Here is a 47891-nt window from a genome sequence, read left to right on the forward strand (position 1 = left end):
CATTTCTAACCTTCATAACCCTTTTCTAACCCATTTCTAACCAAAAATCTAACGTTAAATAAAGTAATAAAAACAGTCACTTATAAGGATAAAAGTGGCTTACGTTAGAAGATACTTTGATATTTAGGCAATCGTTTCCCCCATCGGAAAAGGTGGTTAAATAATTTAAGTTTGCTAAAATGTTAGAAAACGGATGATATCAAGTCTATATGATTCATCTCAATGATCTAATGGATGCTGTTAACAAATGTATCCGAGGGCATACATATCGTCTGCCGTTTAGGTGTAATGGGCAGAGACCTTTTGCACCTTTTTTGTAGTAAACCTTTCCATTTTACTTTTGAGTTGCCTGGAAGTCAGATGGGCATCCTTCTCTGTAACTCGTTCAGTAGAGTAGCCTGTCAATTCTGCATATCTCTCAAGATCTTTTACACGACCTATTTGCTTACAGGTGGTAGCTACTCTTGAATCGACCAACGTAACCGCGAATGTGTTAACACCGAAATAATTCCCGTTTACAGGGACCTCTCTTATCTTAATAGATATTGGTTTCATTAGCACACTATTGCTCTGGACAACGGATGGTATTGTAATTGAAAGCAAAATCAGTTTAAAAGGAACATGTAGGTTGGAATATTGCTTTTTAACCTTCAATCTTTTTTGATGTCAAAATCAAAATATCAGAACTGATTTTGATTTGTGTTGCGATTAAAAAACACATAATTGTCGATTTTCAACAATTTGTAATCTCGTTGAAGTCCAATTCTTTTTAATCCATACGCAGATAAAGCTTAACCGTAAGTAGCCTTGGCCGCCACATTGAACTGTGGAACTCGGAATTTAAATTCCGAAGGCTTCAACGTTCTTCATCCAGCTCAATGAATTGACTGCTTCTACTGTGTTTCAGCAAACAAACCTACTCTGACGGCTCATAACCGCACTTTCTGACAAACTCAAAAAAGCAGATTTCAAATTTCGCTTCTAAGCGGCTCAAATTTCTTTTTAAAGGTGTTGGCTTCTTGAATTTTGGCAGTTAACAGTACATTTGTCAAAATGTCTCTTTTGATTGGTTATAGAGTTGTAGATCGAGCTGGTGATGCCGTTGCCATATTACCAAATCAGGTTGCAAGCTATTTTACCGAATCACCGACTGGGCGGTCTACTGGTCGTTTTTGCCTACCATTGGCCATCTTGAATTTTCTTGGGGTACACGTTTGGGGTACCTATTTGTCCTATATATGGTCTTTAAAGCCTTTAAACGTACAAATACGTTTGACTACGAATCAGGCGGTTACAAGTTCGAATCTTGTCGGGTGTACTTCTCAAAAACCCGTTTAATTCATTTTAAACGGGTTTATTTGTATCTAAATGCATTTCTGAGCTAGTCATATCAGTTAACAGAATTCCCGTAATACCCTCTTTTTACTGGAATGGTAGTACATTTGGTGGTACATTATACTACCAAACAATAAGTATGTACTACCAAATTCTATCATTATGGCAAGTTTAAAGAAGAGAGGTAAGAACTATTCAATTGTATTTAAGAAGCATATTGACGGTAAACCGATTACGAAAACATATGCTATTGGAACCAAATACAAAAAGATTGCAGAACAAAAAAAGGTTCATTATGAAAAGTTGTATGACTCAGGGAAGATTAATCCTTTTGATCCAGAATGGAATTTAAAAGATTATGAAGAAGAACAAATCCAGGAGTCAAGCCCATCGGAGTATTCAGTAATATTAGATAGGCTTATTGACGATTTTTTAGATAGTAAAACTGGTGTGACTCAAAAAACGAAGGATACTTATGAAGAAATTCTGAAAAGGTTTTCTCGTGAAGTTGGTAAAACAATGCCAATCCAAAGAGTAAATAGTGATGATGTAGCAAACTTTTGTTTGCGCAAAGATCTTGCGAATGCTTCAAAGAAAAATTATCACAGGCATCTTAAAGCTTTTTTTAATTGGTTAGTAGAAAAAGGGATTATTGAGAAAAATCCTTGTAAAGACGTAAGCCTCCCAAAAGTAAAGGACAATCTTTCTGAAAAAATTATTGAAGAGAGGCATCTCGATTTGATTTTTGAATCTTATAGAAAGGTTCATGCTAAAAAGAGAAAGAATGGAGATTTGAATACCTCTATGTCAAAAAAGAATTGGTTTAGGCCTTTAGTGATGACCGGATTTTACACTGGAATGCGCAGAAAAGAGTTAATTCAACTGAAATGGGCAAATGTTCATTTAAATGATCGGATGATTCGGATCACCGATACAAAGAGTGGTAAGGAAAGAACAGTACCCATATTTGATCCACTGTATAAAATCTTGAAGGCCTGGTATAGATTGAATGGGAGACCAAGCTCAGGTCTAGTTTTTCCGCATCCTAATTCTACTTCAAAGCATGAATTTGCTCTTACAGGTGACCATATCTATAGGGTTTTTAAGAGATTCGTGAAAAAAGCGGGACTTAAAAAGACAATTAATATTCACAGTTTACGGCATTCGTGCGCTACATTTTTGTTCAGGAATGATTTTGACAGCCTTGAAATAAAGAAACTATTAGGGCATAGCAGTTTGGAAGTAACAAATCGGTATGTACAGTTAGTTACAACTGACTTACTTAATAAAGCAGAAAAAACCGGCTTAATCACGGAGATGAAATGACTGAGATTATAAATGTAGCTGACTATGAAGATACTGCTTTTAAAGAGATACGATTAAAAACTTTAATGAATGAATTAGTACGAGAGAAGCAGTTCTTTGATACAAATGATGAAAGAGCCAGAGCCTTGAAACCGGGAAGATTAGCAAAAGAATACCTTAAATATACTGGTCAATATCTACGACAATTCGAACTATGCCTGAAAACCTTTGATGGTAAAACGACTGAGGAATTTACCGATGAAAATAGAACAGCGATAATAAAGCTATACGAAGACCATGTAATTGAAATAGGTAAGGATCTAAAAAGTTTTGCATCAGATAGTATCAATACGAACAAACTAATCATCCTTGATTTTACAGAGGTAGAGAAGAAAATAGATTCTTCAAACCGGGACGAGTATGGCTTTTTTCTTTGGTACGGTTTTGATGTGTTAGACAAAAGTGAAGAATTATATAGTAGTGATAATGAGATTTGCCAAAAGATGAGAATATACAACTGCTCAGATACATCAATTAATAGGTTGGAAGGTAAACTAAGAGATATTGGTAAGTTTGCTTGTATATATGAAGCCATTAATTTTGTACAAAATCATATCAATTTGAATGGTAAATATCGATTCAGAAAACTGGTAAGCAATCTGGATGAATTATTTAACGATTTTTTAGTTGATAAATCTAAGAATGAAATAAATTCTAAGAAGGCAGAAGAAGAGATAAATGAATTGGTTAAAGAGGCTTTTAAAAAATACGAGGTTTTAGATAACCCAAAATATTTAATAGATAAAAACGCATATAAATCAGCCCTCAGAAGTAAATTTGAGAGTAAGCTTGAGAGAAAAAAGAAAAAATCTTCTGAAAATGAGTAAAACAGTTAACAAGTAATATCCGCCTGTATATTAAATAAACCGCAAATAGATCCTCCAATATTATCTGTTTTAAAAAAACCCTCATTTAAGAGGGTGAATTTAAAACACTGATTTGATTTGGACTATGAAATGTAACCCCATAGTCCATTTATTTAATCAATTCTTGAAATCAAATCAGATAATTATGTCAGATATAAACAAAAAAACTACAGACCATTCAGACTCTAACTCAGAAGAATCTGATAAAATCTCATCTATAGAAAAGAAGCTTGATATTGTTATTAGTGCGCTTGAGGCAAAGCCGAAACGTACTAAATATCTTACTGCGCAAATGATCGAAAAAGAGTTCGGTATTGATCAGCGAACCATTCTAAACCGTAGCAATCTCCCTCCTTCCGATAAGCGATATATCCCCAGCCTAAAGATGAATGGCCGCAGAAAGTATTTCGAACGGAAAGTGATTAATAGACTTCTGAATCCAGCGAAATAGTTGCAGAAACCAGTGCGGAAAATCTCTGATTTAGCCCTGAAAAATTTGTTAATAACCGAATGAAGGATAAAAGAACTTCAACTCTCAAGACTATACAGTGACAATGGACACTAAAAGAGAATTAAGTACCTCCGATAACCATCATAAAGTTGATCTGAGGGAAGCCATCGATTATCTGCCACAAAACACAGGCAAAGAAGTCATTTGTAAGGCACTGAAAATCGTTTATGCGGAGGATGGGCGCGAGATCGCGCTACAATGGCTTCAGGAAACCAAGAATACGATCCCGATAGATTTTAAGACATATTGGGAAGATATCCGGATTACATCTTTCCAAACGCAGAATCCTAATCAATATCTTAAAAAGAATATCTATGATCCTGCGAAGAAAACGGGCTGGGTTCCCAAACGGTTACGTCATGGAAAGCAAACCAAGAAACCGCCATTAAAGCGCAAACAGAAGCAACTGGCCGCGGAAATCTCCTCTGAAAAAACCCTTGACGAAAAGTTGACCCAATCCAGGGAGCGTAATCTTCCGGAAGAGGAGCGATCCTATGTCCCTGCCGGAATTCTCAACATGTTTGGCGCTTGTTATGCACACCCGTTTATGAAAAAAGACGATAAACCAGAAGGTGATGCGGAATACAAGCAGATGTTGCGCAAGCATAAGATAGTGGACTGTGAGGTGCGCATACTTGAAGCAGTAGAACACATTCGCGAAAAACAAGGGCGCGAGCCGGATGAAATGGAAGTTCGGTATATGTTGGAGTTAAACAACCGCAAAGATAAATGCGTAAAAACAATCGCTTCACATGAAGAACTGACGACAAAGACACGATTCTCTAATTTTCTGGTGAAGCACGGCTTTGTGAAATTTCTTAGTCAGACAAATGACTTTGATCGATTCCATGAATTTCTGATCAATACTCAAACTTATCCAACTGTGCGGAAACCGAATAGTTGGGGCGAGATCCGGCCGGGTATCTTTCTATTTGAAAACGGATTGTTTAATACTCATCGCAACGAATTTATTGAAGCTGATGAGGATGGACGAATTCCCTTTGGAAGTAACTTCCTGGTTTGTACGGAGGGCAGCGAACAGGTACGAGCGCCGCGGCTTGAAGCAATTACTGGCGATTCCTCGCGCTTTCTTGCGGATAAATTCAGGCTATGGGAGAGTTTTAATGGGTCCGTAAATGTTCGAATAACTCTTGGGTATGCTGTCGCATGTGTATTTAGCCGCGAAATCACTGAAAAGGGATTGGGATTTCCGTTTCTGTTTAAATTTGGGCAACGTGGCACGGGGAAAAGCTCCAGTATGGATTGGTTTATGGCGCTATTTGGCTATCCAAATGGAAACCGGCAATCTGTTTCTAAGCAAAATACTATTAAAGGAGTCATTCGACGAATGACACTACCGCGGTCTTTTCCATTCTTTTTGGATGATTTTCGCAATTCCGATACCAATCCCAATGCTCCCGATCTTACAAGTTCGTTTTTAAACTGGTATGAGCGCATTGGAACCGGTATGGCCGCAAAAACCACAGATTACACAACCATCGATACACCCATGAAAGCCTGCATTGTGATGACTGGCAATGATAAGCCAACCGATCCTGCGGCTGTAAGTCGAATGATTATTCTCAACTACAACCGGTTTTTGAAACGGGAACAATTAGGACAAGTCTCTGAGATTACGCGGAATTTGCGGAAGTTTTCGCAGTTCTTGCGGTTATTGCTGGAAAACTACTCCCTGGTAAGGCACAACTTTTTCGAAGCACTTGCGGAGAATCAGGACTATTTAGCAGGAAAAAACTTTGAAGGCCGTACGGTTAATAATTGGGCCATCGTTCTTGCAGGATTGCAATGCATTGAGCACTTCATCCCGCATCTTTCACACTGGTTTACGGAATTTGAAGAGTTTAAGAGCAAAATCTGTGAGGTAATTCGACGTGAGGAATCCCAGCAAAAGTCACATAATCCCCTTCATGAATTTCTCTCAAACCTTGAATATTTCGCGACTCAGAAGCAGGATCCCGCAACAGGGGCCTATTCTCCGCGATTTTGCCTGGATCACCGGCATTTTCGATATCGACACGATATTGAGATTCGAACCAGTGATGGATCGATTTACTATGGTGATGCGTTGGCGATCCATTTAAACAAAACTTGGAGTGTTCTGCAAGATCTCCGCGCATCCACTACGCAACAGAATACCTATCCGTCCATTCAGGCAACCCTTGAAAACAGTTCCTACTTCCTGGAGAAAAGTGTACAGGTTCCGCTCACAAAATCTATAGAGGTGCAAGAAGAGAGTAATCTACGATGTTACTTACTTAATATTGAAGAGCTGGAAAAGGCCGGCCTGGTCGATGAACTCATCGAAAAAGCGCAAGAGTACGAACAGAACCGCGGAAAACACAATTATTAAGGAGACAAGCCATGAGTAAAACAAGAACCGCTGACCAGCTAAAGCCCGGAGATCTTCTAACCAAAATGGAGTGTTGTGCTCTTTTTTGCGAAAAACTGCGCATAAGCCGCGATACGTATTATAAATACGTGCGGCCCAAACTTAAATTCAAGAACGTTATGGAGAGTTTGACGAGCTATGGAAAGAAATCCCCCGGGATTGAGAGAATCCCGTATACCATTGCTGTTGGCATCATTAATAAGCTCATGGATAATAAACAGCCGGATGATCCACCCGGTTATGATTTGAAGGAGTATATGAAACGTTTGTAAAGATGTTCAACAAAATCAATCAATATGCTCAAAAATGAGAAATATGCGGAGTATTGAGTCTGAACCGTAAAAGTAACCTGTCAATCTACCTGTAGACATACTCTACTCAAAATCAAACCTGTTCATACGTACATACGTCTTCTCTAAATGTTGCGGAATGTGCGGATTTAAGCCATTGAGTGCGGAATTATCCTTGACTAAATAGATAATTCGAAGTAGTCTCACATCCAAGGTTTTACGCGTATAGAAGGCTTAAAGCGCAAAAATGACTATTGCAAAGAACTGACCAAGAGTTGCTGGTTGGATATTTTGATTCTAAGAGCCTATCTCTTTCAGTTACGCAAAAACAAGAGCTCAATTTGTGTCCAAAATCGCGGATTGTAGGCTATATTCCGCATAATGCAGTCTATCCATTATACAAACCAATCATCGGTTGAAGTCGTGTCAGATACATAATTTGCAGTTAGTTTTGCTTACTTCCTCGTCTGATTTAGATTGGGACGGCTCAATTTCCATTCAAATTCAGGGGATAGATCAATTTTTGGGCAATTAGCAATGCTCTGTGCAATATTTGAAGAAAATGATTGCATTGGGTTTCATATGAATTCTGAATATTTGCTAATCACTTCAGAATCTTTCTGTTTCTTTCAGTGAGTTTCTGAGAGGTATTTATAGGAAATAAAGGGAATACACCTATTTCTACAAGTAGGGAAATAAAAAAATGAGATAACATTTAGAATTCGACTGCTAACTGCTAAGAATATCAATAAATGGCGGAGTATAGGGAATGAGTGCGATTTTGTGAAAGAAAGTCTCTTGCTAAAGACTGCTAAGAGGTGCTAAAAGATGCTAAAACGTATAGCAGTGTATAGCAGGGGTATAGCATCTATAAAAAATAAAAAGTGTGTTCACAGTCAAAGAGATGTAGATTTTGCGGGGTTTTAGCACGGTTAGCAGGTTAGCAGCAGTGTCTTCCTACATTTTTTGGATGACATAACCTGTCACTCTTACTTATTATATTCCTTGAAGTAAAACTTCAATACATCTTAGTGAGATGCATACATTTCTTACAAAATCTAAATTCACTCACTGTTTAGAATGCCCGACCAAGTTATACTACAAAAACCATGAAGATGAGTACGTCACCTCGCAAGATGACAATGATTTTCTGCAAGCTCTTGCCGACGGCGGAATACAGGTAGGGGAACTGGCTAAACTGTACTATCCCGGCGGGACCGAAATAGAATACTCGAGGGATAAGTCTATTTCACTGGATCAAACAACAGAATTGCTAAAACTCGATGAGATAATTATTTACGAAGCAGCTATTCGATATGGGTTAACCTACGCTTTAGTTGATATCTTAGTAAAAAAGGGGGACCGGATTGACTTGATTGAAGTGAAGTCCAAATCGTGGGATGAAGAAAAAGGGTTTTACAAGCGAAATGGAGATATCTATCCGGATTGGCATAAATATCTCTACGATGTAGCTTTTCAAACATGGGTGATGCAAAAAGCCTATCCTGATTACAATATTTGTCCTCATCTTATGCTGATTGATAAGGGTGTTCCGACGAGTGTGGAAGGGCTGCATCAATACTTTAAGATCATAGAGAATGAAGAGGGCCGTAGTGAAGTCAGGCTGACCGAAAACCGATCGGATATCCAACTTGGTGATCCGATCATGACAACCATTGACGTCTCGGATGAGGTGGCACTTATTTTTAATGACGAGGCCAGGAAACCAGAAAGCGAGCTGGAAGCCAGAGGGTTTGATGGATGGATAGACGGACTGTGTGAGTTGATCAGTAGGGATGAAAAGTACCCGGTTAGTATTGGAGCGAAATGCCGAAACTGCGAACACCGGGTGAACACTGATAAACTGAACGGAAAGAAAGCCGGGTTTAACGAGTGCTGGAAAGAAGCGCTGAACTGGAGCGACAAAGAACTGGCCAAACCTCATGTCTTTGACGTGTGGTACGCCAATTCCAAGAAATATATGGATGATGAAATCTATCTGATGGAGGAGATTTCTCCGGAATATATTGGGACAGATGAGAAAACGCTCTATAAACAGCCCATTTGGAATGATGGACGCAAACAACGGCAACTGGCACAGGTCATGAAAATGACGGGTCGCCATGATGATAGTGAAGTCATTCTGCCCGGCCTCTTCCACGAAATGGATAGTTGGACCTACCCGCTTCACTTTATCGACTTTGAGGGAATTTCTCCGGCCATTCCTTTTCATAAGGGATGTTATCCATACAAAAAGATTCCCTTTCAGTTTTCCATGCATAACGTATATAGAGATGGGAGAGTAGAACATGCCGCCGAGTGGGTGGACAAACGTAAGGGAGTTTATCCAGGGTTCGATTTTGTGCGAGAACTAAAAAAGGTTCTGGAGCAGGATGAAGGCAGCGTGTTTATGTATTATCATTATGAAAAGACCACTTTGAATGATGTGAAAAGCCGTTTGTTGGAATCGGAAGAGCCAGACAAAGAAGAATTGATTACATGGATCGATACGTTGGTATTCGAAGGAGCACCGCGTTATTTAATAGACCAACAGAGATTAGTTGTAAAATATTACTATTCGGTGCACATGGGCGGTTCCAACAGCATTAAAGATGTATTACCGGCAGTCCTGAATGAAAGTGAAGCGCTCAAGCAGATTTACACAAAGCCGTACTCAGGGCTGAGCCTGAAGAACAAGGTGCTGTATGAAACCGATGAAAACGGAATGGCAATCAATCCCTATAAACTGCTCGATCCGGTAGGTTATGGCATTCCGGATGAATCCGAGGATGTGGAAATTGAACTGGAATCCGGCGATCGAATTACCGAAGGCGGAACGGCTATGATGGTCTGGGCACGCATGCAGTTTGATGATGTGTCGGATGAAGAGCGCGAAGATGTGTTTGAAGCCTTATTAAGATATTGTGAGTTGGATACCTTGGCTATGGTGATGATTTATCAGCACTGGGATTCGTTAAATAATGAAACTCGATTGACTGATAAAGAGCGCCTGATAAATTACTGTATAGAAAATGATAGAGTTTGTCCGATGCCTAAAAAATGGAATGAACTTTTTAAAGTATTACCAAATAAAAAAAGAGAGGGTTTAAAAAATATCCCCTCCATGCCTCTTATTTTGGCTGCATGGCATAATTCCTCAAACCTCGAAAAAACAGAACGATTAAAAGAGCATATTGAATGGGCAGATAGACACGGAAAATTGGAAACGGTAGCTAAGTTTATATTTTCAATAAAAGAAGATGAGTGGTATTGCTCAGATAGTTAAGAAAAAAATAACAGCGACATGAATTTTATACTTCGATACAAATTTTCTCTTTTGCTAATTATAGGGGTAACAGGTGCATTTTTTTTGATTGGTACAAATGGTGTATCTGATAAATATTTCTTTAGTATTATAGGTACATTAATAACACTATATATCGGGTTGACACAATATCAATTAAATAACGATAAAATATTTAAAGAGTTATTTAACAATTTCAACCAAAGGTACGACGAAGAATTTAATGATCTAATCAACGAGCTCTCTAGCAATGGTGATAAAAGAGTGTTAAATCGAAAAGAAAAAACACTTATTATTGACTACTTAAATTTGTGTGCTGAAGAGTATTTGTGGTATAAAAAGAGCCGGATTCCTAAAGATGTTTGGACAGCTTGGAAAAATGGTATTGAATCCAATCTAGAAATTGAAGAAGTAAGAGAAGTTGTAAGCCATGAGTTGATAAAGTTTAAAGACTCGTATTATGGCCTTTTTGATGAAATCAATTTTAAATCCGATAGATAAAACTCTATTATTTTGGTGTATAAAATTATTTTAAGTAGGTTTAAAAAACAACAAGTAGTAGAAGCTGATTCATTACGTTTGTTAATGTTAAATGTCTACTAAGAAATATGTTAGTAGAGTCGTTTCATTACTGAAATGCAAGAGAAATCTTGCGCCAGTATGCATTCCAACTCTGGAATAGCGCTGCGTATCAGTGTGATTAACGATGTAGCCATAGTGATTAATTTCATTATGTATAAAGTTACATAAATAATTCCTATAAAGAGGGGCGGTACTCTGCGAGAGTATCGTGTTAGCATGTATGAATCAATGCCTAGGCATTAAAAGCGAGCCCCGATACTACTTGTTGTTTTTATTATGGAAAATAAGCCCTACAGAAGTGATAAAGATTGGTTTAAACCAAAGTTTTACCAGCATATTGGCTTACCCTTAACACAGAAAGATAGAGATTGGGTAGAAAAATATGTACAAAATCCTAAAAATATAGCAGCTCACTCTTTTCTACCATTCATATACAGAAAGATTGAGAAGAAAAAGTTTAGAAGAGATATACATTCGGATGGAACTCGATCATATAAGAGAGTGAAGAGTTCGAAAACGAGGCATATATATTATGCGAGTCACCTAGACTCTCAAATATACAGTTACTATTCGGAGCTTTTAAGAAAACCTTATGAATCTAAACTGCAAGAATTAGGAATTGGTGACTGTGTTACTGCTTACAGAAGGATACCGGTCAAAGAAGAGAAAAGAAATAAATGTAATATAGATTTTGCACGAGAAGCATTTGAGTTCATTAGAGAATGGGATGAAAGTGAAGTAGATGTAATTACTCTAGACATTAAAAGTTTTTTTGACTCTTTAGATCATAGCATCTTAAAAAAAAGGTGGTATAATCTGATTGGTTCTAAAAAGAACCTAAGAGCGGATCACTATAATATTTTTAAAAATCTTACAAGATACTCATTTATTAACGAGAATCAGCTTTTTAAAGAATTCTGTGATGATATCATTGTACGAATGGCTGATGGTTCACTGAAAAGGAAGAGAATAAATAGGTCAAGATATTTAAACGAAAAGAATGCCATTGCTTACTGTTATAAGAAAGAATTTCAAGACAGGGTTAAAAATAAAGGATTGATTAACGAATCAACTCTAGAACAGGGCTCAAAGACAGGAAGAAAAATTCCTGGAAAGATCCGAACAAAAGGTATTCCACAAGGAACACCCTTAAGTGCAATGTTGGCGAATATATATATGATAAATTTCGACCATTCTATGTATCAGGAGGTAAAAAAAATGGGAGGTGTCTATCGAAGATATTCGGATGATATGATAATCATTTGTAGCCCTGTAGATTCTAAGAAACTTGAAGAAGGTGCGATTGAACTTATAGAACGATCTAAGCTGAAAATACAACCTAAAAAAACTAGAAAGTTTAGGTTCAAAAAAAGTGAAACTGGTTTTAATTGTTCTGAATGGATGCCAGAGTCAAAGATTTGGTATCCCAATACAAATTTGGAATATTTAGGTTTTGAATTTGATGGCAAAAGAGCTTTAATCAAATCATCAAGTATTTCTAAGTTTTACAGAAATATGAAAAGATCTGTTCGAAGAAGTGCATTTTTTGCAAAGTATGGGAAAAGCAAAGACGACAATATTTATAAAAGAAGATTATTTAAAAGGTATTCCCATTTAGGAGCGGGTCGAAGAAAAATTTATAAGAGGGATAAAAATGATAATACTAAATGGTTTATCAGCTATAAATATGACTGGGGTAATTTTATAACTTATGTTCGTCTTGCTGAAAATGCTTTCAATAGTTCTGATATCAGAGGACAATTAAAGAATCATTGGAAGAAGTTAAATAATGAGATTGATAAGCATGAGTGAAGGTAACTAATCCTAAGCCACCATCTCATCAACAAACACATTCACAAACTCATCCATCTTACTGATGATGCGTTGCGAAATTCTATGTGCTTCTAAAACACTGGGTCGTTCTTCCAAGCATTCTCGAATTTCCTTGTTCAATGGTTTTTTACCTGTAAATACATAAGTATTTACTAAGTTCTTGAATTGCTTCTTGTCAAGGTTTTCCTCTTCACAGATTTTGTTGAGGGCCAGCACTTTTTGTTCCTGCCAGTATTTATCGAATTCATCCTGAATGGCATCCACATCATCGATATTTGGTAACTGCTCTTCAATGAATTTCTCAATGAGTTCTCGCTTGCTGCGCAGTTCTACATCTCCGGCAATGATATCGAGGATGGCTTTCTTCTGTTTGTCTTTATCTGAGCCTTCTGCATGCTTCATCTTGGCGATGAGCTTGAGGATGTAGGCTACATTGATTTCATCCCGGTGGATTAGCTCCAGTTCAAAATCCACGTCTTCCAAGATGGATACTTTTTCTTTTTGGTGATCATGCTTAACCATTTCATGCAGATCGAGGTATTTGCTCTTGTAATCTTCGAACTGTTGCTCTTCCATGGATAGATCATCCCATTCAAAGTCCGCAAAGGTTTTAAGAACATTGAAAATCCGCATGAGATCACGGAAAGCTTTGATAAAGGCAAGCTGATCATCTTCTGAAACCAGGTTGTCTACACTTTTAACGGTTGGAACGATTTGAAGCAACTCGATAAACGAACTGTTGAACCGTTCTACGATCTCGTCATATTCTGGGACAAAGATCTCTTCTTTCGCATCTTTATTGGAGAATAATGTCAGGGCTTCATCGGTTCTTTCTTTTAGATTTCTGAAACAGAGAATGTTACCCTGAGACTTTTGCTCATTGATGACTCGGTTGGTTCTTGAATAGGCCTGAATGAGCCCGTGGTATCTTAGATTCTTATCTACATAAAGTGTATTGACCTTTTTTGCATCAAAGCCGGTGAGAAACATATTTACTACCAATAGGATATCAATTCGATCTTTGTCCTGAAAGCTTTCTTTTTCCCGTTCTTTAATACGCTTGCTGATGTCCTTGTAATAATTTTCATAGGACTTTGTATCGCAGGTGGAAAAATTCGTGCCAAACATTTCATTATAGTCAGCTATGTATTCATCCAGTTTTTCGCGGGTGTGGGAGGTTTGATATTTCCCTTTCGGTTCAGCAGCTAAATTGAAATCTGGAAGTTCGCCGGTGGCGTCAGAATCATCTTCATTCGTTTCATAGGAAAAGATCGTAGCGATTCGAAGATCGTGGTCGCCCGCTTCTTTCTTTTCTTTGAATAGATCATAGTAAGTAATAAGCTCATCAACCCAGTTTACTGCAAAAATTGCCGTGTATGCTTTGCTATGCGTTTTTCGGTCATGCTGAGCAATGATAAAGTCCGCAATATTACTGAGCCTTACCTGATCGCTCATAGCTTCCGCGCGATCAATATCTTCTACATTGATATCGCCACCCACAGTTGGCTTTCGCTTTATCGTACTGTAATACTCCAGGGCGAATTTCAAAACGTTCTTATCCCGGATGGCATCGGTGATCACATATTTGTGCAGACATTCATCGAACAGGTCTTTGGTCGTACGTTTGCCCAATTCATTTTTGATGGCGTTATCTGCAAAGATGGGCGTTCCGGTGAAGCCAAATAACTGACAGTCATTAAAGAAATTGATAATTCTCTGGTGGGTATCGCCAAACTGACTGCGGTGACATTCGTCAAAGATGAATACGATCTTTTTATCCCGCAGGTATTCGATCTGTTTATGATATCGCTTTCGTTTGATGGCAAAGTTCAGCTTCTGAATAGTGGTTACGATCAGTTTATTATTCACATCCTTGAGCTGATCGACCAAGCCTTTGGTATTCTCAGTCATGTCGATGCTGCCTTTTTTGAAGGCATTGAACTCGTTGGCCGTTTGATAATCCAGGTCTTTGCGGTCGACTACAAATACCACTTTGTGTATCTTCGGCTGGTTCATGATCACCTGACTTGCTTTAAAGGAGGTCAGCGTTTTTCCTGAACCGGTGGTGTGCCAGATGTAGCCGTTCTTCTCGGAGTTTTTCACCTGATCGATAATGGCTTCCACCGCATAATACTGATAGGGGCGAAGGACCATCAAGATCTTGAAGGTCTCATTCATTACCATGTATTTGGCGATCATCTTGCCGAGGTGATTTTTATTCAGAAATGCATCGGTAAATTTCTCGAGCTTGGTGATGTTGTTGTTCTTCTCATCGGCCCAGAAAAAGGTTTGTTTGAACGACTGCTTCCGGTTATTGGCGTAATACTTGGTATTTACACCGTTGCTGATCACAAAGATCTGTACATACTGGAATAGGGCAGAATCGCTCCAAAAGGAGTGCCGTTGGTAGCGGTTGATTTGGTTAAAGGCTTCTTTGAGTTCCAGGCCCCGACGTTTGAGTTCGATTTGAACAAGGGGAAGACCGTTTACCAGCAGCGTCACATCGTACCGAGTTTTATAGGTGCCCTCTGCGGTGACCTGATGCGTTACCTGAAAGTGATTTTGTGTCCAGTCCTCGCTGTTGAAAAAGCGAACATAAAGTGTTTGTTCATCTTCTCGCTTTAAAGCAAAGCGATCTCGCAGTGTTTTGGCCTTTTCAAACACATTGCCTTTGGACAAGTGATTCAGGATCTGATTGAATTCCTGATCTGAGTAAGTGTGGCCGTTGAAGTTCTCTAATTGCTGTTTCAGATTGGCAAACAGTTCTTCCGAATCATTGATCTTTACATACTCATAGCCCAGATTGATTAATTGCTTAACCAGCTCTTGCTCGAGGATATGTTCGGATTGTCTACTCATCTTCTATGCCTTGTTCATCTTTATAATCCCTGAGTTGCTCTTCGTAAGCAACTCTATCCTGATAAAACAATGCCTCGCTATAGCTTAAGCTAAAATCAAGATAGGCTTCATCAAGGTAATCGTTGAAATCAAAATTTTCCTCATATTTGATGTCCTCTTTATGTGATAGATCAATCTTAAAAAAGTGTTCTAAGAGATAATGGGCAATAGAGTCTGTTACTCCCATGATCATTTTGGCACTTTGTTTTGTACTAACAAATTCCTTTGGCGATGATTTACCGTGAGAGATATCTCCTCTGTCATTTCTTATTTCTCCCATTCTTTTGACAAGATTATAACCTTGTCTGCTAAAAGGTTCTTCTATTGGATTTTCAGTTGTACTCAATCTCCAGCAGGCATTCTTAAATAATTCTTGTACATCAAAACTGTTAATCTCTTTTTTTGTGATAGAATCATCTAGCCTAACTAATATCGTTTTACAGATTCCTTCGATTAATGATTTTGAGCATTCAATGGATATGTCAGGGTTGCTGCTTACATTCTCCTCAATTTTTTCAATGATGTTTTTGTAGTACCCAAATTCATTATGAATATTTTCATGCTTATCGATGATATTTCGGGTTAGAGTCATCATATCAGACGAACATTTTCTGGAGTAATCCTTTTTTGAATTTTTCAGCTAACTCCAGCTTTTGATTTACTGTTTTTATCTTTTTTGAAACCGTGTTAATAAAATCAGTAATCATTTCTCGTTCTTTTTCAGATGGAACTGGAATAGGTAGTTTTTGGAAATCACCGACAGTAATATTCATTCTGTCATGCCGAGCTCCAAAATTGGCCACACTGTGCATGTATCGATGCCATAATGTGGTTTCAAAGAAGTATTCAAAAAAATCGAGATGGTTTTCATTTATCCTAAATACAGAGTAGAGTGGTGACATTACACCCGTTTTGAGCTTATTTCTTTTAATGGGCCCAACCGGCGCCTCACTGGAGATTCTAGGGTTATATACGAAGTCATCCTTTTTAACAATGTAATATCCACCGAGATTACTCTTGTTTGCGATACTTTTATCGAAGTATTCTGTTTGACTGACTACTCCCTGAACAGCAGAATTCGTTAATACAAAATCATACTCTTCATCTTCATTCTTATCTGTAATCCGATCTGAAATTTCACCTAATTCTTTGTATTTCCATTCAGGAAAATTCTTTCTTTTCTCATCTTTGAACCGGATTTCCTGAGAAAAGAGTTTTTGCATTACCCCTTTTTTGTATTCTTCTAGAAGCTCCTTCTTTCTCCTAAAATGCTGAATTTTCAGATCTACGGAGGAAAGGAAATCGGCTATTTTTTGCTGTTCATTTCTTGAAGGTAAATTCAAGTTCAACAACTTTAGTTGTGTTGAATACAGGTGTATAACAGATGAGCCTTGAGCAAATCTTGCTATATCTTTGCTCTTCTTTCCATTAAGATAATATGCTAAATATGTTGAATCTTGATCACTTTTGATGATGTTAATATCGCCACCTAATGCTATCCCAGACCTTCTAACACAGGAAGCTGTAGCAATATCAATTGCAGTTTCACCTGATGAAGGAATGATTAGGTCATTTGCTTCACTTAATTCTAGATCTTTTTCATTTAAATTCGTTTTAGAAACTGTGTGATCTATTAATTCACTGTATGTGGTATATAATTCACCATAACGAATACAATCAGTTTTTCCATCCTCAATAACTTCATCTTTAGAAATCCCTTTACCCTTACTGAATTTTCCAATTTCACTTAATAAGAAAATACTGTAATCATTACTAAATTCTGGGAATCTCAATTTTGGCTCTGACTTTTTCTTCATCTTAAAAAGGAGCCTCAATCCCTAATTCTTTGCAGTAGTTGGCAATGGCTTCATCCGTTTTCTGGATATTATTATCCAAAGCTTTCAGTTCTTGGGCAACAGCTTGCAGGTCCACCACTTCTTCTTCCTCAAAGGTATCCACATAGCGGGGAATGTTGAGGTTATAATCGTTTTCGGCAATTTCATCCCGGTTGGTGATATAGCTGTATTTTTCTTCCAGCTCTCCGGTGTATTCAGAGTCCCAATTGCCACTCACATACTCTTTGTAGGTCTCAATAATCTTAGAAATGTCTTCCGGTCGGAGCTTATGCTGCGTGGATACTTTCTCATAATGCTCACTCGCATCAATAAAAAGCACATGCTCAGAGTGTGTACGCTGTTTTCTAAGCACCAGAACACAAGTGGGAATTGAGGTGCCAAAAAAGATATTGGCCGGCAAGCCAATCACCGCATCCAGGTAATTCAGCTCCTTAATAATATGCTCACGAATGGTTCCCTCACCGCCACTTCTAAACAACACGCCATGAGGTAGCACACAGGCCATGGTTCCGTTATCATCCAACTGGTGAATCATGTGCTGAACGAAAGCAAAATCGGCCCGGCTCTTAGGAGCCAGTTTTCCATACGCAGAAAATCGGTCGTCATTCATCTTCAGCGGGTCGGAACTCCACTTGGCCGAGAACGGGGGATTGGCCACCACGGCTTCAAATTTCTTATCAATATGCTGAGGCCGTTCCAGTGTATCCTCATTCTTAATATCAAACCGGCTGTAATGCACATCGTGCATAATCATGTTCATCCGGCAGAGGTTATAGGTGGTCGGGTTGCTTTCCTGCCCAAAATACTCCCCAACTTCATCTACTTCCCGTGCCACACGGAGCAGCAAAGATCCCGATCCACAAGTGGGATCGTACACGTTTTTAAGTCGCTCCTTACCTACCGTAACCAGCTTGGCCAACACCGAGCTCACTTCCTGAGGCGTATAAAACTCACCGGCCTTTTTCCCGGCACCACTGGCAAACTGCCCGATCAGGTATTCGTAGGCATCACCTAACACATCGTTTTCAGGATTGTCGAGCTCAAAATCCACCTCATCCAGTTTCTCCATCACCTTCACGATAATTTCGTTACGGTCCTCCGGAGTTTTACCCAGCTTGCTGCTGTCCAAATCCAGATCTTCAAAAAGGTTTTCAAAATCTTCCTCACTGTCAGTACCCATCGTGCTTTGCTCAATATCAATCAGCACCTTTTGGAGATCATCCAGAATGAATTTGGCCTTACCGTTGCCATTGCCCCGCATCACCATGGTACTAAATAGCTCACCCGGTTCCAGGAAATAACCCAAATCATCAATGGCATTTTCCTTTACCGCTTCCAGATACTGTTGTCCCGGTTTGGTATTCAGGTTAATCGAGTGGTAGGTCATGTTATCCGGTGCCAGAATCTTGTTGGCGTACCGAAGCATCTTTTCACTCAAATACTTGTAAAAAATAAACCCAAGAATATAGTCCCTGAATTCATCTGCCCCCATTTTGCCCCGAAGGTTATTAGCTATATCCCAAAGCTTCTGATTGAGCTTTTGTTTTTCTGTCATGTGTACCCAATGAATGATTTGTTAGAGTAGCTTCAATTCTTGATAAACAATATAAAAATGATTGGTGGGATTCAAAGGGTCAACGGAATAAGCAAAAGATGAAAATTTTCTTTTTTTAGAAACTTTTATTAGCTACTGATGGATTAAACAAAATTCTCACATCTTTTAGAGAAAAACTTCACCAATATATGTGGGTACAATTAAAACTACTTTATCATGTCAAAAATTTTCATGTCATATTCCCATAAAGATGAAAGTCTGAGGGACGAATTGGAGACTCATCTTTCTTTGCTTAAACGTCAAGGGCTAATTTCTACTTGGCATGACCGAAAAATTTTACCAGGAGATGAATTCGGAAATGAAATCGATGAGAACCTTGAGAGTTCGGTTATCATTTTGCTCTTAGTCAGTCCGTATTTTATAGCTTCTGATTACTGTTATGATATTGAAATGAAAAGAGCATTGGAGCGGCATAGAAATAATCAAGCAAGAGTAATTCCTATCATATTAGAGCATTGCGATTGGCATTCGGCTCCTTTTGGAAAATTACAAGCTTTACCAAAAGATGGAAGGCCAGTGACTGATTACCCAAACCAGCACAAAGCTTTTACTGAAATTGCTACTGGAATCAGAACAGCCATTGAAGAAACACAAAGTAAGAAACCAAAATCCGATTCTGATCAATCAAATATTCCGCCAAAGAGAACTCAAACAACTGAAACAAAAGATCTTCAGCGTTCTTCAAATCTTAGAGTAAAAAAATCATTTTCTGATAAAGAAAGGGATGATTTTTTGAAGGAGTCATTTGAGTACATCAATAAATTTTTCAAAAATTCACTGCAAGAGCTAAAAAATCGAAATGAATTCGTCGATTTTACTCTCAATCCTATGGATTCACAAACTTTTACGGTTAAGGTGTATAAACAACAAACTCAGGCAAGCCAATGTAAAATTTGGAGGGGTTCAAGTTTTGGGAGAACAGAGGCTATTATGTATTCGAATTCTATAAGTGAAAGAAATAGTTTTAATGAAATGTTTACCGTAAACGATGACGGTTATCAACAGTTTTTGGTTCCTACTGGGATGCTGAATTTACATACCGGTCAGGATATGGATAAAAATTTATCCGCTAAAGGTGCAGCTGAGTTATTATGGGATAAATTGATAGAGCCCTTGCAGAGGTGAATATTCTTAATGGTATAGGTAAAGCTTAACTTGTATGAGATTGTATTTAAATAGGGCTTTTAACGGGATATAACATGTTAGCTATTTTTGTACCGAGGATATTGGATTTACGATTCGAAATCAGGAATATCTTGTGAAGGCAGAGCCTTTAATATTGCGGAGTTAAGAAGGTAGTTAATTATGGTCCGCTAGGATATCTATTATGGATGTATAAATTTAAACAAATGCCAAATAGACAAGCTCGATTAAATTTTGAAGGTATTGAAGACCAAGAAGATCAGTTAAATGAGCTTTTCTACGGAGTTCATCTCATTCGTAAAAGTGTAGAGTATCTAAAATATTTAGATTTTATAACTCGCTTCAAGAGATATTCGATTTTTAATACATCCTTAGTTTATGTTCAAAAACCTGAAACTGCATGGTTTGCAACCCCAAAGAACTGGCGCAAACGTGGTCGTAGAATAAAAGAAGATGCAAGACCTTTGGTCATGCTACAACCGGGAGGGCCAATTATGTTTGTATACGATGTGAACGACACTTATGGTGAAAATCTTCCAGAGAGTTTGTTTGAACCTTTCAGAGTTGAAGGAGATTTTGATGAGAAACTTTGGTACAGATTATCAAACTCAATAAGAGAATTTAAATTCAAGCTGATTAAAAAAGATGAGATTATACAAAGGGGAGGTGCAGTTGCGAGAAAATCCTCTGACAGTCCTATGGTCAGATTTGAAATTACTATTAATAATAGGCAGAAAGAAGAGGTCCATTTTCAGACAGTTGTTCATGAATTAGCACATGTTTTTTGCGGTCATTTAGGTAGTGCTTCAGATGAAAAATGGCCTGATCGAAGAGATTTAAATAAACAATCAAGAGAATTTGAAGCAGAATCAGTCAGCTATTTGGTCTGTAGAAGACAAGGGCTGGATACTAAATCAGATGAATACTTAGCTCAACATATTAATTCAGATGATCATATTCCGCAGATTTCAATAGAAAAAGTGCTCAGATCTGCAGATTGGATTGAGAAAATTTTAGAAGGTACAGAATTGAAATTGTATCGCCAGAACAATAATTAAATCCATGACCGAACCCACTTAGTTAGAGAATAATCAATTCTGCCGCGATGGGTAAAATTTTACCAAATTCACTTTGCACCTTATGGTAGGTTGGGCAATACAAAAGCAAGTTGATGCCGTTTTTTTAGCCGGTGATATTATTGATCGTGACAACCGGTTTTTTGAGACTATCGGTCCCATTCGGGAGGGATTTGAAAAATTACATAATGTCAGATATTGGTTCTTTTGATTGCCGATGATCGCGATTTAGATATGCTTTCCGGATCTGATGATTATAGTATTAATAATGGTTGGTCAAATCCTCCATTGGGACTTGATCACATTAAGAGTTGTTGACAAATGGAGGAAAGGAAAAGAAGGCAAATAAAAAGGTTATCTGGAATTCATAACCAATAGTGGTCTTTATTCAATCGTGTCTTGTTTTTATGAGCTGAGGCCGTCAGTTCCAAGTTTCATAACATCACCGGCATCAAGTAAAGCAGGTGTAACAATTTGGTTCGTATATCAGTTTTCGAAAGCTCCGATCAGTTCATTGTTTATTCTTCAAGTAGTTATCTGTAGACTTTATATTAGATGATAAATGAATTTAAAAAACGAATTAAGTGTTGACTTAATGTAATCGGTTACATTAATTGAAGGGGTTCTTGAATAAAATCTCGTCTATAAGTTTGAATTGCTGAGATTAAATTTTATAAGTGCTCAAGAATTAAAGTCATTTTTATAAAGGTAAGTATATGTCGGTAAAAAAAATTGCAAAAATTGCTGGAGTATCTACGGCAACAGTCTCGAGAGTTTTGAACGGCTCTGATAAGGTAAGGGAATCAACTGCTAAACGAGTTATGCAAGTAGTGGAAGATATGAATTACCGAATGGATCATGTAGCCCGAAGAATGAAAGTAAAACAGACGGATTCTTTGGTTGTGGGTTTAGTAATTACAGATATCGATAACCCATTCTTCTCAAGTGTTGCAAAAGGTGTTGAAGATGTAGTATCAAAAAATAAACTAGTAACAATGATTTGTAACACAAATGAGAACCCGGAAAAAGAGAGATTCTTTTTAAATGCTATGTTATCAGAAAAAGTATCTGGCGCAATTATTGTGCCTACAACAGGTAATCTTGATTTTTTTCAAGATCTGGTTGATGATGGTTTCCCCATGGTGATGGTTGACAGGAAGCCAAAAGATTTAAAAATAGATACTGTTTCGCTTAATAATAAAAAAGGAAGTTATGAAGCGGTAAAAAAGCTTATCGACAATGGGCATCGAAGGATTGGGTTTGTAGGAGGTATTAAAGGATTAAGTAACACAGAAGAGAGGCTTGCAGGTTATTTAGAAGCTTTAAAAGAATCAGGAATTCAGATAAAAGATAATCTGATAGTTTATGGTGATTATGTTGAAGAGGGGGGTAGAGAGGCAATTCAAGAGTTTATGTCATTAAAGAAACCGCCTACAGCTGTTTTTTCATCAAACAACTTAATGACGCTTGGCTGTATTAAAGAGATATATAAGCAAAAGTTAAATATCCCTAAAGATATTGCAATAATAGGATTTGATGATTCTACCTGGGCTGAAGCCTTAATCCCTCCTTTAACTACAGTAAAACAGCCAGGGTATGAATTAGGTGTAAATGCGGCTGAATTGCTTATAAAAAGATTGAAAAATGGGAAAGCTAATAGTATTGATGTAGTTCTCAATCCAGAGTTGATCGTGAGAGAATCATGTGGAACAAAAAAGATTAATATAGGATAACAAATTGCATTTCTGCTTAAGGTCACAAATTTGATACTAGCCAGTAGAATTGTAAACGGTTACATTATTTCAAGATTTTTCTGCTGCATCTGAACGAAAACAGGGGACTTGGATTAAATATTAATTATGATTGCACAGAATATCAGCACTTTTTTCTGCATTCAATTCATTAAATAACATATACTTACCTTTTATAAACATAAAACCTATAATATTTTTGCATAATATTGTCCGAAGCTGTATAATAAAATGTAAACGATTACATTTTAACAAAAAGAAAGCGCTTTTATCAAGTGCGTAAAATGGAGAAATGAAATGCTCGATAAATATACAATGATTTATACGGTCATTATTTTGTTGTCAATAACCACTATAGGGATGGCGCAAAATCATGAAGTCACTGGAACGGTTACTGATGCAGAGACTGGAGAATCACTACCTGGAGTAAATATTATCATTCAAGGCACCTCGCAGGGTACAACCACAGATCTTGATGGTGAGTATGAAATAAATACAGAGCCGGATGGAGTTTTGGTGTTTTCATATGTGGGCTATGAGAGAACTGAAGTACCGATTGAGGGAAGAGAAGTTATCAATATTTCATTAAACCAAGCTTCTATAATGGCTGGAGAACTAGTTGTCATTGGTTATGGAGCACAACAAGAGAGACAAATTACTGGAGCCATATCTTCTGTAAATATGGAAGAAGTCAACAATAATCTACCTAACACAAATATAACACAATCACTTAGTAATGTTTCTGGAGTGCTATTTAAGGGAGATGGTAGGCCAGGACAAGGTGGTCAATTATTAATTCGAGGGCAAAATTCTTTAAGTGCTAATACAGATCCATTAATTGTTTTAGACGGTATAATATTTAGTGGAGACATTAGTGATATAAACCCGCATAACATTGAATCAATGGAGGTTCTAAAGGATGCAAGTTCAACAGCTATTTATGGTTCAAGAGCTGCAAATGGTGTTATTTTGGTCACATCTAAAGGGGGGGGGACTGGTACTTCGAAGCCAACAATAAATGTTAATCTTTTTACGGCTTTTTCAGAAGAAGCTGAATTGTTGAATTTAATAAGTCCTGAGCGATATTTGGAAAGACGTCTCGACTGGCGTGAGCAAAGTGGATTGGAAGCAGATCCAAGTAAAATTGCAGATTACTTGTCACCTGACGAAGCTGAAAATTATAATGCAGGAATTTCACGGAGCCCTTGGGATGTAGCTTCAAGAACAGGCAGAATAAACTCCATGAATGTTAGTGTTGCAGGTAGAACTGACAATCTGAATTATTTCATTTCATCATCATATGACTTAGAAGAAGGTTTGTTAATTGATGATGATCAAGAAAAAATTAATTTGAGAGGTAATTTTGATATTGGTGTAACAGACTGGTTAAACGTAGGAACGAGGACAACATATACCAGTCGTGATCGCTCTGGAGTTCCCCCAAGCCTTCAGAATGTTTTTAGAAATAGCCCCTATGGAACATTCTTCCATCCAGATGGAGAGCCAAGGCAGCATCCAGTTTCGAGCGAGAGGGCAAGTACTAATGTAATGTATGGGCCTCTACTGACGACAAATGATGAAGTTTATAACAACCTTTTTAGTAATCTTTATGCGATCTTAGATAAAACCGTTTGGGGTGGTAATTTGAGCTATAGAGTTAACTATTCTCCCAATTTAAGATGGGATCATGATTACAACTATGTGCGTCAAGACACATATCGTGAGGTAAATACAACAAGTGCCAGTAAATTTAATCGAAATAGTTTCAAATGGGAGCTTGAAAATATTCTCTCATATGACGGCCAAATAAATGAAAATAATTCTTTCGATGTAACTTTATTATACGGAAGAAGGCACTCAGAGCTTGAGTTTACAAATACAAATGCAGGTCAATTAGAATTGGATGGCTTAGGTTTTGATAACTTGAGTCTGGGATCTAATCCTTCTATTAACTCATACGCGGAAGAAGTAGACGGTGTCTCGTATATGGGGAGAATTAATTATCAATTTAAAGATAGATATCTTTTTACTCTTACAGCGAGAAGAGATGGCAGTTCAGTATTTGCAGCGAACCATAAATATGCCATTCTACCTTCAGGGGCATTTGCATGGATTATTTCAGATGAATCCTTTATGGATGATGTAAATGCGATAAATTTTTTAAAAATTAGATTATCCCATGGTTCTGTTGGAAACGAAGCGATTCAGCCATACCAATCACTCACTCTTGATCAAACAACACGTTATATTTTTGGAGGCAATAATCCACTTGGAGTTATTACATCAAGACTGGGTAATGAAGATCTAAAATGGGAGACCACTACAACTACCAACGCTGCAATTGATTTTGAATTATTCGAAGGTCGTTTTGGAGGCGCCTTGGAACTTTATAATAGTGATACTAATGATTTATTAGTGAGAAGATCGATACCTATAATGGGTGGTTTTGATAACATATTAACCAACATAGGTGAAGTTAATAATAGAGGAATCGAATTATCACTGAATTCACATAACATTCAAAGCTCTAATTTCTCATGGAGAACATCCATATCTGCATCTTATAACCGAAATAGAATTGTTCATCTTTTTGGAACAGATCTCGATGGTGATGGAAGAGAAGACGATAGCATATCAAATAGTTGGTTCATAGGCGAGGAAATTAATTCTTACTATGATTATGAGTTTGATGGCATTTATCAACAGGGTGATCCAAATATTCCACAGGGTTTTCAGCCCGGAGATGTAAAAGTGAAAGATTTAAATGGGGATGGTGTCATTAATGCCGATGATCGAAAAGTAGTCGGATCAGGTACAAATCCAAAGTATCAATTTGGTTTGACGAACCGATTTGGTTATAAAAATTTTGAGTTATCAGTAGTGATGAATGCAATGTTAGGTTGGAAGGGGATTTATGATTTAATAAATCCAATAGTACCTGGAAGAGCATTTGGTGGAATTGATAATAATTGGTGGACGTCTGAAAATCAGTCAAACTCTAGACCTTCGTTGGTTTATACCAATACACTTGATACACATTGGTATTTCAATCGAAACTTTTTTAGGGTTCGTGATATCTCACTCTCCTATGAATTTAATCAGTCAACATTAAGTCAGATCGGATTAACAAATTTAAGGCTTTATTTAAGTGCAAAAAATCTATTAACAATTACTGATTGGATAGGTTCAGATCCTGAAAGTGCAAATGATATAGAAACCTTACAAGGTCCAGGATCAGATGGTGCATTTCCATTGTCAAGAACAGTTGCTTTTGGAATAAGCCTGGGGCTCTAATAAACAGAAAAAATTTAAAACTCACTGATTATGAATACTTTAAAAACAAAATTATTAATAGGGATTGTATTATTTCTAGGATTCATTTTGTTGAATTCTTGTGATGATGATAATTTGCTGAATGAAACTCCAAAGTCATCAGTAAGTTCAGAAACTACTCTAACAAATAAAGCTGGATTTGAAGCTTATTTGATAGGTTTGGTAAGAAATGCAAGAGAGGAGTTAACTAATGGTGATGATAATTATTTCATTGCTAATTTTGCGGGAACTGATCTTGGTGAGGATGCAGCAACTGAAAGATCCTCAGCCAGAAATTATTCAAATTTAACACCACAATCTTTTCCAAATGGTAATATCACAACTTATTGGAATTGGGCATATGGTCAGATGATTGTTCAGGCCAATACAATTATACAATCTGCTCAAAATCCAGAATTAGATGATATATGGGAAAATGAGGAAGAAAAAAACAGAGTGATAGCTGAGGCTCGGTTTTTTAGGGGATATACATACAATTTATTGGCGAATTATTGGGGTGGAGTTCCAATTGTACAAGAAGTCCGAGCAGAGCCAAAATTTGACTATGTAAGAGCAAGTAGAGATGAAGTTTACGAATTTGCTAAGAATGATTTAGAATTTGCTGCGGAATGGCTCCCGGAAGTTGTTGAAAGTGGTCAAGATGGTAGAGCTACAAGTGCGATGGCAAATCATCTATTGGCTGAAGTTTATATAAGTTTAGGCCAGTATAATGAAGCGATTGAAAGTGCTTCAACTGTTATAAATTCTCCAAATTACCGATTAATGACGGAGAGATTTGGGAGTAGTGCAGGGGAGCCTGGTGACGTTTATTCTGACTTACACAAATCAGGAAATCATCGAAGAAGCTCCGGAAATTTGGAATCTTTATACATTTGGCAATTCGAACATTTCGTACAGGGCGGTGGTGGAAATAGAAATGGAAACGCATATATACGGAATTTAGGACCATTTTTAACTAAAATTTCTGCGCCTGATGGTTTTGGTAATATTCCAACTGCTGAACTTGGTAGAGGGGTAGGCCATACTACAACTACAAATTATTCCAGGTATCATATTTGGAATGATGATAATGACATAAGAAATTCAGAATACAACTTCAGAAGAACATTCTATTATAATAATCCTCAATCATCTCACTTTGGTGAAGAGATTAAAAAAGAGAACTTGACCAGAGAGGATACATTACGACATTTATATGAGTATCCAAGGAAAATTGAGGGCCCACCATGGGAAGATAATACATCCTCAGGCAGAATTAATAAGGATGTGTATGTTTACAGATTGGCAGAAACCTATTTATTACGTGCGGAAGCATACCATAGATTAGGAGACAACCAGAGTGCTGCTGATGATATAAATGCTGTTCGCGCCAGAGCTAATGCTTCACCTATTGGAGCAGGAGAAGTTACGATAGATTTTATCTTGGATGAACGTGCAAGAGAGTTAATGTTTGAAGCTTCTAGAAAACGTACTTTAATGCGAATGGGTAAATTAGTTGAAAGAGTTCGTGAATGGGCACTTTTGGAAGAACCTAGAGAGACTATTCAGGATTACCATAATCTTTGGCCTATACCCCAAGAGGCAATAGACGCGAATTTTGGTTCTGAATTAGAACAGAATCCAGGGTACTGATGGTCGAGACCATTTTATAGATTAATCATTTCATTTTCATCGATTATAAAAGTGGGGAGTTAACAAATCTCCCCCTTTTATGAGATTTTATTATAAGTAAAAACCTTAAAAATATATTTAGATGGAACAAAAATGGAATTTATTGAAAAATTATCTCTATAAAAATCAACAAATTTTAAAATTAGTCTATCGAAGACGTTTTACTTCAAGCAGATAAAAATTGAGTTACAATTATGAATATAACTAGAGATCAGTTAAAACAATATCGCCATGAAGGTTTTATGATTGTACCAAAGTTTCTTGAAAATGAGGAACTAGAAATGGTAAGGAATATATGTGATACTAAAGTTGCTGAGACTGAAAAAGATATGAGCAAGAGAGGGGTAGAAAAAGATCGAATTAATGTTTTAGGGAAAAAATATTTTATCCACCAACCTCACAAAACTCATCCAAGACTGGAGAATATAATATTTAATAATAAAGTAGCTGAGGTGTGTAAAGCTACAATAGGAGATACAGCATTTCTTCATAGTGAACAATTTGTAGTAAAAATGACAGATTCAAATACAAATTTTGCTTGGCATCAAGATAGTGGTTATTCAGTTTATCAAGGTGGTGCGGAGCAGCACAAACCATACCTAACATGCTGGATTGCACTTGATGACATGAGCGAAGAAAATGGTACAATATCAGTTCTACCATTTTCACGCTCTCCTTCCCGTAAACTCATAAAACACATTTGGGATGATGATTTAAGTGCAATGGTTGGTTATGATGGAGATGATGAAGGGGATTTAGTTGAGGTGCCGGCAGGAACATTGGTAGCATTTTCAAGCTTTCTTCTTCATAAGAGCGGAGCGAATAGTACAGACAGGCCAAGAAGAAGTTATTTCATAGCATTTACTCCTGAATTATTTTTGCATTCTGACGAATCAAAAGGTGTTTATAGTAGTGGCGAGCCAGTTATCATTGATGGTCAGTTAGTTGATTGAATTTTTAAAGCTTTACTACAGAGCTAAATATTAGGTCAACTATCCAATATTCATTTAAAAGGAAAGGTAAATTGAAGAAAGTTTTGTCATCAATGTGTTCGTATTTGAACTTATTACATCTTATTAAGCTCGAAAAAATATTTATTTAAGCTTGTATAAATTTTAAAATGAAAAAATATATCATTTTATATGTATTTGTACTGGTAATGACATGTATGATGGGGTGCACTTATTATCCTGAAAGTAATCATGCTGAAAAGCCGCCAAATATTTTATTCATACTGACAGATGACCAAGCAAATTGGACGCTAAGTATTAATGACAATCCAAATAGTTTTACGCCTGAGTTAGATAAATTGGCTGAGCAAGGAGCTTTATTTGAAAATGCTTTTGCAACAAGTGCTGTTTGTAGCCCGGCTAGAGCTTCTTTAATTACGGGTCGCTATCCAAGTGAAACAAATATAATGGATTACATTCCTGTAGACTCAGAAATTGGAATGGATACGACTTTAGTAACTTGGCCCGAGGTATTGCAACAGAATGGATATCAAACGGCATTAATTGGGAAATGGCATTTAGGGAAAAATGAAAAGTATTTACCCAATCAAAGAGGCTATAAATTTTTTGTGGGATTTCCAGTTGGTGGGTTTAAATCAAAATCGCCTGATGTGTGGAGTGAAAGTGAATGGAAAAGTATTGATGGTGAGTATACTCCAGATGTGTTGACTGATCTTACAATAAAGCAAATAAATAGCTTCCATCAGCAAAATAAGCCTTTTGCCATATCATTACACTATTGGGCACCTCATGCTAACACCCAATTCCCAGAAGGATACCAACCTCCATATGATGATCGATCCTGGCTACCTTTAAAAGATGAAGATTTGAATTATTGGTTGAATAGAGATGCTATTCTTCCGGAACCGAATTTTCCAGAGTTGGATGTAGATCGTGTAAAAAGAATGACAAGGGAATACCATGCCAGTGTGCATAGTGTCGATCGTAACATAGGAAGGATCATGAATTCTTTAGATCAGTTAGGTCTTACAAATAATACAATCATAATATTTACCTCAGACCACGGGTATATGATGGGCCATCATGGATTATGGCACAAAGGAAATGGAAGGTGGCTTACACAAAATGAAAAAGATCCAATGGGTGTATATGGTTCTAATCGTCCAAATATGTATGACTACTCTTTAAAGGTACCAGCTATCGTCCGTTGGCCTGATAAGATCAAGCCAGGTACACTCATCAATGAAACAATTTCTTTTTTGGATTGGTATCCAACAATTTTGAGTATGACTGGCATTAAAAAACCGGAAAATGTAACTCTAAGAGGTAATAATGCATTACCATTATTAATGGGTGAAACCACTGAGGGATGGGATAATAATATTTTTGCACAATATAAGACTTTACGAACGTACAGAACTCCTGAGTGGAAATTAGTTCGCGACTTTTCTGATGATGGGAAAGATGAACTTTACAATCTTGAAAGAGACCCAAATGAAAAAATCAATTTGATTCAGAATACTGATGAATCTATACAAAAAAAACTTGATAATTTAGATAGTAAAATGTTTGATATCATGGATGCAATTAATGATATGCTACTGTAAAAATTAAATGAACTTATTATGATGAATTCAATAAAAAAATATTTATACCCAAGATTATGTCTGTTAGTAGTCTTTTTATTTATGCTAGGTGGATATGTACATAAAGAAGTTTTAGATGAAGAGCCAAGTACGCGTATTGAACATGAAGTTGCCTATTTTGAAGAGGGTAAATTTGCAGCTTGGCCTGCTAACGGTGGAATGTGGATATGGGGAAATGAAATACTTGTTTGCTTTACAGTTGCTGATCATGATTACAATGTAAATTCAGGTCATACTTATGATGTATCAACATCAAGGAATATGTTGGCTCGAAGTCTTGATAGTGTAGAGACATGGAATATTGAGGATGCTTACGAGCAGGGAATAACTGGTAAAGCTATGGATCATCAGATTGGCAGTAGGGCACTCAAACCAAAAGAGTTGGAAAACCCTATTGATTTTCAAAATCCAAATTTCGCATTATTATTTCAGCGAGAAACTAACCGAAACGGACCTACACATTTCTATTACACATATGATCGTGGGAAATCTTGGTTTGGCCCTTATACTTTTCCTAATCTTGACCCTGCTGGTATAACAAACCGAACTGACTATTTTGTTGATAGTAAAAATGAACTATCAACAATGCTTTCAATAGGCCATGGGAGAACAGCTATTGCAAGAACTGATGATGGAGGATTAAGTTGGGATCTCATATCATATGTTGGTCCTGATTTTACAAAATCAGAAGAGATCTCTGGTAGAAATGACTACTCCTTAATGCCGTCTACAGTGAGGCTGTCAAACTCAAAGATATTAACAACGATTAGGCATCGTGAAGGTGATGGAGGTAAGGTGTGGATTACAAGTTATCTCTCTGGTGATAATGGTTTATCATGGACAAAATTGGAAGATCCAGTCAAAAAGCATGTAAACTCCCCACCAGCATTAGTAAAGCTTCCAGATGGACGACTTGTACTAATTTATATTGAACGCAAGCGCAATTGGGAAGTTGATTCTATTGAAAGCAGTAGCTCCGTACTTGCGGCAAAAATAAGTAATGATGAGGGACATACATGGGGTAAAGAGATTATTTTAAGAGAAAATGATGGGGCAAATAGTGATGTCGGTTATCCTAAAGCAGTTGTAAAGCCCGATGGTGAAGTAGTTATAGCTTACTATTGGAATCATTCACTTGATGAAAATGAAGACCCTTACCGATATATAGCTATAACTAGTTGGACTCCTTAGATAAACTAAAAATTAATCATCATAATAAATGACAAATCACAATTTAGTGAAAGATGAATAAGGATATCATAGGTCATGGTAACTATAAGTATAAAGTGCACAAGGATTGGGCAAGCCATAACGCATTTGATATCTCAATAAAGAATTGTCATGAAATGGTAATAAATTCGAATGGTCATCTAATTATGATTACAGATCATACTCACAATAACATTGTGATCTTTAACAGATCTGGTAAAATTTTAAATACTTGGGGAACAATATTTCCTGGTGGTCATGGCCTTACATTATTTCAAGAAGGTGAAGAGGAGGTATTATTTATTACTGATGTTGAACTGGGAAAGGTTTTTAAGACTACACTTGATGGAGAAATATTATTAACTATTGATCACCCTTCCTGTTATGGGTTGTATTCAGAGGATGATCCGTTTAAACCAACTGAAACAGCTATTGCATCAAATGGAGATATCTATATAGCAGATGGTTACGGTTCACAATATATTATCCAATATAATTATAAAGGAGATTATATTCGGCATTTCGGAGGGGAAGGGGATGCATTAAGTCAATTTAGAACAGCACATGGTTTATGTATTGATAATCGCAATTCAAATAAACCAACAATGCTTTGTACATCAAGAGACCATAATGCTTTTAAAAGGTTTTCTTTGAATGGTGAATACATTTCTACAATCCACCTGCCAGGTGCATATGTGTGCAGGCCAGTTATAGATGAGGGTAATATTTATTCAGGTGTGTGCTGGTCACGTCTTAGAAATAATGAAAAAACTGAAAATTCTGGTTTTGTTACAATACTTAATGATAATGACAAAGTTGTATCAAATCCCGGAGGAACCAAGCCAAACTATATAAACAACGAACTTCAACTTATGGTACAAGATCAACCAATTTTTAATCATTGTCATGATGTATGTGTTGATGAGGATAAAAATCTTTACATCTGTCAGTGGGATGCTGGTAATACATTCCCTTACAAATTGGAAAGAATATGAAGTATTTAGGTCAAAGAATGCTTAGAAAAAAGACTTATTAGCAATTTAAAATTTCAAAAAAGTTTGATGTCAACCATGAAAGGCTTTAGTAAAATTTCCTACAATTAACGGGATAGATTGTAAATATCACAACCAACAAATGTAATCGATTACAGTTAATTTGAATTAAAACATTTATCTTTTAAAGATTGAATTATGGCAAGTTATTTAAAGAAAAATCAATATCAATTTTTAGTTATTATATTGCTGGGCTTCATTTTCTTAGGAGTCAATCATATTAAAGAATTTAACAAATACGACAATCCGGACGACATTCGTCATCTAAAAGTATACTACGAAGAAGGCAAATTTGCCGGTTGGCCCGCGAACAATGGAATCTGGAGTTGGGGGGATGAAGTATTAGTTGGTTTTGTACAAGCTGATCATATGGATCGAAGTGGTCATACTTATGATCAATCTACAACTCGGTATAAATATGCCAGAAGTTTGGATGGTGGTAAAACATGGAATATTGAAGATGCTTACAACGCCGGTAAAACAGCATTATCTCATGATCACAAGGGGATAGAGCCTAAAAGCACACCTGAAGAACTGAATGAAAGTATAGATTTTTCACATCCAGATTTAGTCTTCACACTATCAAGGATGAATAATCATGATGGTCCTTCTCATTTTTATTATTCATATAACAGGGGAAAAGAATTTGAAGGACCTTTCGCTCTTCCAAATCTGGGAACTCAGGGTATCGCAGCGCGAACAGATTACATTGTAGATGGAAAGAATGAGGCAAGTATTTTCTTGACAATTGCAAAGGAAAATCAAAGAGAAGGAAGGGTCGCTATGTTTAGAACATTTGACGGTGGTTTAACGTGGACCAATCATGCATGGCTTGGTGATGAACCTGAGGGGTTTGATATCATGCCATCTTCTGTAAGACTGTCTCAAAACGAAATGTTGACGACTATTAGAAGTAGAGATATAGATCCAAGAAGAGATTACTTAAAAGCATTCTATTCTGATGATAATGGAGATAATTGGAAAAAATTAAATGAACCAGCTTTTGATACCGGTGCAGGAGGATCACCACCTGCTTTAGTGAAACTGCAAGATGGTAGGCTTGCATTATCGTACATATTTAGAAGTAAATATGGTTCACGAGTACACTTAAGATTGAGTGATGATAACGGCCAATCTTGGTCACATGAAATAACTTTAAGATCTAATGATGATGCTACAAATGATGTAGGATATCCACGAATGATTCAAAGAAGCGATGGTAAATTGGTAGTCATTTACTATTGGAATCATGCTGTTGACGAAAGTAATACACCTTATAGATATATCGCAGCCACCATTTTTGATCCTGATCAGTGGAAATAAGTGATTAATTAGATAATTGAATTTGAAATATATAGGATATAAAATATGCTAAAGGGAATCGTTCCCCCAGTAATTACTCCACTGGGAGATAAAAAAAATTTAGATATTGAAGGACTTGAACGTTTGATAGAACACATTCTATCTGGTGGAGTTCATGGCCTGTTTATTCTCGGGACAACTGGAGAAGGCCCCAGTCTGAGTTATAAAATTCGTAATGAAGTAATTGAACAAGTGTGTTCTCAGGTGGATAGTAAAGTACCTGTATTAGTTGGGATCACAGATACATCCTTTACAGAAAGTGTCCGATTAAGTAAGAAAGCTGCTGAGGTTGGTGCTGATGCTGTTGTAGCTGCACCACCTTATTATTTTTCCATGAATCAAGCAGAATTAATTGGATATTATGAGTCATTAGCTGACGAGTCTCCTCTGCCTCTTTTTCTGTATAATATGCCTTCCCATACAAAGATTCATTTTGAGCCTGAGACGGTTAAAAATCTTGCTGAGCATTCAAATATCATCGGGTTTAAAGACAGTTCAGGAGATCTTCTATATTTTCAAAACGTTGTTCGCCTGCTTCAAGATAACCCGGAATTTTCTTTGTTTGTTGGGCCCGAAGAGATGTTAATGCAAACAATGCTGACGGGCGGGCATGGTGGGGTAAATGGAGGGGCAAATATGTTCCCGAATTTATACGTGGCCATGTATGAAGCTGTTCTTGAAAAGAATTTTGACCGAATGACATCCTTTCAGAAGAAAATTCTTCAAATCAGTTCAAACCTTTATACCGTTGGAAATTCACCAGCAAAATATCTACAAGGTGTCAAGTGTGCACTTTCTTTAATGGGAATCTGTAGTGATAATTTGGCACTCCCCTACAATTCTTTCAAAGAACAGGAAAGAGAAAAAATTCGCCATGCTTTAAATCGATTCAATGTGGAGGAAGTTCTTACATGAGCACTATAGACATTATAATTTTTATTGTTTATCTGCTAGGAATCGTGCTGTTTGGGATCTCTTTTTATCAAAAAGAGAGAACATCTGATGACTATTCAACAGGTTCCGGTACCTTACCATCCTGGGCAATTGGTCTGTCCATCTTTGCTACATTTGTAAGCAGCATCAGTTTTCTGGCTCTTCCGGGAATTGCGTTTCTTTCAAACTGGAATGCATTTGTGTTCAGTCTTTCTATACCGGTAGCAATCTTTATGGCGATTAAGTTTTTTATACCATTGTATCGAAAAGTAGGAAGCCCCTCAGCGTATACGTTCCTGGAAGAACGGTTTGGGCCCTGGGCGAAAAATTATGTAGCCTCCTTTTGGCTGTTGACACAGGTCATGAGAGTAGCTGTTATACTCTATCTCTTGGCTCTACCAATGTATGTGATTCTTGACTGGGATATGCGCATTATAATTATTATCACAGGAATAAGCGTCATGATTTATTCCATCTTCGGGGGTATCAAGGCTGTGGTTTGGACGGATGCGATACAGGCTATCATTTTAATTTCCGGGGCCGTTATCACCCTGGCAGTGCTCATGTTTTCACTGCCCGAAGGACCAGCCCAATACTTTGAGGTTGCTGCTGCATATGACAAATTTAGCTTAGGAAGTTTTGGATTAAGCTTGACTGAATCTACGTTTTGGGTGGTGTTTATCTATGGGATATTTATCAATCTTCAAAATTACGGTATTGACCAGAACTACATTCAGAGGTATATGAGTGCAAGGGATGAGAAAGAAGCGATTTCATCAGCATTTGGCGGTGGTCTGCTTTATATCCCCGTATCCCTTCTCTTTTTTATGATCGGCACAGGCCTGTTTGTTTATTATAACGTATATCCCGATCTGCTTCCCGCCGAATATAATGAACCGGGTATGTCCGACAGCGTATTTCCCTATTTTATTGTCAGTGGTTTGCCTGTAGGAATGACCGGATTATTGATCGCTTCAATATTTGCAGCTGGAATGAGTACGATTTCTACCAGCCTTAATAGTGGGGCTACCGTCATCTTGAGTGATTTTTACAAGCGATATACCAAGCGAAATGTCACTGAGAAAGAATCTGTACGGGTTCTTTATATCGCATCAGCAATCATCTGTATTCTGGGAATTTTGATTTCTTTTTATATCATCCGGGTAGAAAGCGCGCTTGATATCTGGTGGAATCTGGCAGGGATATTCAGTGGTGGAATGCTTGGATTATTTCTGCTTGGATATTTTTCTAAAAAAGTAACCAATATACCTGCAATGATCGGAGTTGTTCTCGGACTGTTGGTAATAATCTGGATGAGCTTATCACCTGCTTACTTTACAGGCAATCTAGAAAAATTTCAAAATCCACTACATAGCTATCTGACCATTGTGATTGGGACTCTTGTGATCTTTCTAACAGGCTTTTTACTCTCATTGTTAATAAAGAAAGAATGAATTTTTTAAAACAAATAATGTAAACGATTACAAAAAAAAGAGTTATGGACATTTCAAAAATTTTCCAACTAAAGAGGCTAATCCTACTGGCGATCATCATTACGTTGATTTCATGTGCCGAAAAACAAAAAAACAATTCTGTCTCAGATGAAAGTTCCAAAGCGATTCAGCATTTGAGAGTTTACTACGAAGAAGGGCGATTTGCCGGATGGCCCGCCAATAACGGAATCTGGATCTGGGGGGAAGAAATTCTGGTCGGATTTGTTGAAGCTGCACATCGTGAGACGGAAGGTTTTCACACCTATGATCGAGAAACGGCCCGGAATAAATATGCACGAAGCCTGGATGGAGGAGAAACCTGGACCATTGAGGATGCCTATGAAAATGGTATGACCGGTTATGCATATGACCACAGTATCCCGGATGAGTTGGCTGATCCACCTGTGCAACTTACAGAACCTATTGAAGATTTCAGGGATCCCAGATTTGCCATTACGTTCATGAGAGATGACTATCATGACGGCCCCTCTACATTTTACTACTCCATGAATCGTGGAAGTGAGTGGAATGGCCCCTACAGCTTTCCAAATTTAGGCACAAACGGTGTCGGAACACGAACCGACTATATAGTTGAAGGTCCACAAACTTTAAGTGCATTCATGAATGTAGCCAAAGAAAACGGACGTGAAGGACGAGTTATCTATTCAAAGACGACTGACGGCGGTGTGAATTGGGAGTTGGTGTCCTGGATAGGTGAAGAGCCGGAAGGGTTTGATATCATGCCATCTACAGTTAGACTCTCCGAAACTGAAATATATACCGTTATGCGAAGCAGAGAGCTTGAGCCACGTCGAGACTTTTTAAAAGCTTTTCGATCCACAGATAATGGTGATTCGTGGCAGGAAGAGGTGAATCCGGCATTTGATACAGGAAACGGCGGATCTCCGCCCGCCTTGGTACATCTGGAAGATGGTCGTCTTGCACTGACCTATATCTATCGAAGTGATTATGGTTCCAGAGTTCATCTCCGCTTTAGTGAAGATCAAGGAGAAACATGGGGGAATGAAATCACTCTTCGAAGTGGGGATGGTGCCACCAAAGATGTTGGTTATCCTCGAATGGTACAGCGGCCGGATGGCAAATTGGTAGTCATTTACTATTGGAATAATGCATTGCAGCATGAAGCTGATCCCTACAGATATATCGCCACGACCATCGTTGATCCTAATGCATATGAATAAAACTGAAACTGATGAGTGAGCAATTTTACATAGGAATTGATGTAGGAACAGGTTCTGCTCGTGCTGGGATTTTCAATCAGCAGGGGAAGTTGATTTCACAAGCCAGTCATGATATTCAAATATGGAAACCGAAAACGGATTTTGTACAGCAATCATCAGAGAACATCTGGGAGGCTATTTGTCATTCGGTAAAGCAAGCAATGGCAGAATCAAGCTTAGAGCCTAAACATATCGCTGGTATCGGTTTTGATGCGACTTGTTCCCTTGTGGTTTTAGGCGAAGAAAATAGACCACTAACCGTTAGCCCGGATAATTTAGATGAGCAAAATATAATTGTTTGGATGGATCATAGAGCGAAGGGCGAAGCAGAAGAGATCAATCAAAAAGGTCACGAGGTTCTGAATTATGTGGGCGGTGTGATTAGTCCCGAAATGCAAACACCAAAACTATTATGGTTGAAGCGGAATATGCCGGAAACTTGGGAAAAAGCCACCTGCTTTTTTGACTTACCTGATTACCTGGTTTTCAGGGCAACGGGTATAGATGTACGTTCTGCTTGTACAACTACTTGTAAGTGGACCTATCTGGCTCATGAAGATTCAGAAGTTAAAGGAAGTATTGGAAGATGGGATAATTCTTACTTCCAGGAAATTGGTCTTGGAGATTTGACAAATGAAGGATATAAGAGAATTGGTATGAATATTCGGCCGATGGGCGAGCCAGTTGGGGCAGGATTGACAAAGCAATCGGCTGAAGAGTTTGGGTTGAAACCAGGAATTCCAGTCGGAGTTTCGATTATCGATGCTCATGCAGGTGGACTAGGACTTCTGGGAATGACCGATAATGGCTCGACATTCAACAATCAGATAGCTTTGATTGGAGGCACATCCAGTTGCCATATGGCGGTGTCAGAAGAACCGCGATTCATTGATGGAATTTGGGGACCGTATTACTCCGCGATGATTCCAGGATTATGGCTAAATGAAGGTGGGCAATCAGCTACCGGCGCTTTGATAGATCATGTAATTTTTTCTTCGAGTCATGCCCAAGAACTACAAAAAGAAGCTAAAAACAAGGATACCACAGTCTATAGTTTGCTAAATGATCATCTAGTAGATCTAGCTAATAAAAATGGTTTGGTTGATGTTGGGTTATTGACAAAAGATTTACATGTGCTTCCCTATTTCCATGGGAACCGATCACCCAGAGCGGATGCATCCTTACTGGGTGGAATTGTTGGACTCACCCTTTCATCAACAATTGAAGATCTTGCGATTCAATATCTGGCAACGATTCAGGCCATTGCTTATGGTACCCGGCATATTATTGAAGAGATGAATAAAACGGGCTATACCATTAATCAGATTTCTGCGACTGGCGGTGGCACCAAAAATGATTTATTTCTTAAACAACACGCAGATATCTGTGATTGCAAAATCATTCTTCCAAAAGAATCAGAAGCCGTTCTCTTGGGGAGTGCAGTTTTAGCAGCAGTAGCTTCGGGAACTTATAAAAACATTCAAGAAGCAATGGTCGGTATGAACCAAACTGGAAAAGTTATTGAGCCAGGGAAAAATCAAACAGTAACTACTTACCATAACTCAAAATATAAGGTCTTCCACAAAATGTATGAGGATGAAAGGTCCTACAAAGAAATTATGCAAGAGGATCATATCAATGCATAATTTTTCAAGAAATCGAATAGTAAGAAATACCATAAATAAAACGGATGAATGATATGACTATAGATCGAAATGAAAATGGCCAAAAAAGAATCATAGGATTAACTCCTAAAATTGGAATAAGGCCAGTTATTGACGGACGCAGGAAAGGAGTTAGAGAGTCTCTTGAAGAGCAGACAATGAACATGGCTAAAAATGCGGCGAGATTTATATCTAAAAATGTAACTCATGCAAATGGGTTGCCAGTTGAATGTGTGATTGCCGATACTTGTATTGGTGGGGTTGCTGAAGCAGCACAAGCTGCTCAAAAATTTGAAGAAGAAGGAGTGGGAGTTTCATTAACCGTAACTCCTTGTTGGTGCTATGGATCAGAAACGATGGATATGCATCCCTGGTACCCGAAAGCCATTTGGGGGTTTAACGGTAGCGAGAGACCTGGTGCCGTGTACCTTGCAGCAACTAAAGCAGCTCATGAACAAAAAGGCCTGCCAGTCTTTGCTATTTATGGGAGTGAAGTTCAGGATGCAGGCGATGAATCTATTCCGGAAGACGTACAAGATAAAATACTTCTTTTTATTAAGGCTGGACTTGCACAGGCAGAAATTCGAGGCAAATCATATCTCTCCATCGGTTCTGTTTCGATGGGAATTGTTGGGTCTATGATTCAGGAAGATTTTTTTGAGGATTATTTGGGGATGAGATGTGAAGCAGTGGATATGTCGGAATTAACCCGCCGTATGGAGGAAGGAATTTATGATAAAGATGAGTTTGAGTTGGCAAAACATTGGGTGGAAGACTACTGTGAGGAAGGTGAAGACATCAATGCAGAAGCAATTCAGCAAAGCAGAGAAAGGAAGGATGAAAATTGGGATACCGTCATTAAAATGACCATGATTATACGTGACTTGATGATTGGAAATCCAAAACTTAATGATATTGGGTATGGAGAGGAAGCGTTAGGACACAATGCGATCGCCTCTGGCTTTCAAGGTCAAAGGCAGTGGACGGATCATTTTCCAAATGGAGACTTTTCAGAAGCTATTTTAAACTCTTCATTCGATTGGAATGGTATCCGTGAACCATTTATTGTGGCTACAGAGAATGATACATTGAATGCTGTTTGTATGCTTCTCGGTCACTTGATGACGAATTCAGCATCAATATTTGGTGATATTCGAACCTACTGGAGTCCCGATTCTGTAAAACGGGTCACAGGCCATGAACTCACAGGTAAAGCATCTGGTGGAATCATTCATTTTCTAAATTCTGGTTCTGCATCTCTGGACGGTACCGGCCGGCAAAAAGAGAATGGAGAGTCGGTTATGAAACCCTATTGGGAAATAACTTCTGAAGAGGCGAAGGCTTGTCTTGATGCAACTAAGTGGTGTCCCGCAAATCTCGAATATTTTCGGGGAGGAGGATACTCATCTCAATTCCTAACAGAAGGAGAAATGCCCGTAACAATGACCCGAATCAACATTGTGAAAGGGCTCGGACCCATTCTTCAAATAGCAGAAGGGTTTACTGTAGACATTCCACAAGAAGTCCATAAAACACTGAACCGGAGAACGGACCCAATTTGGCCAACAACCTGGTTTGTGCCCAAACTAACCGAATCTGGTGCATTTAGAGATGTGTATTCAGTAATGAACAATTGGGGCTCTAATCATGGGGTACTCAACTATGGTCACGTCGGAGATGCATTTATCACATTAGCGTCTATGTTGAGAATTCCGGTGTCAATGCACAATGTCCCAGATGAAAGAATTTTTCGACCGAGTGCATGGGCTGCTTTTGGAACAAATGAAATGGAAAGTGCAGATTTCAGAGCTTGTGATAATTTTGGTCCTTTGTACGGACGAAGATAGAATGGTCAAGAGAGAGCCTTGCGAACATTCGTAGCTTTATACTGTCACATACATAGTAACCCATGTTTGACAGACACATTAATCCCGGATAATGATATTATTCGGGATTTTTTTAGTTTATTTTATATGAAAACTATTCATATAGTTCAGATTTGGGAGTACAAATAGTAGTACATAATCACCAATAAACTGGCATTATTAGTCTTAATGGGTGTTATTTTCAAGACTACGAATCAGGCGGTTACAAGTTCGAATCTTGTCGGGTGTACTTTTCTAAAACCTGCTTAATATCTTTTAGGCAGGTTTTCTTATTTATTGGAACCCTGAAAGTGGTTTCATTCTGTGGAAGTCCGTATCTATAATTAAAACAACTCCGCTTTTTGAATAAGTTCTTCCCCATTATTTCGAACATTGTTAACGGCTTTACTTACTACATACTCAGAAATGGCATCATCCGGATAGGGTCGTAAAAAATCCGTAAGATATTCTGCATCTTTATTATTTGGATTCAGCCAGTCATTAAACTCTTCAGGATGCAGGATTACAGGCATACGGTCATGGATATTCTCCATTATTTTATTAGGGGAAGTGGTAATAATAGAATACGATCTTTTTGCGGATTTATCCTCGGGAGCTAAATCCGAGTATATGCCGGCAAATCCCATGAATGAATGATGTTCAGGATAGATATAGTGAGGAGTTTTATTTCCCTTTTTGCCCGTCCATTCATAAAAACCACTGGCCGGTATAATACATCTCCTTTCGGCAAAAGCCTTTTTCCACATCGGTTTTTTTGTAATTGAATCATCCCGGGTGTTGATCGGCAGAAAGGGTTTCTTGCCGGGTTTTGGTTTCCATCCCATATATCCCCAATGCATAGATTCCAGGATTCTCTTTTTATCCTTATCCTCGTAAGAAACCGGCATCTCATGAGTTGGAGCTACATTGAAGTGAGAAAACCGATCATCCGAATTCAATTGAATCAGGTCAGTTTCATTTACATTCAGAAATTCCTCTATCTCTTTGATTTTTTCGCATGATAACGTATATCGTCCGCACATAACCAGGTTGTTTTATTCATGAGTGTTCTAATTCAATGTAAATGGATCAGCTTTAATAAACCATCAGAGATGGATGATGAATTCGTTTTGCAGAATTGAGAAACAGGAGGAAATAAAAAAGTGCCTGCACTTCGGAGCTCCGAGGTTTCGGAGCTTAGAAGTGGGCCCGGTGAGACTTTCCCGAATGTATTCGGGACTACAAATTGAATAAGGTACTTAATTATTGACTTATTTTGTTAAAAACGTCGATTTAATCATGTTGCACCTACCGGAATGGGCACTGCTGAGAGGGTTTCATTATGATAAAGTTTCATTTAAAAGAATACTGTTTGACTAAATCCGAAAACCGTTCAACCTTTTTTACGTCAGAATGTTCAAAAAGAAAAGGCCTCACATCTTCTGCCATTTCTTTCATATATAATTGATCACATTTGTCAAGGATCTCTTCTTTTACAGCATCTGGATTTGATATGGAGAGTTTTGCATTCAGGTAACTGTAGTTTGGTTTAATATCTCTACTCATCAAAAGTACCAGGTCAAAGAAATCTCTTCCTTTGTTTCGTTTTCGATTGATAATCGCATAAATTTTCTGAGCCATTAATAAGGAAAGTGGCGTTGTCAGTATCGTGGTAAAAACATCAAACTTGTTTAAGATGTGTCTCTCAGGTTCGTAATCAAAATGTTGAGGTTCTGTATCCAGTTGGATGAGTATTTTCTCTTCACTGTGGCCGGATAATCCTTCTTCAAAAAGCAATCCTGGAAATTTAATGTGGCAATGCCAGGCCCCCTTCATCACTGTCTTTAATTCAACCTCGTATCCTTCTCGTTCCAGTTGTTTCTCAATTTCGGTTGCGATGTCCTGAAAAGCATCTTCGTCCAGATCAATGTTATCGAAATCCAGGTCCTCCGAGAACCGGTTATTTCCGTGCACAATTCGAAGACAGGTGCCACCCAGGAAACATAAATGGGTTGCATATTTGCTTTCAAAAATGATCTCCAAAATTTTGTATTGAAGGTATTCCCTGAGTAAGAATCTTGGGAATCGATGTAGGTTCTCCGGGTAAAACGGTTGTATTTCACGTAGGGTTAACATCCAGAAACTCTTTTAATGTGGTAAGTCTTTTTACTAATGCTTTTGAACCGATATGAGATGCATATGTATCGACCTTTTCCATGGATAAGCTGTTGTTCATCTCTGTTGAATTCCAGCGCAACGATTCAAAATCATCCGGTTCGTCAATCTCATGATGTAAATAGAGATAATCGATCACTGTTTTTTCCGGTTCAGCGATTGCAAAATGGTGATTGTTCCACTCCTCCAGGTGGTAACCAAAAAAGAGGGCCGGTTGGATATGTCGATAGCTGAAGCTTCCCAAAGGTGTATCAAACGACTGGGTTTTACGGGATGAACAGGATGTAACCTGAAAAACCCCTTCAGGAATAAAACCATACCAGGATAAAGCAGATTCTAATGAGATGTAAGAGGGACTATAAAGTTCATTTGCCGCAAAAAATAGGTATCGTTCATTGACAGAGTTACCTGTAAAAAAATAAAATCGGTTTCTTAACTTTTGGATGTATCCTTTTTCCTGCCACTCAACGAGCCTCCGGGAATCGAAGCCGGGGAAATGCTTTTCAATCTCCCTGATCGAAAAAACCGGGAAGGCGTTCATTTCGTCATGGAATTGCCGATAATTCATATATGTTTCTATTTTTTGTTAAAAATAACAAATTTTAGAAATAAAAATTAATTAGAGTTGATGATTTTAAAATTATCAACTTAAAAATCCATTGTTATTTGATTGGCTTTTGAATTCGCGTTACATAACAATTTTTTTTCTGTCGGAAATATATGTGGACGAAACTATCTTTCATTTCCAGCTCATTTATTAAATTTGTTTCTTGCAGATAAACCGAAAACTGTCGCTGCTTAAACATCGGATTATTGACAGGCTCAAGTAATTCTATTTTATGAATGTTTCAATTTTAAAAAACCTGAGTCCAAACCTATTCATGCCTTACCGTTTACTATTTCCAGCGTTGTTCATCCTACTTTCATGCTTTGTACTAAGTTGTGATTCGGATGGCTCGAATACAAGAACAGTTCAAAAAGGCCATGCTCTTACCTTGTCTTTTGAAGGGCCTATGACGTCTGAAGACGCGGAGGTTAATCCCTTTCTAAATTATTTGTTGTTTGTTGAGTTTGAACATGAGGAACATCAAGAAACGATTCGAGGATTTTATGCAGCCGATGGAAATGCAGCAGAAACAAGTGCAACCTCGGGAAATACCTGGCAGGTTCGATTCAGTCCTGGCCACCCCGGTATCTGGACATATAACGCTACCTTATTCAAAGGTGACAGTGTTTCTGTAAAACAACGTCAAGATGAGGCTGATCAAATAGAAATCACAAACAGCCAGGGAACATTTGAAGTGTTGAGTAACGGAGACTCTGACAGAGATTTCCATGACAGGGGAAAACTCATCGCTTCAAACGGATACCTTCAATTCGAAGATTCAGGGACTTATTTTTTGAAAGCAGGGTCGGATAGCCCCGAAAACTTCCTGGCTTTTCAGGGGTTTGACGATACCTACCGCATTGCTGCGAGTGATAAAGAAGGGGAGGCACAGACGGATAGCGAAATCCATTCCTATGAGCCTCACATCCAGGATTGGAATCCGGGAGACCCTACCTGGCAGGACGGTAAAGGGAAGGGGATCATCGGTGCCGTGAATTACCTCGCTTCGAAGGGAATGAATGCTGTTTATTTTCTTACGTTAAATATTCAAGGAGATGGAAAAGATGTATGGATGTTCACGACCCCGGAGGATTTTACCCGTTTTGATGTAAGTAAACTGGATCAGTGGGAAATACTTTTTCAGCATATGCAGGCAAAGGGAATCCTATTACATGTCGTACTTCAGGAGACAGAAAATGAAACACTCCTGGATGGAGGAGATATGGGGCCTGTCCGGACTTTATATTTTCATGAACTCATTGCACGTTTTGGCCATCATCCGGCGCTGATCTGGAATCTCGGGGAAGAAAACGGCCTAGCTCCCTGGGTAACAACCGGTGCACAGACCGACCGTCAGCGAAAAGAGATGGCTACATTTTTCAAGGAGAATGATCCGTATAACCACCCTGTGGTCATACACACTCTCCCCAATGAAGAGCTTCGGGCCCCTGTTTTAGATAGCTTGCTCGGTTTTCCCCATCTGGATGGTATTTCGTTACAGCATCACGAACGAACGACTGCTCCTGAGACCGTTGAAAGATTGAAAGAACAATCTAAGCAAAGCGGTCATGAATGGATGGTAACTATGGACGAAATTGGGATGTGGCATACCGGTGCTAAAGTGGATACGGCAGATATCAGTCACCCTACTCTTACCAGGTATGCATTATGGGGTACCTTGCTATCCGGAGCTGCGGGGGTTGAATGGTATTTCGGGGCCCGAAGTCCGCATAATGATTTAACGTCCGAAGATTGGCGGCAGAGAGACCGGCTTTGGGAGATAACAAACCATGCAAAGGCATTTTTTGAAGAATATCTTCCTTACTGGGAGATGGAACCGACCCATCATTTGGTAAATGCAGAGGGTGCGTACTGCCTCTCAAAAACGGATTCGCTATATGCGCTGTACATACCTGACTTTACAGAGGCAGGCCTGGATTTAACGGATGCCACAGGACAGTATCAGATCCGCTGGTTCAACCCATTTGAAGGAGGTCCACTTCAAGAGGGTTCCGTGGACCAAATTTCAGGCGGGAATCAACAATCCCTGGGCGTACCCCCCTCGAGGTTAAATGAAGACTGGGTTTTGCTGGTCGAGAAAATAGAATAATCAAATTCACTAAAATCTTCTGATTCCACCTGTGGACGACCAGACTGAACCACGGAGTATACCTTCGCAAGATCAACGCTCAGATCGAAATTAAACGGCTAAGAGTGGATAGAGGAAATGGGCAAAAAAGTGCTTGCACTTCGGAGCTCCGAAGTTTCGGAGCGTAGAAGTGGGCCCGGAACTCCTACGCACGAGGCTTCGGAGATCAAGGGGGACTTGAACCGCGAAGCACTGCTTCGCAATATCAACGCTCGGATCGAGATTAGAAGAATACAAATTGCATAAGAGACAAAGGCAGAAATGATCGTTATTCAGCAGGATATGAAAAACCGACCAATCGATTATGAGTGTACTTATAAATTGAATTAATAATTTTTAAACGTCGATTTTGAAGATCTTGTACCCACTAATGTACCCACTGGAATGGGCACTAGTGAGAGGGTTTCATTAGGCTAAATTGCCAACAAATCTTTCTTAGAAATAGATCTATCATCTTCAAACTAAAAAAAGCTTGACTAAAGTTGATATTATTCAACTTGCCATACTTGGTTGATTATTCAAAAAACTGCTAAATTCTTATTTAAACCTTAAATTCTTGCTCTTATTTATTAAGAAAAGATTTTTATCAATAGTTCGTTGCAAATGTAATTCATTGTTGAAGACAACTTATTTATTTGCAATCAATTGACCAATTTTAAGCGAAGTTTTCGAATATTAAACCTTTGCTATTAAATATGATAACTTTATAAAGAATCTATAGCGTTCAACGATCTTCAAGAAAGGTCCAAAAGTCTTTGTATATATTTATCTTCTATTTTTTTGTTGTATTTGGAGGCAAGATTGCGCATAATGGACACTAAAATTTTTATTTGATCTAATTTTTTTATTTGATTTTTATATTTATCAAGTGTGCGATTGAATACAATCTCTTCGTCTAAAAGAGCTGCGCATATCAACGTTATTTTATTTATAAGAATAATATTGCTAAATACGATTTGATTTTTTGTTGCTTGTTCAATCTCACTATAAGCCTCATTAATTTTACCGTTCATCAAATTAATTGAAATCGACAAATAAATTTTCTCACTTTCGTTAAGATAATCCTGCTTCACGAACTTTAATTTTATTTCTTCAAATAATTGGTTTTTTTTGATAATTTCCCATTCGTTAAGTGCAATTAATTGTTGGATAATAACATTCAACTCAATTATCCCAAAATCATGTTCGGGAAGTATTTCCTCAATCATTGATGCTGCTATGTCTTGATTTCCTGCTAAATATTCTCTTTCTGCTAGCTCAATATGCACTTCTGGGAATCTTTCAAGAAAAAGTTGTGCACTAGCTATATTTATTTTTCGTAAAGCATCATATGCATGTGATAAAACACTCAATTTATAAATAGGGGGGGCAATTTCCGCTGCCCTTTCATGCCACCGAAAAGCCCATTCCCAATTCTTCTTTTCTTCGGATAATGCTGCAGCATGTGATATAAAATTAAATGAAATATCTCTGCTGTCGTCCCATGCTTTCTCGAATTCGCCCATTTGTATTTGAAAAAGTACTTTGTACCCATTCCATTTCGACGCTTCACCAGGGTAGCGTTCCTGAATTGCCTCTAATGCATCTAGGATCTCTATCCAGCGTTTCTGCTCATATTGATAATTAAGCCATGCCGTGGCAGATTCAGAGCTAGCTCCTTTCTCCAATGCTAATCTCAAAGCATC

The 47891-nt window shown here is 37.9% G+C and carries 34 protein-coding genes; 25 read left to right on the forward strand and 9 right to left on the reverse strand.

Annotation, left to right across the window (positions count from 1 at the left end):
• Positions 1-279: 279 nt before the first annotated feature.
• On the reverse strand, positions 280-555 hold the full coding sequence (locus tag L6773_RS04325; protein WP_237852625.1) for a hypothetical protein: 276 nt from the start codon (positions 553-555) through the stop codon (positions 280-282).
• A gap of 942 nt (positions 556-1497) precedes the next feature.
• Here L6773_RS04325 and L6773_RS04330 point away from each other — a divergent pair.
• From L6773_RS04330 to L6773_RS04365, 8 genes are all read left to right on the forward strand, one after another.
• Positions 1498-2661: a tyrosine-type recombinase/integrase gene (locus tag L6773_RS04330; RefSeq protein ID WP_237852626.1), complete on the forward strand. Its 1164-nt coding sequence runs from the start codon at positions 1498-1500 to the stop codon at positions 2659-2661.
• Positions 2658-3527 carry a hypothetical protein gene (locus L6773_RS04335; RefSeq protein ID WP_237852627.1) on the forward strand — a complete coding sequence of 290 codons (870 nt, stop codon included), beginning with the start codon at positions 2658-2660 and terminating at the stop codon, positions 3525-3527. Before L6773_RS04330 ends, L6773_RS04335 begins: the two co-directional genes overlap by 4 nt.
• 184 nt (positions 3528-3711) lie before the next feature.
• Positions 3712-4017, forward strand: coding sequence for a hypothetical protein (locus tag L6773_RS04340; RefSeq protein WP_237852628.1), 306 nt, complete (start codon positions 3712-3714; stop codon positions 4015-4017).
• Positions 4018-4120: 103 nt separating this feature from the next.
• On the forward strand, positions 4121-6448 hold the full coding sequence (locus tag L6773_RS04345; RefSeq protein WP_237852629.1) for a hypothetical protein: 2328 nt from the start codon (positions 4121-4123) through the stop codon (positions 6446-6448).
• 11 nt (positions 6449-6459) lie between these two features.
• Positions 6460-6759 carry a hypothetical protein gene (locus L6773_RS04350; RefSeq protein WP_237852630.1) on the forward strand — a complete coding sequence of 100 codons (300 nt, stop codon included), beginning with the start codon at positions 6460-6462 and terminating at the stop codon, positions 6757-6759.
• A gap of 1054 nt (positions 6760-7813) precedes the next feature.
• The gene (locus L6773_RS04355; RefSeq protein ID WP_237852631.1) at positions 7814-10063 is read left to right on the forward strand and encodes a DUF2779 domain-containing protein; all 2250 of its coding nucleotides are present in this window, start codon (positions 7814-7816) and stop codon (positions 10061-10063) included.
• An 18-nt stretch (positions 10064-10081) separates the two neighbouring features.
• Positions 10082-10582 (forward strand): hypothetical protein, encoded by a 501-nt coding sequence (locus L6773_RS04360; protein WP_237852632.1) that lies wholly within the window; start codon positions 10082-10084, stop codon positions 10580-10582.
• Between the two features lie 357 nt (positions 10583-10939).
• On the forward strand, positions 10940-12475 hold the full coding sequence (locus tag L6773_RS04365) for a reverse transcriptase domain-containing protein (protein ID WP_237852633.1): 1536 nt from the start codon (positions 10940-10942) through the stop codon (positions 12473-12475).
• Between the two features lie 12 nt (positions 12476-12487).
• On the opposite strand, the gene L6773_RS04370 is transcribed toward L6773_RS04365, so the two are convergent.
• Genes L6773_RS04370 through L6773_RS04385 form a run of 4 tightly spaced genes read right to left on the reverse strand, consistent with a single transcriptional unit; the run spans position 12488 to position 18805 of the window.
• The gene (locus tag L6773_RS04370) at positions 12488-15355 is read right to left on the reverse strand and encodes a type I restriction endonuclease subunit R (protein WP_237852634.1); all 2868 of its coding nucleotides are present in this window, start codon (positions 15353-15355) and stop codon (positions 12488-12490) included.
• Positions 15348-15989: an abortive infection family protein gene (locus L6773_RS04375; protein ID WP_237852635.1), complete on the reverse strand. Its 642-nt coding sequence runs from the start codon at positions 15987-15989 to the stop codon at positions 15348-15350. Before L6773_RS04375 ends, L6773_RS04370 begins: the two co-directional genes overlap by 8 nt.
• 1 nt (position 15990) lies before the next feature.
• Positions 15991-17211: a restriction endonuclease subunit S gene (locus L6773_RS04380; RefSeq protein WP_237852636.1), complete on the reverse strand. Its 1221-nt coding sequence runs from the start codon at positions 17209-17211 to the stop codon at positions 15991-15993.
• Position 17212: 1 nt separating this feature from the next.
• Complete coding sequence (locus tag L6773_RS04385; RefSeq protein WP_237852637.1) at positions 17213-18805, reverse strand: type I restriction-modification system subunit M; 1593 nt, start codon at positions 18803-18805, stop codon at positions 17213-17215.
• Positions 18806-19021: 216 nt separating this feature from the next.
• On the opposite strand from L6773_RS04385, the gene L6773_RS04390 reads away from it, so the two are divergent.
• The 15 genes from L6773_RS04390 to L6773_RS04460 all read left to right on the forward strand — a co-directional run bounded on the left by L6773_RS04390 (position 19022) and on the right by L6773_RS04460 (position 41257).
• Positions 19022-19990 carry a toll/interleukin-1 receptor domain-containing protein gene (locus L6773_RS04390; RefSeq protein ID WP_237852638.1) on the forward strand — a complete coding sequence of 323 codons (969 nt, stop codon included), beginning with the start codon at positions 19022-19024 and terminating at the stop codon, positions 19988-19990.
• Positions 19991-20214: 224 nt separating this feature from the next.
• Positions 20215-21066 carry a hypothetical protein gene (locus L6773_RS04395; protein WP_237852639.1) on the forward strand — a complete coding sequence of 284 codons (852 nt, stop codon included), beginning with the start codon at positions 20215-20217 and terminating at the stop codon, positions 21064-21066.
• 734 nt (positions 21067-21800) lie between these two features.
• Positions 21801-22817, forward strand: a complete 1017-nt coding sequence (locus tag L6773_RS04400; protein WP_237852640.1) for a LacI family DNA-binding transcriptional regulator — start codon at positions 21801-21803, stop codon at positions 22815-22817.
• A 315-nt stretch (positions 22818-23132) separates the two neighbouring features.
• Positions 23133-26129, forward strand: a complete 2997-nt coding sequence (locus tag L6773_RS04405) for a SusC/RagA family TonB-linked outer membrane protein (RefSeq protein WP_237852641.1) — start codon at positions 23133-23135, stop codon at positions 26127-26129.
• Positions 26130-26159: 30 nt separating this feature from the next.
• Positions 26160-27800 carry a RagB/SusD family nutrient uptake outer membrane protein gene (locus tag L6773_RS04410; protein WP_237852642.1) on the forward strand — a complete coding sequence of 547 codons (1641 nt, stop codon included), beginning with the start codon at positions 26160-26162 and terminating at the stop codon, positions 27798-27800.
• 233 nt (positions 27801-28033) lie between these two features.
• Positions 28034-28792, forward strand: a complete 759-nt coding sequence (locus tag L6773_RS04415) for a phytanoyl-CoA dioxygenase family protein (protein ID WP_237852643.1) — start codon at positions 28034-28036, stop codon at positions 28790-28792.
• A gap of 167 nt (positions 28793-28959) precedes the next feature.
• Positions 28960-30417, forward strand: a complete 1458-nt coding sequence (locus L6773_RS04420) for a sulfatase family protein (protein WP_237852644.1) — start codon at positions 28960-28962, stop codon at positions 30415-30417.
• 18 nt (positions 30418-30435) lie between these two features.
• Positions 30436-31647 (forward strand): exo-alpha-sialidase, encoded by a 1212-nt coding sequence (locus tag L6773_RS04425; protein WP_237852645.1) that lies wholly within the window; start codon positions 30436-30438, stop codon positions 31645-31647.
• Positions 31648-31700: 53 nt separating this feature from the next.
• Complete coding sequence (locus tag L6773_RS04430) at positions 31701-32660, forward strand: NHL repeat-containing protein (RefSeq protein ID WP_237852646.1); 960 nt, start codon at positions 31701-31703, stop codon at positions 32658-32660.
• Between the two features lie 195 nt (positions 32661-32855).
• Complete coding sequence (locus L6773_RS04435; protein WP_237852647.1) at positions 32856-34040, forward strand: sialidase family protein; 1185 nt, start codon at positions 32856-32858, stop codon at positions 34038-34040.
• A gap of 45 nt (positions 34041-34085) precedes the next feature.
• Positions 34086-34994 (forward strand): dihydrodipicolinate synthase family protein, encoded by a 909-nt coding sequence (locus L6773_RS04440; protein WP_237852648.1) that lies wholly within the window; start codon positions 34086-34088, stop codon positions 34992-34994.
• On the forward strand, positions 34991-36466 hold the full coding sequence (locus L6773_RS04445; RefSeq protein ID WP_237852649.1) for a sodium:solute symporter family protein: 1476 nt from the start codon (positions 34991-34993) through the stop codon (positions 36464-36466). The genes L6773_RS04440 and L6773_RS04445 overlap by 4 nt, the downstream gene beginning before the upstream one ends.
• Positions 36467-36510: 44 nt before the next feature.
• A complete protein-coding gene (locus L6773_RS04450; RefSeq protein ID WP_237852650.1) occupies positions 36511-37707 on the forward strand; it encodes an exo-alpha-sialidase in 1197 nt (398 codons plus the stop codon).
• An 11-nt stretch (positions 37708-37718) separates the two neighbouring features.
• Entirely contained in the window at positions 37719-39392 is a 1674-nt protein-coding gene (locus tag L6773_RS04455; protein WP_237852651.1) for an FGGY-family carbohydrate kinase, read from the forward strand.
• A gap of 53 nt (positions 39393-39445) precedes the next feature.
• Positions 39446-41257, forward strand: coding sequence for an L-fucose isomerase (locus L6773_RS04460; RefSeq protein WP_237852652.1), 1812 nt, complete (start codon positions 39446-39448; stop codon positions 41255-41257).
• Positions 41258-41619: 362 nt separating this feature from the next.
• Here L6773_RS04460 and L6773_RS04465 read toward each other — a convergent pair whose 3' ends face one another.
• The 3 genes from L6773_RS04465 to L6773_RS04475 all read right to left on the reverse strand — a co-directional run bounded on the left by L6773_RS04465 (position 41620) and on the right by L6773_RS04475 (position 44018).
• Positions 41620-42318, reverse strand: a complete 699-nt coding sequence (locus L6773_RS04465; RefSeq protein ID WP_237852653.1) for an SOS response-associated peptidase — start codon at positions 42316-42318, stop codon at positions 41620-41622.
• A gap of 310 nt (positions 42319-42628) precedes the next feature.
• Positions 42629-43411, reverse strand: coding sequence for a nucleotidyl transferase AbiEii/AbiGii toxin family protein (locus L6773_RS04470; RefSeq protein ID WP_237852654.1), 783 nt, complete (start codon positions 43409-43411; stop codon positions 42629-42631).
• Positions 43395-44018: a type IV toxin-antitoxin system AbiEi family antitoxin domain-containing protein gene (locus tag L6773_RS04475; RefSeq protein ID WP_237852655.1), complete on the reverse strand. Its 624-nt coding sequence runs from the start codon at positions 44016-44018 to the stop codon at positions 43395-43397. The genes L6773_RS04470 and L6773_RS04475 overlap by 17 nt, the downstream gene beginning before the upstream one ends.
• 313 nt (positions 44019-44331) lie before the next feature.
• On the opposite strand from L6773_RS04475, the gene L6773_RS04480 reads away from it, so the two are divergent.
• A complete protein-coding gene (locus L6773_RS04480) occupies positions 44332-46167 on the forward strand; it encodes a DUF5060 domain-containing protein (RefSeq protein WP_255727697.1) in 1836 nt (611 codons plus the stop codon).
• A gap of 117 nt (positions 46168-46284) precedes the next feature.
• Complete coding sequence (locus tag L6773_RS04485) at positions 46285-46452, forward strand: hypothetical protein (RefSeq protein WP_237852657.1); 168 nt, start codon at positions 46285-46287, stop codon at positions 46450-46452.
• 488 nt (positions 46453-46940) lie between these two features.
• Here the strand turns inward: L6773_RS04485 and L6773_RS04490 are convergent.
• The coding region (locus L6773_RS04490) for a hypothetical protein (protein ID WP_237852658.1) at positions 46941-47891 on the reverse strand (951 nt) is incomplete at its 5' end.

The sequence above is a fragment of the Rhodohalobacter sulfatireducens genome, from assembly GCF_022012475.1.
Classification (GTDB): Bacteria; Bacteroidota; Rhodothermia; order Balneolales; family Balneolaceae; genus Rhodohalobacter; species Rhodohalobacter sulfatireducens.

Excerpts from the sequence above, each read along its gene's own strand:
- L6773_RS04325 (WP_237852625.1), bottom strand. The coding sequence starts at position 555 with ATGAAACCAATATCTATTAAGATAAGAGAGGTCCCTGTAAACGGGAAT.
- L6773_RS04330 (WP_237852626.1), top strand. The coding sequence starts at position 1,498 with ATGGCAAGTTTAAAGAAGAGAGGTAAGAACTATTCAATTGTATTTAAG.
- L6773_RS04335 (WP_237852627.1), top strand. The coding sequence starts at position 2,658 with ATGACTGAGATTATAAATGTAGCTGACTATGAAGATACTGCTTTTAAA.
- L6773_RS04340 (WP_237852628.1), top strand. The coding sequence starts at position 3,712 with ATGTCAGATATAAACAAAAAAACTACAGACCATTCAGACTCTAACTCA.
- L6773_RS04345 (WP_237852629.1), top strand. The coding sequence starts at position 4,121 with ATGGACACTAAAAGAGAATTAAGTACCTCCGATAACCATCATAAAGTT.
- L6773_RS04350 (WP_237852630.1), top strand. The coding sequence starts at position 6,460 with ATGAGTAAAACAAGAACCGCTGACCAGCTAAAGCCCGGAGATCTTCTA.
- L6773_RS04355 (WP_237852631.1), top strand. The coding sequence starts at position 7,814 with ATGCATACATTTCTTACAAAATCTAAATTCACTCACTGTTTAGAATGC.
- L6773_RS04360 (WP_237852632.1), top strand. The coding sequence starts at position 10,082 with ATGAATTTTATACTTCGATACAAATTTTCTCTTTTGCTAATTATAGGG.
- L6773_RS04365 (WP_237852633.1), top strand. The coding sequence starts at position 10,940 with ATGGAAAATAAGCCCTACAGAAGTGATAAAGATTGGTTTAAACCAAAG.
- L6773_RS04370 (WP_237852634.1), bottom strand. The coding sequence starts at position 15,355 with ATGAGTAGACAATCCGAACATATCCTCGAGCAAGAGCTGGTTAAGCAA.
- L6773_RS04375 (WP_237852635.1), bottom strand. The coding sequence starts at position 15,989 with ATGATGACTCTAACCCGAAATATCATCGATAAGCATGAAAATATTCAT.
- L6773_RS04380 (WP_237852636.1), bottom strand. The coding sequence starts at position 17,211 with ATGAAGAAAAAGTCAGAGCCAAAATTGAGATTCCCAGAATTTAGTAAT.
- L6773_RS04385 (WP_237852637.1), bottom strand. The coding sequence starts at position 18,805 with ATGACAGAAAAACAAAAGCTCAATCAGAAGCTTTGGGATATAGCTAAT.
- L6773_RS04390 (WP_237852638.1), top strand. The coding sequence starts at position 19,022 with ATGTCAAAAATTTTCATGTCATATTCCCATAAAGATGAAAGTCTGAGG.
- L6773_RS04395 (WP_237852639.1), top strand. The coding sequence starts at position 20,215 with ATGCCAAATAGACAAGCTCGATTAAATTTTGAAGGTATTGAAGACCAA.
- L6773_RS04400 (WP_237852640.1), top strand. The coding sequence starts at position 21,801 with ATGTCGGTAAAAAAAATTGCAAAAATTGCTGGAGTATCTACGGCAACA.
- L6773_RS04405 (WP_237852641.1), top strand. The coding sequence starts at position 23,133 with ATGCTCGATAAATATACAATGATTTATACGGTCATTATTTTGTTGTCA.
- L6773_RS04410 (WP_237852642.1), top strand. The coding sequence starts at position 26,160 with ATGAATACTTTAAAAACAAAATTATTAATAGGGATTGTATTATTTCTA.
- L6773_RS04415 (WP_237852643.1), top strand. The coding sequence starts at position 28,034 with ATGAATATAACTAGAGATCAGTTAAAACAATATCGCCATGAAGGTTTT.
- L6773_RS04420 (WP_237852644.1), top strand. The coding sequence starts at position 28,960 with ATGAAAAAATATATCATTTTATATGTATTTGTACTGGTAATGACATGT.
- L6773_RS04425 (WP_237852645.1), top strand. The coding sequence starts at position 30,436 with ATGATGAATTCAATAAAAAAATATTTATACCCAAGATTATGTCTGTTA.
- L6773_RS04430 (WP_237852646.1), top strand. The coding sequence starts at position 31,701 with ATGAATAAGGATATCATAGGTCATGGTAACTATAAGTATAAAGTGCAC.
- L6773_RS04435 (WP_237852647.1), top strand. The coding sequence starts at position 32,856 with ATGGCAAGTTATTTAAAGAAAAATCAATATCAATTTTTAGTTATTATA.
- L6773_RS04440 (WP_237852648.1), top strand. The coding sequence starts at position 34,086 with ATGCTAAAGGGAATCGTTCCCCCAGTAATTACTCCACTGGGAGATAAA.
- L6773_RS04445 (WP_237852649.1), top strand. The coding sequence starts at position 34,991 with ATGAGCACTATAGACATTATAATTTTTATTGTTTATCTGCTAGGAATC.
- L6773_RS04450 (WP_237852650.1), top strand. The coding sequence starts at position 36,511 with ATGGACATTTCAAAAATTTTCCAACTAAAGAGGCTAATCCTACTGGCG.
- L6773_RS04455 (WP_237852651.1), top strand. The coding sequence starts at position 37,719 with ATGAGTGAGCAATTTTACATAGGAATTGATGTAGGAACAGGTTCTGCT.
- L6773_RS04460 (WP_237852652.1), top strand. The coding sequence starts at position 39,446 with ATGACTATAGATCGAAATGAAAATGGCCAAAAAAGAATCATAGGATTA.
- L6773_RS04465 (WP_237852653.1), bottom strand. The coding sequence starts at position 42,318 with ATGTGCGGACGATATACGTTATCATGCGAAAAAATCAAAGAGATAGAG.
- L6773_RS04470 (WP_237852654.1), bottom strand. The coding sequence starts at position 43,411 with ATGTTAACCCTACGTGAAATACAACCGTTTTACCCGGAGAACCTACAT.
- L6773_RS04475 (WP_237852655.1), bottom strand. The coding sequence starts at position 44,018 with ATGAATTATCGGCAATTCCATGACGAAATGAACGCCTTCCCGGTTTTT.
- L6773_RS04480 (WP_255727697.1), top strand. The coding sequence starts at position 44,332 with ATGCCTTACCGTTTACTATTTCCAGCGTTGTTCATCCTACTTTCATGC.
- L6773_RS04485 (WP_237852657.1), top strand. The coding sequence starts at position 46,285 with ATGGGCAAAAAAGTGCTTGCACTTCGGAGCTCCGAAGTTTCGGAGCGT.